The sequence below is a fragment of the Phaeocystidibacter luteus genome (assembly GCF_008933115.1).
Taxonomy (GTDB): Bacteria; Bacteroidota; Bacteroidia; order Flavobacteriales; family Schleiferiaceae; genus Phaeocystidibacter; species Phaeocystidibacter luteus.
In genome coordinates this window covers 1-57,671 of the sequence record NZ_WBVO01000007.1, presented here as the reverse complement: position 1 = coordinate 57,671, position 57,671 = coordinate 1, and the positions used below count along the sequence as shown (strand labels likewise).

General features: G+C 46.8%; 44 protein-coding genes and 5 tRNA genes (1 of these 49 running past the window's edge). 38 read left to right on the top strand and 11 right to left on the bottom strand.

From position 1 onward, the window contains the following. Positions 1-597 carry the 3' portion of a hypothetical protein gene (locus F8C67_RS09415; protein ID WP_170266420.1) on the top strand. 78 nt of this gene lie to the left of the window's left edge, so the window shows 597 of its 675 coding nt (coding positions 79-675); its start codon lies beyond the left edge, outside the window; the stop codon is at positions 595-597. 52 nt (positions 598-649) lie between these two features. On the opposite strand, the gene F8C67_RS09410 is transcribed toward F8C67_RS09415, so the two are convergent. The 4 genes from F8C67_RS09410 to F8C67_RS09395 form a co-directional block, all read right to left on the bottom strand. Continuing rightward, positions 650-1,006, bottom strand: coding sequence for a helix-turn-helix domain-containing protein (locus F8C67_RS09410; RefSeq protein WP_151667586.1), 357 nt, complete (start codon positions 1,004-1,006; stop codon positions 650-652). Between the two features lie 2 nt (positions 1,007-1,008). After that, positions 1,009-1,302 carry a type II toxin-antitoxin system HigB family toxin gene (locus tag F8C67_RS09405; protein WP_151667679.1) on the bottom strand — a complete coding sequence of 98 codons (294 nt, stop codon included), beginning with the start codon at positions 1,300-1,302 and terminating at the stop codon, positions 1,009-1,011. Between the two features lie 795 nt (positions 1,303-2,097). After that, positions 2,098-3,063, bottom strand: a complete 966-nt coding sequence (locus tag F8C67_RS09400; RefSeq protein WP_151667585.1) for a hypothetical protein — start codon at positions 3,061-3,063, stop codon at positions 2,098-2,100. A gap of 88 nt (positions 3,064-3,151) precedes the next feature. Further along, positions 3,152-4,117 (bottom strand): endonuclease/exonuclease/phosphatase family protein, encoded by a 966-nt coding sequence (locus tag F8C67_RS09395; RefSeq protein ID WP_151667584.1) that lies wholly within the window; start codon positions 4,115-4,117, stop codon positions 3,152-3,154. Between the two features lie 3 nt (positions 4,118-4,120). Between F8C67_RS09395 and F8C67_RS09390 the strand changes: the two genes are divergently transcribed. Beyond that, entirely contained in the window at positions 4,121-4,903 is a 783-nt protein-coding gene (locus F8C67_RS09390) for a phosphatase PAP2 family protein (RefSeq protein ID WP_151667583.1), read from the top strand. On the opposite strand, the gene F8C67_RS09385 is transcribed toward F8C67_RS09390, so the two are convergent. Next, on the bottom strand, positions 4,888-6,048 hold the full coding sequence (locus F8C67_RS09385) for a T9SS type A sorting domain-containing protein (RefSeq protein WP_151667582.1): 1,161 nt from the start codon (positions 6,046-6,048) through the stop codon (positions 4,888-4,890). The two genes, F8C67_RS09390 and F8C67_RS09385, sit on opposite strands and share 16 nt — an antisense overlap. Further along, positions 6,017-7,225, bottom strand: a complete 1,209-nt coding sequence (locus tag F8C67_RS09380; RefSeq protein WP_151667581.1) for an S-adenosylmethionine:tRNA ribosyltransferase-isomerase — start codon at positions 7,223-7,225, stop codon at positions 6,017-6,019. Before F8C67_RS09380 ends, F8C67_RS09385 begins: the two co-directional genes overlap by 32 nt. 252 nt (positions 7,226-7,477) lie before the next feature. On the opposite strand from F8C67_RS09380, the gene F8C67_RS09375 reads away from it, so the two are divergent. Then, positions 7,478-8,602 carry a glycosyltransferase gene (locus F8C67_RS09375; protein ID WP_151667580.1) on the top strand — a complete coding sequence of 375 codons (1,125 nt, stop codon included), beginning with the start codon at positions 7,478-7,480 and terminating at the stop codon, positions 8,600-8,602. Here the strand turns inward: F8C67_RS09375 and F8C67_RS09370 are convergent. Next, the gene (locus tag F8C67_RS09370; RefSeq protein WP_151667579.1) at positions 8,545-9,459 is read right to left on the bottom strand and encodes a glycosyltransferase family 2 protein; all 915 of its coding nucleotides are present in this window, start codon (positions 9,457-9,459) and stop codon (positions 8,545-8,547) included. The two genes, F8C67_RS09375 and F8C67_RS09370, sit on opposite strands and share 58 nt — an antisense overlap. A 2-nt stretch (positions 9,460-9,461) precedes the next feature. After that, on the bottom strand, positions 9,462-10,148 hold the full coding sequence (locus F8C67_RS09365) for a cell division ATP-binding protein FtsE (RefSeq protein WP_151667578.1): 687 nt from the start codon (positions 10,146-10,148) through the stop codon (positions 9,462-9,464). A 185-nt stretch (positions 10,149-10,333) separates the two neighbouring features. On the opposite strand from F8C67_RS09365, the gene F8C67_RS09360 reads away from it, so the two are divergent. The 3 genes from F8C67_RS09360 (at position 10,334) to gyrB (ending at position 17,289) form a co-directional block, all read left to right on the top strand. After that, on the top strand, positions 10,334-13,471 hold the full coding sequence (locus F8C67_RS09360; protein WP_170266419.1) for a tetratricopeptide repeat protein: 3,138 nt from the start codon (positions 10,334-10,336) through the stop codon (positions 13,469-13,471). Continuing rightward, complete coding sequence (locus tag F8C67_RS09355) at positions 13,468-15,192, top strand: TonB-dependent receptor (RefSeq protein WP_151667576.1); 1,725 nt, start codon at positions 13,468-13,470, stop codon at positions 15,190-15,192. Before F8C67_RS09360 ends, F8C67_RS09355 begins: the two co-directional genes overlap by 4 nt. Positions 15,193-15,348: 156 nt before the next feature. Continuing rightward, entirely contained in the window at positions 15,349-17,289 is a 1,941-nt protein-coding gene (gene gyrB, locus F8C67_RS09350) for a DNA topoisomerase (ATP-hydrolyzing) subunit B (protein ID WP_151667575.1), read from the top strand. Between the two features lie 72 nt (positions 17,290-17,361). Here gyrB and F8C67_RS09345 read toward each other — a convergent pair whose 3' ends face one another. Continuing rightward, positions 17,362-18,639 (bottom strand): hypothetical protein, encoded by a 1,278-nt coding sequence (locus F8C67_RS09345; protein ID WP_151667574.1) that lies wholly within the window; start codon positions 18,637-18,639, stop codon positions 17,362-17,364. 160 nt (positions 18,640-18,799) lie between these two features. Between F8C67_RS09345 and mdh the strand changes: the two genes are divergently transcribed. Then, a complete protein-coding gene (mdh, locus tag F8C67_RS09340; RefSeq protein ID WP_151667573.1) occupies positions 18,800-19,726 on the top strand; it encodes a malate dehydrogenase in 927 nt (308 codons plus the stop codon). Between the two features lie 75 nt (positions 19,727-19,801). Here mdh and F8C67_RS09335 read toward each other — a convergent pair whose 3' ends face one another. Then, positions 19,802-20,218 (bottom strand): thiol-disulfide oxidoreductase DCC family protein, encoded by a 417-nt coding sequence (locus tag F8C67_RS09335; protein WP_151667572.1) that lies wholly within the window; start codon positions 20,216-20,218, stop codon positions 19,802-19,804. Then, positions 20,196-22,901: a T9SS type A sorting domain-containing protein gene (locus F8C67_RS09330; protein ID WP_151667571.1), complete on the bottom strand. Its 2,706-nt coding sequence runs from the start codon at positions 22,899-22,901 to the stop codon at positions 20,196-20,198. Before F8C67_RS09330 ends, F8C67_RS09335 begins: the two co-directional genes overlap by 23 nt. Before the next feature lie 143 nt (positions 22,902-23,044). Here F8C67_RS09330 and secDF point away from each other — a divergent pair, with 143 nt between their 5' ends. The 31 genes from secDF to F8C67_RS09170 all read left to right on the top strand — a co-directional run bounded on the left by secDF (position 23,045) and on the right by F8C67_RS09170 (position 57,489). Next, entirely contained in the window at positions 23,045-26,158 is a 3,114-nt protein-coding gene (secDF, locus tag F8C67_RS09325) for a protein translocase subunit SecDF (protein WP_151667570.1), read from the top strand. A 118-nt stretch (positions 26,159-26,276) separates the two neighbouring features. Then, on the top strand, positions 26,277-26,549 hold the full coding sequence (locus tag F8C67_RS14460; protein WP_151667569.1) for a Sec-independent protein translocase subunit TatA/TatB: 273 nt from the start codon (positions 26,277-26,279) through the stop codon (positions 26,547-26,549). Then, complete coding sequence (locus F8C67_RS09315; RefSeq protein WP_151667568.1) at positions 26,549-27,487, top strand: calcium/sodium antiporter; 939 nt, start codon at positions 26,549-26,551, stop codon at positions 27,485-27,487. Before F8C67_RS14460 ends, F8C67_RS09315 begins: the two co-directional genes overlap by 1 nt. A gap of 159 nt (positions 27,488-27,646) precedes the next feature. Next, positions 27,647-29,836: a glutamine synthetase III family protein gene (locus tag F8C67_RS09310; protein WP_151667567.1), complete on the top strand. Its 2,190-nt coding sequence runs from the start codon at positions 27,647-27,649 to the stop codon at positions 29,834-29,836. A 122-nt stretch (positions 29,837-29,958) separates the two neighbouring features. After that, positions 29,959-32,478: an OmpA family protein gene (locus tag F8C67_RS09305; RefSeq protein ID WP_151667566.1), complete on the top strand. Its 2,520-nt coding sequence runs from the start codon at positions 29,959-29,961 to the stop codon at positions 32,476-32,478. A gap of 61 nt (positions 32,479-32,539) precedes the next feature. Further along, positions 32,540-33,715, top strand: coding sequence for an AIR synthase related protein (locus F8C67_RS09300; RefSeq protein WP_151667565.1), 1,176 nt, complete (start codon positions 32,540-32,542; stop codon positions 33,713-33,715). After that, on the top strand, positions 33,712-34,797 hold the full coding sequence (gene prfA / locus F8C67_RS09295; RefSeq protein WP_151667564.1) for a peptide chain release factor 1: 1,086 nt from the start codon (positions 33,712-33,714) through the stop codon (positions 34,795-34,797). Before F8C67_RS09300 ends, prfA begins: the two co-directional genes overlap by 4 nt. Further along, on the top strand, positions 34,797-35,612 hold the full coding sequence (pyrF, locus tag F8C67_RS09290) for an orotidine-5'-phosphate decarboxylase (RefSeq protein ID WP_151667563.1): 816 nt from the start codon (positions 34,797-34,799) through the stop codon (positions 35,610-35,612). Before prfA ends, pyrF begins: the two co-directional genes overlap by 1 nt. 319 nt (positions 35,613-35,931) lie before the next feature. Beyond that, positions 35,932-36,591 (top strand): hypothetical protein, encoded by a 660-nt coding sequence (locus F8C67_RS09285; RefSeq protein ID WP_151667562.1) that lies wholly within the window; start codon positions 35,932-35,934, stop codon positions 36,589-36,591. A gap of 152 nt (positions 36,592-36,743) precedes the next feature. Continuing rightward, positions 36,744-37,676, top strand: coding sequence for a T9SS type B sorting domain-containing protein (locus F8C67_RS09280; RefSeq protein ID WP_151667561.1), 933 nt, complete (start codon positions 36,744-36,746; stop codon positions 37,674-37,676). Between the two features lie 143 nt (positions 37,677-37,819). After that, positions 37,820-39,004 (top strand): DUF2851 family protein, encoded by a 1,185-nt coding sequence (locus F8C67_RS09275; RefSeq protein ID WP_151667560.1) that lies wholly within the window; start codon positions 37,820-37,822, stop codon positions 39,002-39,004. A 319-nt stretch (positions 39,005-39,323) separates the two neighbouring features. Further along, the gene (locus tag F8C67_RS09265) at positions 39,324-41,147 is read left to right on the top strand and encodes an amino acid carrier protein (RefSeq protein WP_151667558.1); all 1,824 of its coding nucleotides are present in this window, start codon (positions 39,324-39,326) and stop codon (positions 41,145-41,147) included. A 74-nt stretch (positions 41,148-41,221) separates the two neighbouring features. Continuing rightward, on the top strand, positions 41,222-42,295 hold the full coding sequence (locus F8C67_RS09260; protein WP_151667557.1) for a ComEA family DNA-binding protein: 1,074 nt from the start codon (positions 41,222-41,224) through the stop codon (positions 42,293-42,295). Positions 42,296-42,357: 62 nt separating this feature from the next. After that, on the top strand, positions 42,358-42,552 hold the full coding sequence (gene rpsU / locus F8C67_RS09255) for a 30S ribosomal protein S21 (protein WP_151667556.1): 195 nt from the start codon (positions 42,358-42,360) through the stop codon (positions 42,550-42,552). A 60-nt stretch (positions 42,553-42,612) separates the two neighbouring features. Continuing rightward, positions 42,613-43,509, top strand: coding sequence for a tyrosine-type recombinase/integrase (locus tag F8C67_RS09250; RefSeq protein ID WP_151667555.1), 897 nt, complete (start codon positions 42,613-42,615; stop codon positions 43,507-43,509). A 7-nt stretch (positions 43,510-43,516) separates the two neighbouring features. Continuing rightward, a complete protein-coding gene (gene hpf / locus F8C67_RS09245) occupies positions 43,517-43,816 on the top strand; it encodes a ribosome hibernation-promoting factor, HPF/YfiA family (protein ID WP_151667554.1) in 300 nt (99 codons plus the stop codon). A 239-nt stretch (positions 43,817-44,055) separates the two neighbouring features. Beyond that, positions 44,056-44,128 (top strand) — tRNA-Thr (locus F8C67_RS09240). A 54-nt stretch (positions 44,129-44,182) separates the two neighbouring features. After that, positions 44,183-44,265: transfer RNA gene (locus tag F8C67_RS09235), tRNA-Tyr, on the top strand. Between the two features lie 66 nt (positions 44,266-44,331). Further along, positions 44,332-44,404 (top strand) — tRNA-Gly (locus F8C67_RS09230). A gap of 28 nt (positions 44,405-44,432) precedes the next feature. Beyond that, positions 44,433-44,504, top strand: a tRNA-Thr gene (locus F8C67_RS09225). Positions 44,505-44,557: 53 nt separating this feature from the next. Then, on the top strand, positions 44,558-45,745 hold the full coding sequence (tuf, locus tag F8C67_RS09220) for an elongation factor Tu (RefSeq protein WP_151667553.1): 1,188 nt from the start codon (positions 44,558-44,560) through the stop codon (positions 45,743-45,745). 66 nt (positions 45,746-45,811) lie between these two features. Next, positions 45,812-45,884: transfer RNA gene (locus F8C67_RS09215), tRNA-Trp, on the top strand. 18 nt (positions 45,885-45,902) lie between these two features. Beyond that, complete coding sequence (gene secE, locus F8C67_RS09210) at positions 45,903-46,097, top strand: preprotein translocase subunit SecE (protein WP_151667552.1); 195 nt, start codon at positions 45,903-45,905, stop codon at positions 46,095-46,097. Between the two features lie 21 nt (positions 46,098-46,118). Then, positions 46,119-46,667: a transcription termination/antitermination protein NusG gene (gene nusG, locus F8C67_RS09205; RefSeq protein WP_151667551.1), complete on the top strand. Its 549-nt coding sequence runs from the start codon at positions 46,119-46,121 to the stop codon at positions 46,665-46,667. Positions 46,668-46,747: 80 nt separating this feature from the next. Beyond that, on the top strand, positions 46,748-47,185 hold the full coding sequence (gene rplK / locus F8C67_RS09200) for a 50S ribosomal protein L11 (protein ID WP_151667550.1): 438 nt from the start codon (positions 46,748-46,750) through the stop codon (positions 47,183-47,185). Positions 47,186-47,203: 18 nt separating this feature from the next. Further along, positions 47,204-47,893, top strand: coding sequence for a 50S ribosomal protein L1 (gene rplA, locus F8C67_RS09195; protein ID WP_151667549.1), 690 nt, complete (start codon positions 47,204-47,206; stop codon positions 47,891-47,893). A 24-nt stretch (positions 47,894-47,917) separates the two neighbouring features. Then, positions 47,918-48,442, top strand: a complete 525-nt coding sequence (gene rplJ / locus F8C67_RS09190) for a 50S ribosomal protein L10 (RefSeq protein ID WP_151667548.1) — start codon at positions 47,918-47,920, stop codon at positions 48,440-48,442. Positions 48,443-48,502: 60 nt separating this feature from the next. Next, positions 48,503-48,880 (top strand): 50S ribosomal protein L7/L12, encoded by a 378-nt coding sequence (gene rplL / locus F8C67_RS09185; protein ID WP_151667547.1) that lies wholly within the window; start codon positions 48,503-48,505, stop codon positions 48,878-48,880. Between the two features lie 98 nt (positions 48,881-48,978). Then, positions 48,979-52,797 carry a DNA-directed RNA polymerase subunit beta gene (gene rpoB / locus F8C67_RS09180; protein ID WP_151667546.1) on the top strand — a complete coding sequence of 1,273 codons (3,819 nt, stop codon included), beginning with the start codon at positions 48,979-48,981 and terminating at the stop codon, positions 52,795-52,797. 58 nt (positions 52,798-52,855) lie between these two features. Further along, a complete protein-coding gene (gene rpoC / locus F8C67_RS09175; protein ID WP_151667545.1) occupies positions 52,856-57,166 on the top strand; it encodes a DNA-directed RNA polymerase subunit beta' in 4,311 nt (1,436 codons plus the stop codon). After that, a complete protein-coding gene (locus tag F8C67_RS09170) occupies positions 57,166-57,489 on the top strand; it encodes a DUF3467 domain-containing protein (RefSeq protein WP_151667544.1) in 324 nt (107 codons plus the stop codon). Before rpoC ends, F8C67_RS09170 begins: the two co-directional genes overlap by 1 nt. Positions 57,490-57,671: the final 182 nt, after the last annotated feature.

Sequence of the window (57,671 nt, the reverse complement as noted above, 5' to 3'; positions counted from 1 at the left end):
CTCAAGGCAGAAGGTGCTGGCTCTCAATTGAAACTCAAAGGTTTCTTCAGTGCGGGTGAGACAGAATATAATAGTCTAACCAGGGAGGTTGGAGAGATAGAAGTTAGCCAAACTGAGTTTATCGTATTTTTCTTCTATCCCAACGGGGCATGTTATATGTCCCGCAGATCTTTCAGTAATAATCGAGAGGTGAACGAAGGAATGCGATTTCTTCAAGCGGAGTATCGTTCCCAAAACCATATGCCTCCGGTTAAGAACGGCTTCTATTTTATTGATGACAATAAGATAAGTGCTTGGCTTCCCATTCAGTACTTTGCCCGCAGAGGGGGAAACGTACAATACGTCTTGTCACATTTTGAAGGTGAAGTCGTAAATGATTCCACAATTGTGGATTGGAGAATAGTTGAACCTTTTCAGGAGCCCTCAAATTTTAACGAAGAGTGGAAATTGACAAATGACGGTGCATTTTACAATTACTTAAATTTTGAAGGATTTAAGATTCACAGAACTCTGCGCTTCAAAGCTTTCGAGCCGGTGTCAAGGCATGATCAATCGTTGAGATGGCTTTTGGATGAATTTGAACTTATTACAAATTAGTCAGTAGATAGCTGACAGTGTTCAATATTGACGAACGATAGCTCGTTGCAGCTCAATACTCCTGAATCAACACGTCAGTCGGAATTCGAAGTGCTGCACTCAGTCTGCGTATCATTTCGAGATTGAGCTTTCGTTTCTTGTTTAAGATTTCGCTTACGCGACTTTTGTATCCCACCACTTGGGCCAGATCTTTTTGTTTCATTCCCATCTGCTCCATTCTAAATTTGATGGCTTCAATAGGGTCTGGCATATCAATGAAGTGATGACGACTTTCATAGCGATCTATGAGGATAGAGAGGATTTCAAGTTCATCACCTTCTTCTGTACTACTTTTAGAATCGAAAATTACTTCCAGTCTTTCAAGGGCAGCGGAGTAATCACTTTCGCTTTTAATGGGCGTAATCTTCATGATCAAATTGTTTGAGCGTCAATTTTGTCGTACTCGGCATGTGTTCCAATAAATCTTATCCAACACAGTTGATAGTCGAAGTTGAATTTGACAATGAGTCGATATTTATTCCCTTTAATGTTATACACGATACGGTTCTCTCTGAGAATACTGGCGCTTGGGTAGTCCCTTTTCAGTTCATTGATGTTTCTCCACGAGGATTTCTCAGTTTCTCTATACCATGATTTTAGACTCTGCTCTGAATCTGCATGAGTCTTCCAGAATTCACGTAACGTCTTTCTCGCTATCACTCTCAACTTTTCGAGTTTCAAAGATATTAAAAGTTACCAAATTGGTAACGGTTGTTCATTTGATGTGACATAACCCACATTGATGTCAATTTACCATCACACAATTTCTATTCTTCGATTCTCAAAGCATTGTTTTTTAATTGGAGGAGCTGTGCATAACTAAGCGTTTGTATACGTTTACCATCCGACTTACCCGAATAGGAATAGCGAGCTTGAGACCGGGGAGGGGGCACAACCCCCTCAATGAAAATCGATTGAACGACTCACTTCCCAGAAGTGTGGCGAATGATGTTGCACTCCGTCTTCATCACCCATTACTTTCTTCTTTTCCACTGCCATCTCAAGCCTCCTCCGCGTTCTCTACCCATCACGCACATCCTCATTTACTCCACGAGAGATCCCCCTTTGTGCCCTCTGTTTCTCTGTGTGAGGCTCCCCGCGTTCTCTACTTACCTCGCACATCCACATTTTTCTCTGCCAGAGATCCCCTCCGTGTCCTCCGTTTCTCTGTGTGAGGCTCCCCGCGTTCTCTACCCACCCCGCAAATCCTCAAATTCTCTGCGAGAGAATCCCCTCTGTGCCCTCCGTTTCTCTGTGTGAGATTCCCCGCTCTCTCTACTCACCCCGCAAATCCTCATATTCTCTACGAGAGATCCCCTCTGTGCCCTCTGTTTCTCTGTGTGAGGCTCCCTGCGTTCTCTACCCACCCCGCACATCCTGATTTTCTCTGCGAGAGTTTCCCCCAAAAAAGAAAAGCCCCGGCTTTCACCGAGGCTTTCCAAATCTATTTTCAGCTTCTATCTAGAACGCCGAGTAATATCCATTCACATATGTGTATACATCTGGAGCTCCTGGAACACGCTCCCAAACAACCGTAACAACTTTTAAATCTGCTTCTACATGTGATGCAATATCAAAGTCTGGCTTTGGAACCGAGATTTCAATTGGCGTGTACTGGTTTCCGAAGATGTCGCCATTGAGGTAATTCTGACCCAATGGGTTGATAATGCTCAGCGGAAGACCGTATACGTTTGTATCGTTTACACCAGCGAACATCGTCACATCATGATGCATGTATGGATCACCTGGAGAATAGAGGTAGGTAGCAGAATCCACCTGACCACCATTGGAGGTCCATGTAGTTGGATTTCCACCCGTACCTGCTTGAATGCGTGGGTCGGCACTCGCTTGTGTTACGTCTACAGAACCATACGCCTTGGCAACAACGTTATCGAGCATCACATAACTCTGTACGTATAAGTCTCTTTGATTGTCAGCGTACACATGCACGGCAGGATAAATCAACCAAGCAGTGTCATTCTCACGAGTGGCATGTCCAACACCCACGATAGGAGGGATGTCGGCATCAATCATGATTTGAATTTGCTCGTATGGGTTTACACCCGGAGGAAGTTGAACTCCGTTGATGAAGAACTTGAAGGTGTTCGACATATCATCACCAAGGGTGAGATAAATGTCGTTCATAAATGGAGTGTAAAGCGTATCGCCAGCTTGAAGAGACATCGGAACGATGCGACCAGGATACAAGGTCTTGAGTACTTCTGTAATCTCTTGTGTTGGAGGACAAGTGCCACAATCCGCAGCAGTGATCTCCGTAATGGCAATCTGCTGCTGGCTTGCAACTGAGATATTGTCGGATGGATAAGAGCCGCCTGGTTCATCCGTCGGATCTGGTTCTTCGCATGCTACCATTCCTAGCGCAAGAACAGGAGCGACAAGCGCCCATTTCCATTGAAATCGTTTCATTCGATTCGTGTTTGTCATTGAACAATGCAAGATAGAAATTTTCAACCCACAAATAGAGAGGAACCTTTCTATCGACCAACATAAATGGCTAATCAGCCCTTCTGGTGAGTTTAAGAACGATCGGAAGGTGATCTGAGTATCCATTCACAAAGCGATGTCCCGCCCAACTTCGCCTCGGTTCTATTCCCGGATATTTCGAAGAAGGCCTTACCATCTGCTCTACATAATAGATATACGAGTCTACCGAATACACAGTGCCATCGCGTAATTGAGGACTAACAATCCATTGATCTAAATACTCCCATTCCCCCGCATGTCGGTGCGTCCCCATGCCTTTACTCCAGTCCTCCATCAGTAGTTCAAAGCCATGCTTTTTCAATAGTTGCACACTCTCGTTTTCCGGACCATCATTAAAATCTCCCGTGATGATAATATTCGGATGATCAAATTCAAGCTCTAGACTATCCACAGCCTTTATCAAGCGCTCAGAGGCAATCACTCGCTTTATATTGGAGGTGCTTTGTCCACCACGTCGACTCGGCCAATGATTCAAGAATAAATGAATCGTATCCTTCTCTTTCGTCTCAAACGAAACCAATAAGATGTCTCTCGTTTTCTTTTTGTCGGGAAGAAGGACCGAAATGGCCCTGCTTGCAAAAGCGTTTACGACTTCGGACTTGTATAGCAATCCGACATCAATCCCCCTCAAATCGGGACTTTCGTAATGTACAAGTCGGTAACCCTGTTTCTTTAGGGCAGGACGTCTTGACAAGTCATAGAGCACGCCATTATTCTCAATTTCACCTAAACAGATAATATCAGGCGCCTCTTCTCCAGTGCTGTTTCGAAGAACCTTCGCCACCCTATTCAGCTTCGACCAATACTTCCAACTTACCCATTCCTTGGAAGATTGAGGTGTATATTCTTCATCCCATTTCGCCGGGTCATCTATTGTGTCGAAGGCATTTTCAACATTGTACCAAACCATGGACAATTGTGAATAGATGGAAGAGCTGCCGAGCAAAACTGTGATGGAGATAATATACTTTAGCATGGCATGAATTTCTGCAGTTTGAAATTAGGGATGGCGATTCTCAGTCTACTTTCTGCATTTGTCTCCAGTGGACAAATCGTGGACACGTCCTACTGGCAAGGCTGGTACGAGACTCCAGCGGATGTCGTTAGGGTAGATAAGTGGAACGAAACCGGTTGGTGGACAGCCGCCGGAGTGATGTCTACCGGACTCGTTATCTACTCCCAGGACGCACAAATCCGGCAGTCATTTCAAAGTTGGAGGACGGATGGCAGCGATCAATTCTCCAGATATGTAGCCGAACCCATCGGCAGCGGGTTGTACTCACTCGGGGGAACCGCTATTGCATTTGGCGTAGGTTACTTTACGGATGATGCAAAACTCCAACGCACCTCCCTTCAGGCTTTCAAGGCATTTGTACTAACCGGAGGAGCCACAGTGCTGCTGAAACAACTTACGCACAGACCAAGACCCTACGAGAGCGATGACCCCTACACTTGGCTGGGTCCTTATGCTATTACGGGTGACAACGATGCTTTTCCATCTGGTCACACCTCGACAGCTTTCGCAGTAGCAAGTGTATTTGCTCACAGTTATCGCGAGCAACCCTGGGTAGGCGTTTCCGTATACTCCCTAGCTACACTAGCGGGACTCTCTCGAATTCACGACGATGTTCATTGGGGTTCTGATGTTTTCTTTGGAGCCGCCCTTGGGTGGTATGTTGGTCGCACCATTGTGCAAAACGACAGAAAGCTCTGGGTACTTCCTACTGGAAATGGAGTTTACCTTTCCTATTCGTTTGACTGATTTCCTGGATCATACACACCAGGCCTAATTGCGAAAAAGCCATGTGGCACTCGACCACACAAAACGTTGAGTATGTACATGCCAACTGGAAGTTCTTTCAGATTAACCGTGAATGTTGACACTGAATCTGCCGGAGCTTCTCCCAAGAGTATGTCTTTTACAAGAAGTCCGCCGTCATTGTAGATTTCTAAGACCACTTTAGTTGTGACAATCGGTTCTACCGTTATCGTAATCGTGCTATCGATTCTTTTGGTATCCAACGAAACTTCCTTGCGTCGTTCCTCTTCGTAATCTTCAAGTTCATCGGAATAATCAAAGACCTTGAGATTTCTACCGCCCAGAGGAGTCTGCTCATCCGCAATGAGCAGAAGCGTGTCATTCCAGGCAGTGATTGCCTCATGTTGCGATAGCGATCCAAGCGGCATAATCACTTTGTATCCTTCAAAGAATCTGTCTTCAGGAAAGTCGAAATAGGCAATGACCTTGTCAGAACTAAGCAGAAACAGGTGCCGTCTATCTTCACTCAAGGTGGCATCCGTTATCCAGTAGAGCTCTCGAACTATTGCTCCCAGTTTTGTGGAGTCTTGTATTTGAAAAGTGTCCGGCTGATTAAACCTCGCTGAGGCAGCAAAGTGAACGAGATTACCATCAAAAGGCTCCCGGCGGTTTTTGCTAAACACATGAAATTGACCAGCATACCAAATCAGACTCTCCCAATCATAATCCCTCTTGCCTTCGGCAAATGGTGGAGCTGTTGGCGTGTAATATTCTCTTAACTCTGGCCGAATAGTATCGAAGGAATGATCTAAATCGGCATAGCGAATTCGATAGATTCTCCTTTCCCTGCGGTCGTTCGCGTTGTTGCCGATGTCGCCAATGTAAATGTTGCCCACGGGGTCGACTGTCATCGCCTCCCAATCGCGATTCTGAGCTTCGATGTAGTACGCACCTTGATAATGAACGCCTTTGTATTCGTAAAGAAATGGCTCATTCCCACTGTCGTTGATCATCCAAATGTAGTCGCCCTTCGAAACCATGCCGCTAACTTCTTCCAACGAATCTGTTAGAGGAGTGGTCTGAATCACTTGGCCAAAGGCACAAGCAGAAATCAGATTAAGAAATATGAAGAAGCGAACTATCGCCATAGCTTAAGAATCTGTAGTCATTTCTTAATGCGTGCTCGTAAACACCCTTCCAATCCTCTCCAATTGCCGCCGCAACAAGGAGCATTAGCGTGCTTCCCGGCTGGTGGAAGTTGGTGATGAGTCGCTTAACCAGCTTGTATTCATACCCCGGAGCAATGATAATTTGAGTCCTCCCGTGTATCGATTCAACATTTTGAATACGCATTTCTTCGAGAACTGTGCTCAGTGATTTGTCAACAGGAAGATCACTACCGATCTCGTATGGGACCCATTGGTCTACGAATACATTGTTCATGTCCACGGTTTGTCCCCCATTTATCATCACACCAAGCCAGTACAGGGATTCTAATGTGCGGGTTGAGGTAGTTCCAACAGCGGTAACTCGTGGCCTTTCAATTATGCTTTGAATGATTTCTCGGCTGATCTCAAGCGCTTCAGAATGCATTTCATGCCCCTCCATGGTGTCGGAACTCACAGGCTTGAAGGTGCCAGCTCCAACATGAAGTATAACTCTACCAAGCTGACTTCCAGCGCTTTCAATTCTGGATAGGACCTCGTCGGTGAAATGCAGTCCTGCGGTAGGCGCAGCCACTGATCCATCGCGTGTGGCATATACCGTCTGGTACCTATCCGCATCCTCTGGTTCATCTGATCTCGTCATGTACGGAGGCAAAGGCATGTGTCCCAATTCCTCTAATATCGCAGCAAAGTGAATCTGCTTTGTCCAAGAAAATCTAATAATGAAGGTGCCTCCCTCACGACCCTGCTTTTCAGCAATCAGTAGATCGTTTCCGTCCTTGTCCTTCCAAATGAGAGGAGCATCTTTCCATTTCTTCGCATTACCCACCATGCACTTGAAGGTAACATGATGCGTAGCCGACATGGCCGATTCAATATCAATTTGATAAGGGTCGATGCAGAAAACCTCAATGGGTTTCATTCCTTCACCACGAGGAAAGATGAGCCTAGCTCGAATAACCCTCGTTTCATTAAAGATCAACAAGTCATCCGGCCCGAAAAGCTCAGGGATATTATGAAACTTTAGATCTGATATTTCTCCTGAAGCATCGCGATACAGCAATTTGGACTGATCTCGCTTCTCCAACGGATGCTGAGCAATTCGCTCGTTGGGCAAATCGTACGTGTAGTCCTCTATCCGTATGTCTTTCGGGTGCATGTGAAGAGTTTCACGCAAAGATACGTGTCACTTTTCGCTTTTCGACCGCTTTGTGAGAATGGGGTAAGTGATGACCGCGACACAAATGAGGGCTATCGCGATGCTCAGACCAATACTCAACGGGTCTCCACTTGATACAAGCATTTTGGGTATAGGTTGGTTTTACGGCTACAAGATGTTGTATTGGTGAGAATTATGCGGTAAGAATTGCCTGACTTGCCAGAAAGGCGCGGGTTTTACGTTCTTTGTCCTATGACTCCCCGAATCGCCGTTGCTGTTACAAACGACCTTTCCACCGATCAACGCGTGCAACGCACCATCTCTGTCTTAGTAGAAATGGGTGCCGAAGTCACATTTATCGGACGTCTACTTCCCAACAGTCAACCCTTCCATCCAGACTATAAAACGCGCCGTTTCAAGCTTCTCTTTAGAAAAGGGGCTCTCTTTTATGCCGCTTATAATCTTCGTTTGTTCTGGCATTTGTTGTGGACTCGCTACGATGGGATTATAGCAAATGACCTCGATACTTTGCTTGCCGTTGGGCTGGTCTCTTCCCTGAAACGAACCCCTTTTGTCTACGATAGTCACGAGTTTTTTACCGGCGTTCCAGAAATTCAGGATCGCCCAACCGTGGTGAAAACCTGGAAATGGATAGAGCGCATGTACTATCACAGGGCTGCAGTTCGAATTACGGTGAATGAATCAATCGCACGACTTCTTGCCAATGCCTATGGCGGTGAAGAGCCAGGGGTGGTTCGCAATATTGGTAAACGACCCGACAGTATTGAAGAGCTCAGTCGACAAGATCTTGGTCTTCCCGATGATGCCTTCATTTTCATAAATCAAGGAGCGGGAATCAATGTAGACCGAGGCATGGAGGAAGCTCTTGAGGCCATCGCGCCCTTAGAAGGAGCTGTTCTTTTAATAGTTGGGAATGGCGATGCAGTCCCAGGATTGAAGCGTCAAGTTGTCGATCTTGGAATAGAGAAGAAGGTCATTTTTGTAGATAAAGTGCCCTATGCTCGTCTACTTTCCTACACTCGAGTGGCAAATGTGGGGCTGAGTTTGGATAAACCGACTTCGATTAACTACATGTACAGTTTGCCGAACAAGCTTTTCGATTATTTGCATTCTGATATTCCGGTGCTGACCTCCCAAGTGGTTGAGGTGAAGCGAATTGTCGAAACTTATGAGGTTGGACTCACGGTGAATTCTTCTTCCGTAGAAGCCTTGCGCGAGGGCATGCAAAGGATGATGAATGCTCCTTCAGATCAATACAACAAGGGAATTGCTAGGGCAAAAGCTGAATTAAGTTGGCCTCAGGAGCGCAAGGTTTTGGCCGATCTGCTCACGCCTCTTCTCAAGGTGCAGAAATAGCCCAATTTATACATGTCAAGCAAAAAGATAGAAGGGTGCTTTCCCTTTAAGTTGTATTCTATCAATCCTCGAAGAACAGTAAACTTTATCGCTACCACATAGTCGAGGTAGCGCTTAGCTAACCATTGCTGAATCTTGTAAACACGGTAGTCGTCATCAACATGACCAAGCTCGGTGAGTAGGGCTAAACTTCGCACCGACTGCCTCACTTTCTCAAGGAATTCATCTGCTGAAATCAGTCCGTTGTGGAGAATGTCGGCATCAATATGCATTGGTCGTATCATGGCATATTTCAGATGCTTGCCGAAGAGCGTGTCTTCATGCCCATATTCAACGACGCTCTCGTTAAACTTGACTTTTTCGAAGCTGTCGCAGCCTATCAAAAATGCAAAAGAGATAAAGGATGCGTATGGATTCTTACTTCGGTCGATAGGGGAGCGCATTTCGCGATTCCGCCCGTATTTCCAACGTAGACGATACTTGGGGCCAGGGTCTTCGTCTCGATAATACATCGTACCACAGATTACGGACTCGGAATGCTTTGCTTTCCAAAATCGACTCAATGTCCATGGATGAATCAACTCTGCATCGCTATCGATGAAAAAGTACCATTCTCCTTTGGCCTTGCGTGCTAGATGGTTGCGGTTTGCGGCGCGCCCGGGTTGCTCTGACCATTTGAAGTATTCAACTTCAGGAAGCTCGTTCAAGGCGTTGTTCACCTCAAAATTCTCTTTAGATTGAGCTTGATCACAAATCAGAATTTCGAAGGGAGTGTCGAGATCGGTCGCCTGTACATGAAGGTCGCGCACGAGTTTATCGACGTTCTCATCAAAATTTGGGATGAGAATGGATAGCACGGTTACAGGGTGTTTTGAACGGTTTCAACCACTTTTCCATCCTCACACTTCCAAGTGTTGAAAGGGAATTTGAGGATGAGCGAATAGTCGTGCGTTGCCATGAGTATTGCGCGTCCACTTTGGCAAATCTCACTCAGGAGAATCATGATTTCTTCTGATGTTCTCGGATCGAGATTACCCGTAGGCTCATCTGCAAGAATCAATTCTGGATCATTCAAAAGTGCTCTAGCAATGGCAACGCGCTGTTGCTCACCTCCAGAAATTTGATGCGGCATTTTATGGCCTTTGGTGGCCATTCCAACCTTACTCAGCACCTCGTTGATTCGCTTTTCAATCTTCTTTTTATCCTTCCAGCCCGTTGCCTTCAAAACGAAAACAAGATTCTCGTGAACAGTGCGGTCGGTGAGCAACTGGAAATCTTGAAACACCACACCAATCTTTCGTCTCAGATAGGGGATGTCCTTTTCTTTGAGTTGATGAAGGTCATATCCAACAATACTCCCAGAGCCTTTCTTAAGCGGTAAATCGCCGTACAGCGTTTTGAGTAAGCTAGATTTCCCAGAACCAGTTTGACCAATAAGATAAACGAATTGGCCCTCCTCGATATGGATATTCACATCGTGAAGTACGAGGTGGTCTCCTTGAAGGATGTTGGCGTCTTGCAGGGAAAGAATGGGCTTATCGCTCATGAGTGTGAAATAGTGAGTAACGACAAAGGAACGAATTTATGTTCATCGGAATATATTACCAAGGATTCCGTTTGGGATTGAGAGAGAAAAGCTGCTAACAATTCATATTGAATAACTGCTCATCCCCTGGGTAGAACGAACGAGTAATGCGGCTAATTTTGATGAATAATCCCAAATCCGTCTCAATGAGAAAGTTGTGTTGGACCTTGTCATTTGTTGCGCTAGCAAATGTCCTGGCTTTTGGTCAGCTTACTGACTGGGAGCGCTCGCTGAACAAGGTATTCGATGATGGAAAGGTGCTGTATGATCAGCAAATGTTTGCCGCAGCAGCTGAGCGTTTTGATGAAGTAAAAGAGCGCGCTCCTCACGACAAAATTGATGTCGTAGAGAAATCCGATTATTACCGCGCTATGTGTGCTGTGCACTTGATGAACCGCGACGCACAGGATCGCGTACGCGATTTCCTCGCAGAGCATCCCACCAGCAGTTATCGCTACGATGCCCTTTGGCAAACAGCAGATTTCCTTTTCAATAGAAGAAGATACGACGACGCACTTGAGTGGCTCAATGAAATGGATGTGCGCGAGATGCGCGATAACGATAAGGCGACCTACTATTTCAAGAAGGGGTATTGCCACTTTATGGAGGAGGAGCCTGCCGAGGCTAAGGCGGCATTCCGTGAGATTAAAGATGGTAGCTCGTCACTTGCGCCTTCAGCGAAATACTACTACGCTCACCTCAACTACAACGATAGCAACTATGTAACCGCACTTCGTGAGTTCGAAGCTCTTCAAGAAGATCCAGCTTTTGGACCAATGGTGCCCTATTACTTAGCTCAGATTTATTATCAAACTGGAGATTACGACAAGCTCTACGAAGTAGCGAATAAGCTGCTAGACAATGCGACTCCCACACGAAGTGCGGAAATCGCGAAGCTTGTCGGGCAAGCCTACTTCCGCCAAAAGCGCTACGCGGAGTCTCTTCCGTATTTGCAGCTCTACCGAGAAAGAGGCGGTAGAATGACACAAAAAGAGCACTATCAATTAGGTGTTGCATATCACGCAGATGGACAGTTTTCGGCTGCGCTTGAACACTTGAATAAAGTGACGGCAAATAACAGAGCACTCGCTCAGCCCGCATTTTACTTGTTAGCTGACTGTTACCTCAAGGCCGGAGATAAGAATGCCGCATTGTCTGCCTTCAAGGCGACCATGGAGGCACCAGGAGAGGAAGCTATTAAAGAAGAAGCGCACTTCAACTATGTGAAGCTGTCCTACGAGTTGGCTAATCCATTTGACAATGCGATTGAAGCGCTGACGAATTTCAAGTCGAGCTATCCAGAGTCTGAACACATTACAGAAGTGAACGAACTCCTGGCCAACTTGTACATCACCACTAAAGATTACGCGAGAGCGCTTGAAGCAATTGAAGCGACAGGTTTGGGTTCAGCTGTGATGAGGGAGGCCTACCAAAAAGTTTCATACTACCGAGGTGTAGAGTTGTACAATGCACTCAATTGGGGAGGTGCAACTCAAGCTTTTACAAATAGTTTGAGGTATCCAATCAATGCAGCTACGAAAGCGCAGGCGCATTTCTGGTTAGGAGAGATTCACTACAGAAGAAAGGACTATTCATCGGCATTAGAAGAGTTCCAAACTTTTCAAAATCAGTCGGGAGCGTACAACATGTCGGAGTTCCCGATTTCCCAATACAACGTAGGCTACTGTCACTTCATGATGGAAAATTACAACCAAGCGGCTACCACTTTTCGCCTGTTTGTAGATAACCGCAGAGCGGATATGTCGAGAAAGCAAGACGCAACGCTTCGTCTTGCCGATTCTTACTTCATGCAAGGCAAGTACGCTCAAGCTGTTCCGTATTACGGGGGGTATATTGACGCGAACGGAAGAGAGTCGGATTACGCCTCATTCCAACGTGCACTTTCGTTTGGGTTGAGTGGAAAAGAAGATCAAAAGGTTGCAGAGCTTCGCGCGCTTACTACCCGCTACCCTTCGTCTACACTCGCAGCAGATGCAAAATATGAACTGGGGTCGGAGTTGTTGCGAATGAATAAGTACGACGAAGCTCTTTCCGTATTTACCCAATTCCGAAGTGATTATCCAAACAGCGTACAATCCAGAAGAGCGCTTCTTCAAATCGGAATCATTCAAAGAAACATGCGAAACTACGATGCTTCTATAGCGTCGTTAAATAAGCTTGTTGAAGAGTATCCGAGCACGGACGAGGCGCGTGAAGCCATCAGCTTTGCTCGTTTGGTTTACGACAAAGCAGGTAGAATCGACGATTATGTGGATTGGGTTGAAAGCATCGATTTCGCGGACGTACAACGCGCATCGCTTGACAGTACGGTCTACCTCTCGGCTTATGAAAAATACGGTTTAGGTGACTGTAATCAGGCTATACCCGCATTCCAAACGTATTTGCAGCGCTTCCCAGATGGAGTATTCCAAGTGAAGGCCAACTTCTTGCTCGCGGAGTGTTCACTCGGCAATGGCGACAAGCAAACGGCAAAAGCGGCCTATGAGCGCGTAGTGAGCGGTCCGGTGAACGACTATAGCGAAACAGCTTGGTTGCAACTCGGTCATATCGCCATGGCGCAAAGCGAATGGGCGAAGGCGCTAGAAGCGTACAACCAAGTGGTGCAATCTGCAGAGAGTACAGAGCGCTATCGATCCGCGAGCGTTGGTCGTATGAAAGCGGCCGCTGAACTCGAGAGATGGGAACAAGCTTCGAACTTTGCAGAGATTGCCCTAAAAGATCCCGGATTATCACCACAAGAGAAAAATTCGGCCTTGCTCATTCAGGCACGAGGACTTTGGAAGATCGGTAGCTACGAACCTTCTCAACGCGTTTATCGCACTGTAAGAGATTCTTCAGTAGGGGAAGCACGAGCAGAGGCGAGCTTCCATATAGCCAAGTTCTTCCTCGACCAAGAGATGCATGAAGAGTCCAACGAAGAGATCTTTTGGATGGTCGACAATCTTCCGAATTATCCACGATGGAGATATGCTTCTTTGTTGTTGATGGCCGAAAACTACTGGAAGCTGGAGGATATCTTCCAGGCACAGTATACACTAGACTTCATTATTGAACAGAACTACAGCGAAGAAGTGGTGAATCAGGCAAGAAGTCTAAAAGAGAGAATCAACACAGCCGTTGCAGCACAAGAGGCCGCGGGTGCAGATACCACTGAGATTTCCATACCGGTAGATGCGGGTGGACAAGGTGGAGACGAAGGTGGACAAAACGAGGACACCGGTGGACAAGAAGAGGGCAATCAACCTGAAATGAACGAACAATGAGAAGTACAAAGATTCTATTGACGCTTGGACTCGGAGTGTTGTTCGGGCTCCAGTCATTCGCTCAAGGAGGTGAAGGCGACGGAGATGGTGTTGGTAACGTGAAGATTAACGTGTTTGACCGTTACGAAGCAAAAGTACGGGAGGCGCGCAAGCTCAGTTTCCAACCAAACTTTGAGGATACTACCACACACAAGATTGACGTTGACTACGACTTTGCTCCACGCATTGTAGAAACAGACGTAGAGCTCGATCCTATTCCAGCAGCATTGATCAAAAGAGTAGAGTTGGAACGCTACCCAGAGAATATGGTCAAGGTTGGTATGGGTAACTTCTTTACCCCAGAAGTGGGAATTGTACTCGCCAACTCTAGGAGTAATTCGCTCACGTGGAGTTTGGCGTATGACCATTTCTCTACGCAAACGGGAGCACTTCGCGACCGTGTGGTGTTCAACGACAACTTCACGATGGAGAACTCCCTCAGAGCGGGCATCGGACACGTAGGTCAGAGATGGCGCTTTAAAGGGGATCTCGATATCAATTTGAGAGATGTGAGTTACTATGGTATTCCGCAAATCCCGAATGTGAATGAATCCCTCGCCGATTCAGACCCTACACGTCAGCGTTACTACAAATACGGTATTAACACTCGCTATGAGCGCATAACGAATCGAGGTAATGATGCCTTCCGCGGAGTTGATGTAGGGTATTACTTCCTGCACGACAGATATTCTGCTCAGGAGCACTTTGTGAATGCAATGGCGGATTGGACAATTCCTGCAGGTGATATAGATATCTTCATGGGAACAGGTTTCGACTACCTCAACTATGCCTCAGATAGTGCTACTACGAATGCGTATGCCGTTCGAGTTAAGCCGTACATCCGTCACGAAGTGAATGGAATCTACTTTACCGTAGGTCTGAACATTAACTACGTGGGCAAGAATGCCACTTCAACTGAGCTCACAAATGGTGATACAGCCACTTCTCGTTTGTACTTCTATCCTGAAATTCGAGCGGAGCTTCCATTGGTTAAGAATGTGTTGAACATCTTTGGTGGTTGGACAGGTGATGTTGACTTGAACGGTCTTGCTGGCATCAGTGAAATGAACCCGTATATCGCTCCAGGTGTGGAAATACGTGAAACAGGAGCGAATAAAGTTTATCTAGGCGTGAGCGGTAGAATCTCTCGCCGATTCGGGTATAACCTTCAGGCAGACTACTTCCGATATTCGGATAGAGCGTTGTTTACAAGAGACTCTGCCTACTTGGGCACGGGCTTCGATCCGTACTTGAGAATCGAGTATGCCGACCTCGATGTTTTGGCGCCAAGAGTTGAACTAACGTACCATCACCCAAGTGGAATTGAGGTGTCAGGAGATGCGACCTATTTCGTCTATAACCGACAGAATGACTTGCTAGCGTATCACATGCCAGACTTCAAAGGCGGCTTGCATGTGGCGTACACTTGGAAGAAGAAAATCACACTCAAAACAGACTTTGTTGTTACGGGCCCAAGAGATGCTTTTGAGCCAAATGGAAAGGTTGAGAATGCGAGCATGCCAACCTTTTACGATTGGAGGTTCTACACAGAGTACAAATACAACGATTATCTCAGTGCTTATCTGAGTGTCAACAACATACTCAACCAGGACTATGACCTGTGGTATGGATACCCGGCACAAGGAACGCGGTTTATTTTAGGCCTCGCGTTCCGTTTTTAATCAAAAGGGTATCGGATATACCAAAAAGCCTTAAAATGGCTTAATGTTGATAAAAATGTTGAAAAACCGGCATTTTGGAGAGGGGTTAGACCCCTCTTCTTCATTCTAATGGTTATTTTTGTGTTTTACGCCTTTAAGTAAAAAGCAACAGACGAGATGGAAGAAAAGAAAGAATACGGCGCCTCCAGTATTCAGGTCCTCGAAGGACTTGAGGCAGTACGTAAGCGTCCTGCCATGTACATCGGCGACGTTGGTGTTAAAGGTCTCCATCACCTCGTATATGAGGTTGTAGACAACTCTATTGATGAAGCGCTCGCCGGACACGCGAGTAAAATCTTCGTCACCATTCACGAGAACAACTCCATTACCGTAAAAGATGACGGTCGTGGTATCCCCGTTGACATGCACGAGAAGGAAGGTCGCTCTGCCCTTGAGGTAGTTATGACCGTTCTCCACGCAGGGGGTAAATTCGATAAAGATTCCTATAAGGTTTCAGGTGGTCTTCACGGTGTAGGTGTTTCCTGTGTGAACGCGTTGAGTACACACCTCAAAGCCGAAGTTCACCGTCAGGGTAAGAAGTACGAGCAAGAGTACAGCATGGGGGTTCCTCAATATCCTGTTAAGGAAATTGGCACAACGGATTACCGTGGTACTATTGTAAGCTTCACCCCAGATCCAAGCATCTTCTACGAGCTTGTATACCAATACGACATTCTCGCTGCACGTATGCGTGAGCTGGCTTTCCTCAACCGAGGTATCAGCATTACACTTACAGATGAGCGCGAGAAAGATGAAGAGGGCAACCTGAGATCTGAAACCTTCTTCTCCGAAGGTGGCTTGGCTGAGTTCGTTGAATTCATCGACCAGAACCGCGAGCGCCTCATGCCTAACGTGATTTTCATGGAAGGCGAGCGCAACGACATTCCGGTTGAAGTTGCCATGCACTACAATACGACCTACGCAGAGAATATTCACTCTTATGTGAATAACATCAACACCCACGAAGGTGGTACTCACCTCGCTGGTTTCAGACGTGCACTTACGCGTACGTTGAAGAAGTATGCCGACGAAAGTGGTATGCTCGCCAAGGAAAAGGTTGAGGTTGCTGGTGATGATTTCCGTGAAGGTCTTACCGCCGTTATCTCAGTGAAGGTAATGGAGCCTCAGTTTGAAGGCCAGACCAAAACCAAGCTGGGTAACAGCGAAGTTTCCGGTGCGGTAGATCAGCTCGTAGGCGAAATGCTCACCAACTTCTTAGAGGAGAACCCGAACGAAGCCAAGATGATCGTTCAAAAGGTCATCCTCGCAGCTCGTGCACGTGTTGCAGCTCGTAAGGCCCGCGAGATGGTACAGCGCAAAACGGTTATGTCGTCTACAGGCCTTCCAGGTAAGCTGTCCGATTGTTCCGAAACCGATCCGCACAAATGCGAGATCTTCCTTGTCGAGGGTGATTCCGCGGGTGGTACGGCAAAACAGGGACGTGACCGTAGGTTCCAAGCCATCCTTCCACTGCGAGGTAAGATCCTCAACGTAGAGAAGGCCATGACCCACAAGATCTTCGAGAACGAAGAAATTAGAAACATCTTTACAGCACTAGGCGTGAGCGTAGGTACAGAAGATGATTCGAAAGCCTTGAATACAGAGAAGCTTCGCTACCACAAGGTTGTGATTATGTGTGACGCCGACGTTGACGGTTCTCACATTGCGACGCTTATCCTCACGTTCTTCTTCCGCTACATGAAGGAGTTGATTGAGAACGGATACATCTACATCGCTTCACCACCGCTGTACTTGTTGAAGAAAGGTGCGAAGTCTGAATACGCTTGGGGCGAAGACCAGCGTGACCGAATTGCAGCCGAACTTGGTGGTGACGCCGAGAAGGGAGTGAGCGTTCAGCGCTATAAGGGTCTTGGTGAGATGAACGCGGAACAACTTTGGGATACAACCATGAATCCTGAATACCGCACACTCAAGCAAGTTACTATTGAGAACGCGGCTGAAGCCGATAGAATCTTCTCTATGTTGATGGGTGACGACGTACCACCTCGTCGCGAGTTCATTGAGAAGAACGCGAAATATGCAAAGATCGACGTGTAAGTCGACAAGGTAAGCTGAGTAAAACCCCAACATTCACCGAGAGGTCGATTGTTGGGGTTTTTTAGTTTGGTTCTACTCTTCAGGTATTTTCAAAGCCTGAAAAGTTCTTCTTCTTTGAGCGACAAGGGTACGATTGACCTCGTCGTATGTGATACCACCATGAAAGGTGCCAATTTCCTCTTGTTGCTCAAGCGTGAGCTCGAATTCGAAAGTATTGGCGTTGAAAATCTGAAGACGCATTGTGCCGGCATCCCAGTAGTACCATTTAGAATAGGAGCTGGGATAGTATATCTTTTCATCTACCACCGTATAGAAATCGTCCATGAGGTAGTCAGTTGTCGAGTTAGTGCTTCGTACGATAGCTCCATTTTGCTCGTCGATTTCCATCCAAACTCCCATAGCTCCATTGTAGGCTCCGCTGGTATATATGATAAGATTATCTCCAACTGGGATGAATTCAATTTGAAGAGACCTACTAATGTATCGACTCCATTCAAACTCCAAGGTTGAAAGACTGTAAGCTCTGATCTCCGACTCCAGTGGAAATAGTATCCTGCCATTTCTTACATGTGCTTCTTGATCCCTAGCCATTCGGCCTGAGAATACCTCATAATGCATTACTTCACCTGTTTTAACATCAATAAAACAGACGAATGACGTGTTCCACTCGACCGGTGCGCGTCCATATATAACGCACATTATACCTCCTGTCGGTTTGGCTGCGATAGCTAACCCTCTCACATATACGGATAGGTGTGAGATCTCAGGAATGGATGTCGGAGAAAAGACAAGTCGAGGTTCGTACCTATCGACTGGAGTCGAGTAAACTTCCCAGTCCTTGAGTTCATCTAAGGCACTTTCTTTGAAATAAAAGAAGGCACCGTTGTGAACCGCGGCCCTATTGGAGTTCTCACGGTCCATCCAAAAGTGCGAGTTTTCGATTGACCAAATGGCTTTTCCCGTTTCTAGGTCAATTCCGTTCCAGCCTTTATACGTGGATGCCATTAGATAGCGGCCTTGACGTTTGGTCACTGGTGGTTCACCTTCGATTTCAGAATTAATTGTCATTAGTTCATGTTGATGCAGGATTCGTCCATCGTCGCCCGATAAGGTTGTTATGGAATTAAGTGCGTCGAACAATATAGAGTTAGAAACTACGGTAATCCTACCATTATAAGCGTGAGGAGTATTGAAGAGATGAATTTCGTACTGTCTGTCCGTGTCGCCATATGTGGCCCAAACAGAATCGAATAATGGTTCAAATTGAGCGCTTGATGGCGCTGGAGAGTCAATGTCCGGAGAACAAGCGAGCAACCCTAGGGTTACAACTATGAGGAGAGTTCTTAGCATAAGAGAGAGATTGAGAATCAAATGTATTAATTGTGGAGCACAAATTGTTCCAGGTTAGCCTTTTAGCCACTTTTAATTTATCGGTTTATCGCTTGTCTAATCGCTACGCCTTACCTTTACGACCCCAAAATCAGTTTTCAATTTTAATATCATATCACCCATGAAAATCTCTGTAATCGGTGCCGGTAACGTAGGTGCAAGTGTTGCGGAATATGCAGCCATGAAAGAGTTGGCTGACGAAATCGTATTGCTCGACATCAAAGAAGGTTTCGCAGAAGGTAAGGCAATGGACCTCAACCAATGTGCTACCCTCAACGGTTTCAATTCACGTGTAATTGGCTCAACCAACGACTACAGCAAAACTGCAGGTTCTTCCGTAGTTGTGATTACTTCTGGTATTCCACGTAAACCAGGCATGACTCGCGAAGAGCTCATCGGTACAAACGCCGGAATCGTGAAGTCGGTAACAGAGAACGTTCTTAAGCATTCACCAGACGCTATCCTCGTGGTTATTTCTAACCCAATGGACACAATGACCTACCTCGCGGTGAAGACTTCGGGTCTTCCTAAGCACCGTGTAATCGGTATGGGTGGTATCCTCGACAGTGCACGTTTCAAGTACCGTCTTTCTGAAGCCTTGAACTGCAACCCGAACGACGTTCAAGGTGTGGTAATCGCTGGTCACGGTGACGCTACCATGTTGCCTTTGACTCGCCTCGCACAGAAGAACTCATCTCCTGTTTCAAACTACCTTTCTGAAGACGAAATGAAGAAGGTTGCTGAAGAGACTATGGTAGGTGGTAAGACGCTTACTGGACTTCTTGGAACTTCCGCATGGTACGCTCCAGGTGCTGCAGGTGCCGCACTTGTTGAAGCTATCGTTCGCGATCAGAAGAAAGTGATGCCTTGTTCTGTTTACCTCGAAGGAGAGTACGGACAGAATGACCTATGCCAAGGCGTACCAGTTGTAATCGGTCGTAATGGTTGGGAAGAAATCATCGACTACAAGTTGAATGACGAAGAGCAAGCGCTATTCGATAAGAGCGCTGAAGCCGTGCGTAACATGAACAACGCACTCGAGCTCTAAGCTCAGTCTTCCAATACACAAGAATCCCGACTTCACCTCTGGTGGATGTCGGGATTTTTCATTTTGGTTCTACCCTCAAGCCTTAAATCGATGTCGCCATTCTACGGGTGGCATTGGACAAGCATCATATCGCCCAAAAGTTCGATAGCGAATCCGAGCGATTCCATTATAAACCCAATCTCGCAATGGTTTTGGAATGATGTAGAATAAGCCAAGAACCTTCCAAAGCCCACCTACAATCATCGCTACTCTGAGAGCGGCGGATGAATGAGTCCGCATCGAATCACCTTCAACTAGAATAAGTGAATCGATTTCGGCAAGATGTGGATGACGTCGGATTATTTCTGCTGCCGTTGGGCCCTGAAGTGGAGCAAAGGTGAACCTTTGGCGTTTATCCCACTTCAAGATCCAACTAACGGCACCATTACAAAGTGCGCAGTGACCGTCGTACAACAATAGAGGCGAGTCGTTATCGCTTGATGATTTTGGCATAGCTGCTCCGCTGATCTTGGACTACATGAAGTATGTAGATTCCATTTGCGAGATGGCTGAGGTTTATTTCGGCTTGCCCCTCAAAGGTTCCTTCACTTTGGAGCCTTCCGTTTATATCGAAGACCTTATAGTCAGCCGGCTCCATGTCCTCAAGTTGAACGATAAACCTGCCCTCAGTTGGGTTTGGATAAATAGTCGCCTCAAGGTGCGGGTTCACCTCTTCTACAGAGATGTTGTCCTTAGCCTCGCCTTTCATCAATACGAGTCCGCCACCAAAGCTTCCAATAATTACTTCTGGATATCCATCGTTGTCCAAATCGGAGAAATCAGCATGCATTCTGCGGTAACCCTTCAAAATCTGGCCAGCAGGTGGCGTAATTGGGCGAATGGTTATTTTGGTATTTGGACGTAGAGTAGAAGTGGTTAGGTACGGCATGTTACAGCCGTTTTTCGTGTTGCTGTTCCAACCAGTGATGTCACCATACGCATTGGCGTTGAATCCTACATCTGTCACCTCTACAGGGTTGTCCACCAATGGGAGGTTGCGACTAAAGCAAATCTCAATAACCAAGCTAGACTCTCCATCCCAAATGAATGGATCTTGCAAATTGATTTCGTTCCAACCTGGAGTAATCGGCATTACATTGTCGTAGCCGTCTGTCAGACCCGTTTGAAATGAATTCAGTTCTGTCGAATCTGTATTACCGAATCGAATGGTTACGCCATTAGTAAGGCTGTTTGACGTATTGCTCGTAGTTACGTTGAAGGCGATTTTCTCAACCTGACCATACGTGAATCCCATAGCGCGCAATTCTGAAGCTCGGTAGAGGAATTGATTTCTCCCCGTCCTCTTCACCGCGCCAAATGGCGTTTCCTCTGTAGTTGTTGTGCTTGTGTTGCCATTGCCGAACTGCGCCTCCGTAGTGGAAGGCTGATTGATAATCGCAGAGGCAGAATCGAACTGCTGAATGCCCGTGTGTTCACTGCCCACCATCAACTGGTCTTTGCCGTTGAACTCGTACATTCTCGGCATAGCATAACCTTGGAACTGGCCGTAGAAATCGGTATTGATTCCACCGAACTTGTCGGTCACTAGCGTGTACGTTCCATTGTTGTTTTCGTAGTAGTTGACCGTACCGGATTTCTCGCCAATGAGCAAGTCGTAGTCACCGTCACCATCAAAATCGTAGAGTTCTGGAGAGGCATTGGCGCCGACATCAATCCCACCAAAGTTGTTTGTCACCAAAGTGAATGTGGGTGTTCCAATGTTTCCAGTATTCTCGTAGTAAGAGAGCTGACCATCTTCAAACCCCACGATCATATCGAAGTCATTATCTCCATCCAAATCTGCAAAGGTTGGAATCGGAGAAAGAGGTACAGAAGAGGATAGGGTTGCAATATTCTCAGAAACGACTTCAAAAGAGTAGTTTCCGTTCGCGCTGGTGTTCTTCAAATACCATAATGAAGCTGAATAATTTCCACCGCTTTCCCAAACGCCCCGGTTTCCTAGAATGATATCGTCTAGATTGTCGCCATTCAAATCCACAAAGGCAGGATAAGCGCCTTCGCCCATGTCTATCATAGTATTTTGGAGGAATGAGCTGTCTGAGAAAGTGAACGTCGGATTCGTTGCTGTACCGCTGTTTTCGTACATCCAAACCTGACGAAGGTTTTTCGACGGCATGATGTTCGGAGCTGCGATGAGGTCAGGCACTCCGTCGAAGGTCACATCCATATAATAGAATGCGGGGAAGACATATAGGTTGACGGGAACGTTTCCATCAGGAGCCCAGTTGCTCACTTGGGAACCCACATAGGCGCTATCGGCAACGCCTGTATTTGGCAACATGGATGATTCGGGGAAAGATATATCTCCCATTACTAACTCTTCTAGGCCATCATTATCGAGGTCGAGTGAAAGGATAGTTGAACCTGCGTGTGCTCCATTTTCGGGTTCGAAGGGAGGAGCGTTACCTGGTATGCAGGCATCAATCTCTACTCCATTGTTATTTGGGTCCTCGCGGAAACCTCCCCAGCATTCTTGTCTGAGGAAGAACTCTAGGCCGCAGCCGTTCGCAGAGACGTTTTGATAAAAGTAAACTTGTACGCCATTGGTCTCGAAACTAAGAATGTCGATATCACCATCGCCATCCACGTCATCGATTACAGGCATATCGAGCTCGAGAACATAAACTTGTGAGGTCTGTCCGTTTGCGAACTGTGTTTTGAGGAATTGATCAGTGCCAAGTGCCCATTCGAAGGACAATCCATTGCCTGTGCTTGTGTTTCGATATACGCCAATACCATTCGTAACCTTATAGAAGATGTCCATCTTCCCGTCACAGTTGTAATCCACCAACTTTACGATGAATCTGAGGTCATCTGGGAAGCTGTCTACATATTCAGGTGCGAACTCATAATGAGTATTCGGTGCTGAACCTACGGTGAGAAAGGGCAGCAGGCTGTTTCCGTCGCGGTCGAAAACTAAGAGATCCATCGTTCCATCTTGGTTGAGGTCGATAGGACTAAACTGAGGGTTGTTCATTCCAGCGGCAAAGCCATTCATTAAAATGTTGCCATTGCGCGTCACTTCGGGATGTATGTAATCTCGAAATTGGAATAATTGCTGACCAAACGTAGAAAGAGAGAGTACGGTAAGTACTACGAGGAGTCTTAGTTTCATGTTATCATTTTTAGGAAAAATAAAAGTACGAAATCCCTTGTTTTTTCAGGCCTTCAATGAGTTAACGGAAATTGGGATATATGAGTTTAAGTTGTATATATTTGCGCGTTATTGAAAAACCCATACGCTAAAAACACGCAATCATGCAGAACAAAGGCGTGATCCGCTTATTTGCGATCGTCTTAGCTCTAGTTTGCTTTTGGGAATTGTCTTTCACATTCGTTTCGAACTCGGTAGAAACTAACGCTACAGAGGTTGCTAACGGAGATGCAGACAAGCGCCAAGCAATTCTAGACTCTATGTTGAATCAGGAGGTAATGAACCTAGGGTTCGCGAAGTACACCTATGCTGAGGTGAAAGACCGCGAAATCAACCTTGGTCTTGACCTTCGCGGTGGTATGAATGTGATTTTGGAGGTTTCTGTTCGCGACATTCTTTTGAATCTCGCCGACAACTCCGACGATGTCATGCTCCGCAAAGCTCTTGCTCACACTGATTCAGCCGTTACCAACAGTCAGGAAGCATACGTAGAGATCTTCTTTACCGAACTCGACCGTCTCATTGCAGAGGCCGGTGGAATGCGCGCTTACACCGATCCAGCTTTGTTTGGAACTCCTTCCATCACAAAGCGTGCAGGTGTGAATGTTGGCACCGAAGAAGTAAAAGCACTTATTCGTCAAGATGTTACCGAAGCCGTTGACAATGTTTACACGGTTCTCAAGGCTCGTATCGACCAATTCGGTGTAGTTCAGCCAAACATTCAACAACTCGAAGGTTCCGGCAGAATCTTGGTAGAGATGCCAGGTGTTAAGGATCCAGACCGCGCGAAGCAGGTGATTTCATCAACCGCCAAACTAGAGTTCTGGAAGGCTTTCAAAGCTTACGAGGTTATTGATCACCTCGCGGCTGCAAACACACGTCTTCGCGACCTAGTGGAAAATCCAAACGCTTCAAATGAAGAGGATGCCGACTCAACTAGCGATGATACAGGATTTAATGCTGACGATTTCGTGGCTTTGGATGATGCAGATAGTTCTGCTACAGATGCGATTTCATCTCCTGATAGTTCAGGTACTGAAGCAGATACTTCTGCTGCATCTACATTCAACCCACTCTTTGAGTTAGTCTCTATCAACTTCAATCAGCAAACTCAGTCGATCAATTTCGGTCCAACTGTAGGCTTCGTTCGCGTTGCGGATACAGCTAAAGTGTTGTCTTACCTCAACCGTCGTGAAATCCGTTCCCTTCGTCCAGCAAACCTTCGCTACGTGAAGTGGTCTTTCGGAACAAAGACGGAAGGAAGCGCTTTCGTTCCACTTTATGCACTCGCTGGAAACCGCGAGAATGTGCCGGAATTGAGCGGTGACGTTATCACAGATGCACGTCAGGATTTCGAAGGTGGTCGTCCTTCTGTTTCATTGAACATGGACGGAGTTGGTGCGAACACTTGGGCTCGTCTCACTGAAAGACTTTCACAAGAAGAAGACCTGTTCGACCAGGCTGGTTCTGGATTCGAAACACCAGGTGAAGGTGGCGGCGACGGACGTCGTGGTTACGTAGCTATCGCACTCGACGGGGTTGTATACTCTGCACCAAGCGTGAACAAGTCAATTCCAGGTGGACGAACTTCTATCTCTGGTTCATTTGATATTCAGGAAGCGCAAGACCTTGCAACGGTTCTACGTGCAGGTAAGCTTCCAGTTCCAACTAAGATCGTTCAGAGCGACGTGATTGGACCAACTTTGGGTGCTGAAGCGATTTCTGCTTCATTCAGCTCATTCCTCATCGCCCTTCTTTTGGTGATGGTTTACATGATTCTTTACTACAACTTCGCAGGTATCGTTGCGGATATCAGCTTGGTGACTAACATGTTGTTCATCTTCGGTATCATCGCCGGTATGGGAATCGTTCTTACGCTTCCTGGTATGGCGGGTATCATCCTTACCATTGGTATGGCGGTAGATGCAAACGTGATCATCTACGAGCGTATCCGTGAGGAGTTGGCGAACGGTAAAGATGTGAAGCTTGCGATCCGCGACGGTTACAAGCACTCTTACAGCGCAATTATCGATGCCAACCTTACCACGTTGTTGACTGCAATCGCACTCTTCGTATTCGGTACAGGTCCAATTCGTGGTTTCGCAACTACCTTGGGTGTTGGTATCGTATTCTCCGTATTCAGCGCGATTTTCGTTACTCGCCTTGTTTACGAATGGAGACTTTCACGCAAAGCTTCTATCACATTCAGCACGAAGTTCTCTGAAGGAATGTTGAAGAAGGTGAACATCGACTTCATCTCTAAGCGAAAGGTTGCCTACATCATTTCTGGTATCCTCATCGTGATTTCAATTGCTTCTTTGGCTACTAAAGGTCTTAACCAAGGGGTTGACTTTGTAGGTGGACGCAGTTATACGGTTCGTTTCGATCAGCCGGTGGACGTGCAGGAAATCAGCAATAGCTTGAGCGAGCAGTTCGTTGGTGAAGATGGAACGGTTTACTCTCCAATTGTGAAAACATTGGGTGAAGCATCTCAGGTTGTTATTACTACGAAGTATCGTATTGATGAAACAGGTGCTGAAGTAGATAAGGCTATCGAGGCAGCTCTCTACGAAGGAGTGAGCGGCTTCTATGCATCACCAATTGAGTCTGAGGCATTCCTTGCACAAACCGATGAGTCCGCTGTAGGTCTCGTTGCAAGCCGCCAAGTTGGTCCTACTATCGCAGATGACATTGGTAGAGACGCAGTTTTGGCTGTAATCTTCTCACTCCTTGCCATCTTCGTTTACATCCTGGTTCGATTCAGCAAGATGCAGTACTCATTCGGTGCAATTGCCGCGATTATTCACGACGTTATCATCGTGTTCGGTATCTTCTCCATCTTCGACGGAATTCTTCCGTTCCAGTTGGAAGTTGATCAGGCATTCGTTGCAGCCATCTTGACGGTTATTGGTTACTCGTTGAACGATACCGTGGTTGTATTCGACCGCGTTCGTGAGTACTATTCACACTACCACAAGAAGCGCTCATTGTCTAGCATCTTGAACTCAGCGATGAATGGCACCTTGAGCCGTACAGTGAATACCTCGATGACTACGCTCATCGTATTGCTCATCATCCTCATCTTTGGTGGTGAATCAATCCGTGGGTTCATCTTCGCCATTACGGTTGGTGTGGTTGTAGGTACGTACTCATCACTCTTCGTTGCAACTCCAGTTGTATATGATTCAACAAAAGAGAAAAACGATTCTGCAGAGTAATTCTGTTCGTTTATTCATATTGATTGAAAGTCCCACAGCGATGTGGGACTTTCTTTTTTTCAGTCCTCGTGAAAGAGGTAGAATGATTGCTACATTTGTAGTCTGAATGCAGCTGAATATGAGTTTGTTTCTTTTCATTGGATGGCCGGAGATTTTCGTAGTTCTCCTTATTTCTGTCCTGTTCTTTGGCGCAAAGCGTATCCCTGAAATTGCACGTGGACTCGGGCAAGGGATCAAATACGTGAAGAACGCTACCAACGAATTAAAGCGTGAAATCAACGATAGTGCTGATTCTCACGAGGGCGTGAAAGAGACCAAGGATGCATTGAACGAGGGCAAGAAGGTCCTCGATGATCTTCAAGATTCCGTCCGCCGTTCAACCCGACTATAATGTTGGAGTACTTTTTCATCGTTTTAGGCTTAGCCATGCTCGTTCTCGGCGGGGAGTTTCTCGTTAGAGGAGCTGCAGGCTTGGCGTTGAAGATGAAAATTACGCCAGTTATCGTCGGCCTTACCATTGTATCCTTCGCCACTAGTGCACCTGAGCTCATCGTGAGCATCAATGCAAGCATGAATGGCCACCCCGATATTGCCATCGGAAACGTGATTGGCTCCAACATTGCGAATGTCGGGCTCATCCTGGGCTTAACGGCAGGGATATTCATCATGCCAGTGGTTTGGCGAGCCTACCGTTTTGATTGGTGGGTGATGATAGCCTCATCCGTTCTCTTGACCATCTTCATTCAAGATTATAAACTCACCTCTATGGAAGGGGTGATTCTCGTAGCCGGACTTCTATCCTACATTATATATAAGATACGCGACAACAAGAATCAGCAGGATGCAGAGTCTGAAGTGCCAGAAGGTGCTGAGAAGATGAATCCTTGGGTGTTGATTTTTTTGGTCGTTGGAGCTGTACTTCTTTTGAGATACGGAGCATTCTTCCTGGTTAAAGGAGCCGTGTTTGTAGCATTGGAAATGGGTATTGAAGAAAGAGTGGTGTCGCTCACCATTGTTGCCTTCGGTACCAGTCTCCCTGAACTTGCCGCATCCATCATTGCCGCTATGCGTGGTCAGCGCGATATCGCCATAGGTAATGTGATTGGCTCGAATATCTTCAACATCCTTTCTGTTCTTGGCTTTAGTGCCATGATCATTGACATTCCCGTTCAGAACCCGAGTACTGTAACCTTCGACATTTGGTGGATGCTTGGATTTGCATTCATTGTTTGGCCGGTAATGGGATTGGTTACCAAGGGTAAGATTGGCAGAGTAGAGGGCATATTTATGCTTAGTGCCTACATAGTTTACATTGCTTTATTGATTTGACCCCCTCGAATTGATAGGGTGTGTTGCTGAAACAGCTATTATTTCTGGGAACACCCCTTCAATTAACAGGGTGTTGACAAATATTTTATCTTTTTTTGGTCTCAACCCCCTTCAGAAATATATCTTTGCCGTGTTAAAACCAATTAAAAAGGATTCTTCATGGCTTCTATCCGCTTTTTCTGTCTCGAAGAGACGCTGAACCGCAAGCCGGTTAATTTCAACCCGAAGCACGAACGTGTGTCGGATTACTTCGCTTCACATGTCTTTAATGACAAAGCGATGCGTGCTTACATGACCAAGGAAGCGTACAAGAGTGTACGTAGTGCAATCGACTTGGGTACTAAGATTGACCGCGAGGTAGCAGATCAAGTGGCGGCAGGTATGAAAGCCTGGGCAGTTAGCAAAGGTGCTACTCACTACACGCACTGGTTCCAACCGCTTACAGGTGGAACGGCAGAGAAGCACGATTCATTCTTCGAGCCAACTGAGGATGGCGATGCAATTGAGAAGTTCTCTGGAGGTATGCTTGTTCAGCAAGAGCCAGATGCATCTAGCTTCCCGAACGGTGGTATCAGAAACACTTTTGAAGCCAGAGGTTACACCGCTTGGGATCCAACTTCACCGGCCTTTGTAATTGGTACTACACTTTGTATCCCTACAATCTTCGTAGCCTATACAGGTGAGGCACTCGACTTTAAGACTCCTCTATTGAGAGCGCTTCAAACAGTCGATCAAGCCGCTACGAAAGTTGCACAGTATTTTGACAAGAACGTAAAGAAGGTGAATGCAACCCTTGGATGGGAGCAGGAGTACTTCTTGGTAGATAGCGCATTGTACAATTCACGTCCTGACCTCGCTCTTGCAGGTCGTTCTTTGCTCGGACACGGTCCAGCGAAGGGACAGCAGCTCGACGATCACTACTTCGGAAGTATTCCTGAGCGCGTTATTCAATGCATGCAGGAAATCGAGTTTGAAGCACTTCGCCTCGGTATTCCTATCAAGACTCGTCACAATGAGGTGGCACCAAGCCAATACGAATTTGCTCCAATCTTTGAGGAGGCGAACGTAGCGGTGGATCACAACTCACTCTTCATGGACATCATGGAGAAGGTTGCTCGTCGTCACAATTTCCGCGTACTTCTTCACGAGAAGCCATTTGCAGGAATTAATGGTTCAGGTAAGCACAACAACTGGTCGCTTGCTACCGATACAGGCGTTAACTTGCTTCAGCCGGGTAAGACTCCAAAGAGCAACATGCAGTTCTTGACCTTCTTCATCAATACGATTAAGGCGGTTCACGACCATGCAGATCTGTTGCGCGCCTCAATTGCATCCGCGGGGAACGATCACCGCTTAGGTGCGAACGAAGCGCCACCAGCAATTATCTCTGTGTTCATCGGTGAGCAGTTGTCTGCCGTTCTCGACGAATTGGAGCGCCTAGAGTCTGGCAAGCTTTCACCACAAGCAAAGACGGATCTCAAATTGAACGTAGTAGGCAAGATTCCTGAAATCTTGTTGGACAACACAGACCGTAACCGCACGTCTCCGTTTGCATTTACCGGAAACAAATTCGAGTTCCGCGCAGTAGGTTCGCAAGCGAACTGTGCTCAGCCAATGACTGTGTTGAACACAATTATGTCGGCTCAGTTAACCGAGTTTAAGTCGGAAGTTGATGCCCTTATCGAGAAGGGAATGAAGAAGGATGACGCCATCTTCAACATCTTGAAAGAGTACATTAAAGCTTCTAAGAAGATTCGTTTCGAAGGAGATGGATATGGCGACGAATGGGTGAAAGAAGCTGAGAAACGCGGATTGAGCAACGTTCGTGATACTCCACGTGCACTTGATTTCTTCGTTACCGACAAGGCTATGAAGCTCTTCATCGACAACGGAGTATTGAACAAGGTTGAGATTGAAGCACGTCATGAAATCCTCCTTGAAGAATATCAGAAGCGTATCCAAATTGAATCTCGTATCCTGGGTGATATCGCTGGAAACCACGTGATTCCAACGGCAATTCGCTATCAGAGCACACTTATTGAAAACGTTCAGCGTTTGAAGGATGTATTTGATGAGAAGAGCTTCAACCAAATGGCGAAGGAGCAATTGGATATGATTTCACAGATTTCGAAGCACATTTCTGTAATCATTGCTGATAAAGAAGCCATGATTGAAGCGCGCAAGAAAGCTAACGCACTTGCAGACACTCGCGACATGGCAATTGCATACTGTGATACGGTTCGTCCTTACATGGATTCTATCCGCTATCATGCTGATAAATTGGAGCTTATGATTGATGATGAGCTCTGGCCACTAGCTAAATACAGAGAGATGCTCTTCACCAGATAAGAAGTAAGACCTTTCTGAATGTGTATAATTCCCTCATCATCTCATGGTGAGGGAATTTTTTTTAATCCGCCAAATGGCTATTTTAGCGACTTTCGCACAGTCTAGAACGCAGAATAAACCATATGAAATACACGCGACTCGCCTGCCTACTTGCACTATCTATGTGGTTCACATTGCCCGCCTACGCTCAGGATAACGGCAATGAGCAAGAGGAAAAGGAGGTTTCAGATGAGTATAAAGATGCTCAGGAACTCTATGAAGCTCGTCAGTTCGCTTTCGCTGCTGAAATGTTCCAAGAGGCATATTCGGAAACTCGCGATAGTGAGGAGAAGGCAGAAATTGCCTTCAAACTTGGTGAATGTTATCGCTGGATGCGCGATTACAGAAAAGCCGAATCTCAGTACCGCCGAGCAGAGCGTTTAGAGTACGGGCCAATTGCCATTCTTCGCCAAGCTGAAGTCCTCATGGGACAAGGCGAATACGAAGATGCCATTGAAATGTATCAGAACTATCAAGAGGCTGCTCCTGGAGACCCTCGTGGTGAAGCTGGTGTTCGCGCAGCAAGAAACGCACGCGAGTGGATGGATAACCCCCAAACCAGATATCAAGTTACCAACCTAGGTAAAGACTACAACTCACGCGAACCAGATTTTGGTCCGCGCTATGCCGGACGTAGAGGTCGTGAAACCGACGTGCTTTTCTTCTCATCTCAGAGAGAAGAGGCCACTGGACGTGACGAAGACGGTTGGACCAACTTCAACTTTGCGGATATCTTCAAAATTGAAAGAGAAAGAAGATCTACCGGAAGACGAAATGAGAGTGCCAGCGAATCTTGGTCTACCCCAGTTCAGATTGACGGTGAAGACGAAATTATCAATACACCAGACCACGAAGCAGGTGTAGCATTAGACTCAAGAGGTACAATGTACTTCACGCGTTGTATGAACGTGAAAAGAGCGTACTTGGGTTGTGCCATTTGGACTACGCGTGTAACTGGTAACAACTTTATGGCTCCAGAGCCAGCAGTTATCGCCCCAGATTCAACATACAGCGTTGGTCACCCTGCGTTGAGCCTCGACGAAGAGACGCTTTACTTTGCCGGTAACCTTCCTGGTGCAACGGATGGCAGCCGCGATCTTTGGATGACTACGTTCAACCGCCGCGAGCGCCGCTGGAACACACCTACAAACCTAGGTTCTTTGGTGAATACAAGCGGTGAAGAGCTTTGGCCGTACATCCACGACGACGGTTACCTATACTTCGCATCTGACGGTCACCCAGGTATGGGCGGCTTGGATATCTTCCGCGTAAAGCTCGGCGAAGACGGGATGCCAGAAGGTGAAGTAGAAAACCTCATGTGGCCTATTAACTCACCAGGTGACGACTACGCAATCGTTTTCGAACCAGGGGGTACTGCCGAAGTTGGTTTCATGACGTCAACCTATGAGGAGCGCGACGACCACAGAGGTGCAGCCGATATTTACAACGTATACCTAGTGCCGCTTCGCTATACCATTAGCGGTTTGGTGACCAGTACAAAAGATCGTTCACCTGTTTCTCAGGTTACCGTTACGCTTTCCGGTGGTCCAGCTCCGATTACTGTAAACACAGACAACGACGGGTATTATACCTTCACGATGGATCAATTGTCTCCAGACATGCAGTACACGATCTCTTACGAGAAGAAGAAATTCTTCGCGGGTGAGGCTAGTACTACTACCATTGGAGTGCCGCTTTCCGCACACGAGAAAGTTGAAGATCCAGATGGAGATTACTTCATTCATAACATCACCCTGAATGTAGGAATGGAGCCGATCGATGTGCCGATTATCCTTCCGAACGTACTCTTCGAAACTGCCAAGTGGGACTTGAACGAGTCGTCTCAGCGCGCACTCGATACGGTAGTGGCGATTCTTCAGAGAAACCCGAACATTACCATCGAGCTTCGTTCACATACGGATTACACCGATACAGAGGAGAGAAACAAAATCCTTTCCCAGCATCGTGCTGACACCTGTGTGAGCTACCTCATCTCCAAAGGTATTGCCGCAGAGCGCCTAACCGCGGTAGGTAGAGGTGAAGAAGAGCCAAATACAATTCCTGAGAACTATGACGGATTGTACTCTGACGATTTTGAAGATGGCCAAGAACTCACCGAGTCTTGGATTAAACGTCAACCTCAGGCCCTTCAGGAGAAAGCCAATCAGCTTAACCGTCGTACGGATATGAAAGTACTACGCGACGATTATGTGCCATCTAATGCAACTGCCGGCGGTGGAGATGCCGAAGGCGAAGGTGGCGGTGAAGCCGTTCCGGAAGGTCCGACTGTAGGTGTACTACACGAAGTACAGCGCCGTGAGAATATTGGACGTATCGCAAGTCAATACGACATCAACGTTCGTCAGCTTAAAGAACTCAACGGCGGCCTTAGAGGTGTTAGACTTCAAGAAGGTATGCTACTCAAGGTTACACCAGGTGGAGATTACACTGAGTTCGATAGAACGCACTACCAAGTAGAGCGCGGCGAGACGTTTGACGATATTGCCGACAAGTTGGATATGGATGAAGACACCTTGGAAGAATTGAATCCTGACTTAGATGGAGACAGACTTCCTGCAGGTATGTACATCAAAATCCAGTAGATAGAATAGAATACATTGAAAGCGCCCTGCATTTGCGGGGCGCTTTCGTATTTTTGCACCCATGGAAAAGAGCTCCCGTTACGCCGAGAGAGGCGTGTCATCCGGAAAAGAAGAAGTACACAAGGCTATTGCCAATGTAGATAAGGGATTGTTCCCTCGCGCTTTCTGCAAGATTATCCCAGATTATCTTACGGGTAGCGAAGATCACTGCATCGTGATGCACGCAGATGGTGCCGGCACAAAGTCGTCCCTCGCATACGTGTATTGGAAGGAAACCGGCGATGTTTCAGTTTGGAAAGGCATTGCTCAAGATGCCCTTGTGATGAACATCGATGACCTACTATGTGTAGGTGCTACCGAGAATATCCTACTCTCTTCTACCATCGGCCGCAACAAGAATCTCATCCCAGGTGAGGTGATTTCGGCCATCATTCAGGGAAACGAGGAACTTCTTGCCGACTTCAGAAAGCATGGGGTAGACATCGTCTCAACCGGTGGTGAAACCGCAGATGTGGGCGACTTGGTTCGCACCATCATTGTAGATAGCACCGTGGTTGCACGCATGCGTCGCGATGAAGTCATTGACAATGCCAACATTCGCCCTGGCAACGTAATCGTTGGTTTAGCCAGCTTCGGTCAGGCCGATTACGAAGACCATTACAACGGCGGAATGGGAAGCAACGGTCTCACCTCAGCACGCCATGATGTCTTCAATAAACTCGTTGCCGAAAAGTATCCGGAAAGCTTTGACCCTGCAGTTCCTGCTGACTTGGTTTATAGCGGTTCAGTTTCACTGACAGAGCCTGTTGGCGAAACGGGAAGAACGGCCGGACAACTCGTTCTTTCTCCAACCAGATCTTATGCGCCTATCATCAAGAAAATCCTCTCTGAGGCGAGAGAAGGAGTTCATGGGATGATCCATTGTTCTGGTGGTGCTCAAACAAAGATTCTGCACTTCCTTGAAAAAGGGCATGTCGTTAAAGACAACCTTTTCAATACACCGCCACTCTTTGAGTTGATTCAAAAAGAAAGCGGAACCTCGTGGGAAGAGATGTACCAGGTATTCAACATGGGGCATAGAATGGAGCTTTATGTTGATGAATCTTCAGCAGCGAAGATTATCGAGATTTCTAAATCATTCGGTGTTAATGCGCAGATTGTAGGTAGAGTAGAGGAATCTGAAAAAGCTGAACTTACAATTGAATCTCAACACGGTAAATTCACGTATTCTAAATGAGTACGCTAGATAGATTGAACGGCATTCGTCAGCGCTACGACGAAGTAAACGACCTGATTATTCAGCCGGAAATTGCTTCTGACCATGAGCGCTATGTTCGCCTGCACAAAGAATACAAAGAGCTTAAGCCCATTGCTGAAGCTAGAGATCAATACATCCAACTTCAAACTCAAATTGAAGAAGCCAAGGAAGTAATTTCTGAAGGTGGTGATCCAGAGTTTGTTGAGATGGCCGAAATGGAACTTTCGGAAGCCAAAGAGAAGCTTGAGGAACTCGAGGAGGAAATCAAGTGGATGTTGATTCCGAAAGATCCGGAAGACAGTAAAGACGCTGTCTTGGAAATCCGTGCTGGAGCAGGTGGCGATGAAGCTAGCTTGTTTGCCGGCGATCTCTTCCGGATGTACCAGCGCTATGTAGAAACACGCGGCTGGAAAATGGAACTGATCAATGCCAATGAAGGCACTGTGGGTGGATACAAGGAAATTGCGGTGAGCATTTCTGGTGAAGACGTATACGGCGTACTCAAGTATGAAAGTGGTGTACACCGCGTACAGCGAGTTCCCGCGACCGAAAGTCAGGGCCGTGTTCACACCTCCGCCGCATCCGTTGCTGTACTTCCAGAAGCTGAAGAAGTAGATGTTAAGATAGAGGATAAGGATATCCGTCGTGATACCTTCCGCGCCAGTGGGGCAGGTGGTCAGCACGTCAACAAGACGGAGAGTGCCATCCGACTCACTCACCTACCAACCGGAATCGTGGTTGAGTGCCAGGACGGTCGATCTCAGCACAAGAACCTCGAGCAAGCCATGAAAGTTTTGCGTGCGCGCATTTACGACATGGAGGTGCAGAAACACAACGATGAAGTTGCACAGCGTAGAAAAACGTTGGTATCTACCGGTGACCGTTCTGCGAAAATTAGAACGTACAACTTTCCACAAGGTCGGGTTACAGACCACCGCATTGGACTTACGGTTCACAATCTTACAGATGTCTTGAACGGTGACGTACAGCAGTTCCTAGACGAACTGAAGATGGCGGAGAATACAGAGCGATTGAAAGAAGGAACTGAAAGTTACGGGTAATGACGCGCGCAGAACTCATTGACCATATTGCAGAAAAGCAGTCGATGCTTTGTGTTGGATTGGATACGGATCTAGACAGAATCCCTAAGCATCTGTTGAGCGAGGAGGATCCTATCTTCGCCTTCAACAAAGCAATCATTGATGCAACGGCAGAATATTGTGTGGCTTATAAACCCAATACAGCATTCTACGAAGCCTATGGGTTGAGTGGCTGGCAATCTCTAGAAAAGACAGTTGCGTACATCAAAGCGAATTATCCAAAGCACTTCGTCATAGCGGACGCCAAACGTGGAGACATTGGAAATACGGCCAAGCGATACGCGAAGGCTTTCCTCGAAACCATGAATTGTGATTCCATTACGGTAGCGCCGTACATGGGCGCTGATTCTGTTGAGCCTTTTGGCGGTATTCCAGGTAAGTGGGTGATCGTGTTGGGGTTGACCTCTAACGCAGGGGCTGAAGATGTGCAAAAGCTGATGCTTCAATCTGGAGAGTACGTTCATACAGCCGTTATGGACAAGGTACACTCTTGGTTTTCAGATGATGAGCTGATGTTTGTGGTCGGAGCAACTCGTCCCGATGAACTGGCCAAGCTTCGCGAAAAGTATCCCACTACGTTCTTCCTCGTTCCGGGAGTAGGGGCTCAAGGAGGTTCGGCCAGCGACGTGATTAAAGGAGGGATGATTCCTGGAGATTATGGCTTGTTGATCAACGCCTCGCGCGGTGTGATTTATGCTTCCGATGGAGAAGACTTTGCATTACAAGCAGCAAATTCTGCAAAAAAATTGAGGGATGAAATGAAGGCCAATATGTAGGTCTAGCACCCCTCAAAATTCCAAGGCGAACCAACTCAGGTTCGCCTTTTTTATTGCCGAAATTTCACTTTTGAGATTGTAGGAATATGCTGATTGGGACTGAGTTTTGTAGGAATTCTCATCACCTACTCAGGATATTCCTACAAATAGGGGTTCTCTTGTAGGAAAGGTCTTGTTGTGCAGGGCGTGTAAGGGTGGCACTTTAGTACAGCGGAAGAAAAAAATCTAACCGTTTTGAAAACCGCAGAGTCAAATTGGCTCGTAAGTGAGACCTGGATTGCTAATTATTTTTTCATCCAAAACCCAAAAACCACCCGAAATGAGAACTTTAACTACACTCACTTCAAATTGGAAAGGCACAGCATTCTTCGTTGGATTGTTCTGGCTAATCTCAGTAGCCGCATCGGCACAATCTACAGCAACAGACACAGTTTGTGTTGAAACTCAAGACGTAACTTATGGCATCACTGGCGCAAGTGCAAGTTCAAACTTCACTTGGGGATTTGCTAGCGGTTTTTCAGCGCTAGGTACAATTGACAACTCAGTGAGTGCAAACAATGCAGAAATTGAAATCGATTGGGGAAGCACTTCAGGTACTACTCGTATTTATGCCGTTGAGCAAAGTGCTGATGGCTGTTACGGTGATACCGTGTTCTTGGACATCGTTCTCAATCCACTACCAACTATTTCCCTTACGGGTGATATTGTCTGCGAAAACGATTCATCAAGTGTGAACCTTACTTTGACAGGTACAGCACCTTGGGACGTAACGCTTTCAGACGGTACCAATACGTACAACTATACGGTTAACAATGCTACTGCAACTGTAGTAGTAGGGGTATTCACTCCAGGTACACACACAATTAGTGTAGTAAGCGTAAGCGACGCTAACAGTTGTGACGCTGATGTGTCTGGCGTAACTCCAGCAACAATTACAATCAACGCGAAACCGACAACGGGTGGCATCTTCCACTACTAAGATTAGTCCTGAACTAGGAATCTTAAGTACGAACTACGGTGCGTCGATACCTCCTACACATAACAATAGCTTTACTCAGTGCCTTTGCAGGGACAGCCCAAGCGCAGATCGTAGATACGGTCTGTGCTTCGGGTGGGCCCTCAAACCTAGCAGTGAGCAGCAACGTAGGCTCGACGTATCAGTGGATAGTTAACGGAGCGAATATCTTAACAGGACAAGGAACTTCAGATATCCTTGTCGATTGGCCGACCTCTACGGCAACCGTTTCTGCCTTCGTAGTAGAAACTTCATCAGACGGATGCATTGGTGATACCGTTTTTGCAGAAGTCTTTGTTGCCGAGCCGAGTACATCACACATCACTGGACCAACAGAAGTTTGCGAAGGTGAGTACGTTGAGCTCGAAGCATTTGATACTAAAAACGACGGAAAGTTCCTCTGGAGCAACGGAGATACAACTGACGTCATAGCGTTCTTTGCAAAACACGATACCACCATTTACCGAGTGGCGTTCAACGAGAACTGTGAGCATGATACCACGTTCCACAATATCAAGGTGAATCCAACACCATTGGTAATTGTAAGTACGGATGCGGTTTCAGATACCATCAGTTTTAATTCTTATGTAAACTTCTACTACGATGGAAATAGCGTGGGAACCGTTGAGTGGTATTTGAACGGATTGTGGATGAGTTCGGGAATTCAGGCGAACATCCTATTTACTCAGCCTGGATGGAATACCGTTCGAGTAATTGCGAGCACAGGCGATTGCGCCGACACTTTAGAACACCGCATGTATGTGGACGACGAAGTGAAAGTGCACATCCCAACAGCGTTCTCGCCAAACGGCGATGGATTGAACGACGTTTGGACGCTTGATGGTCTGGGCTTCGATAAGTACGAGGTAGCAATCTACGATAGATGGGGTAACGTGATGGCGAAGTGGGATGATCAGAATCCAGGTCAGTGGGATGGAACATTCAGAGGTAATCGTGTGACTACCGGCGCCTATCAGTATCGTGTAAGAGTTTGGACAATCAACAATCACATAAAGGACTACTCTGGTCCGATAACTTTGATCCGATAACAGAGACCTGATCGGATCACTTTAGGGGGAAGAAAGCGGCTTTTTGAGCCGCTTTCTGTTTTTATAGCCGTTGGCAAACGTTTACTTCCGTTTGTATACGTTTTAAAACGGCTACGCTGTTTTTTACTTCTCAACTTCAGCTCATGAAAGAGGAATTCGTTCAATTCTTATGGGCTGAAGAGCTAATCCTTCCATCGGAGTTCAAACTTGAGGATAACCGAGCCGGTAAAGTGCTCGCCCGCGGGAAGTGGAATCACAATAGTGGTCCGGATTTTAAAGATGCAATTGTTCAAATTGATAGAACGACATGGGTGGGTCATGTTGAGATGCATTTAAAGGCTTCAGATTGGTTCGCCCACGGTCACCATACAGATCCGGCCTATTCAAATGTGATCTTACACGTGGTAGTTAAGAGTGATGCCGAGGTCCACGATTTCCAAGGCAGAACAATCCCGGTGTTGGTTGTTCCCGAAGAGGAGGTGTTATCCTTTCAAGAAACATACGATAGATGGCTGGCGAATAAGGGTATTCTTCCGTGCTCTGGCTTTTTGGCCGCAACGCCTGGACCTTTGATTCAAACTTGGCTGATGAATATGGCTGAGGAGCGCTACAAGAGGAGAGTGGAGTTTGGATGGGAAGTGCTCGAGTCGACAAAGGGAAATGTGGAATTAACCCACTGGATTTTGTTGGCGCGCATTATGGGAGCACCAACTAATTCAGACAGTATGGAGATGCTGATGAGGCGATTGCCCATTATTTCTATCCGTCGTAAGACTTGGAGTTGGGACGACTTCGAAAAGTGGGTGATGGCAGTAAGTGGCCTATCAGGAGAAATGCAAACCACCTATCAACAGAAGGTTTTCGGCGTTGAGCCTATGAGTAAGGCACAATGGACTTGGGGCAGATTAAGGCCTCCCTCGTTTCCAGAACAGCGAGTTCGACAATTTGCTTGGGTGTTTTACTCTCGGATGATAGAAGGGAGTCAAAAGCTCTTTTGGAAGACTTCATTCTGGGAACCTTTCCTAACAGGCAGGCGACCAGGTAAATCGACGTTGGAAACTTGGCATTTAAATATGGTTCCCTATTTGGGACTTGGATCGTGGACGGAAGGTTGGACTTCGGCAGAAAAGTGGAGAGAACTTGTGCCGGAGAAGAATCACGTGACAAAGATTTTCGAAGACATCGGACTCTCGCTAGATTCTGCCTTGGAATCACAGGCATTGCTAGAAATTCATCAAGAGTATTGTCAGATGAAAAAATGCTTAAATTGTGCCGTAGGTAAATACCATCTGATTGCAAAGGACTATGATAGAAAGGATCAAGGCTGATTTTGAAAGACGAGGATTCGAGGTGTGTCATCGCTTTGGCGAGCGCTTGGGCATTCGACCAAGTCGCATTCGCCTTTTCTTTATCTACGCATCTTTTGTTGCGTTGGGATCTCCCATTTTCATCTACTTGGCTTTGGCCTTCCTGCTACGATTAAAAGACGAGGTTTCTCAAAAACGAGCCTCCATCTTTGACCTCTAATTTGGCTCTGCCCCTGATGTTCAGTAGATTTGGGCTTTTTGCGCAAATCTTCAAACATTACGCACGGTTGGAGGTTGCCAATTTGTATCTGAACTTCAATAGTAACGTTCAATAACCATTATGAAGAAACTACTACTTGCCTTATTAGGAGTAGTCCTTTTTGGGACCGCTTTCGCTCAGCAGCCCCTGAAGATTGACAACATTATTCTACGCAACCCGGAGAAGAACATCAACAACGGGTCAGCAACGGCCGAAGTAATTGGTGGCGTAGAACCTTATACGTACTATTGGTCAAATCAGTCAACCGACACCACCGCTGCTCAAGCTATTGGCCTAACCGAAGGGTATCCTTATACACTTAGGGTAGTTGATGCAGAAGGAAATGAAGTATCTAAGGAATTTCAACTTGAAGTTCTTACTGTTGCCGAAGGTTTCAACAGCACCTTCAAACCCATCGTAGATGGCGTTGCAAGCGTACTCCTCGGAGATCCATTTGCAGCACTGGGCTTATATGACAACACCATTTATAATGACGCTGGTCAGCCAGCCAAGCATCCCAATGGTGATATCAGAAAGAACAGCATCCCGTTCATCGTAATCTGGTTGATTATGGGGGCATTGTTCTTCACCATAAGAATGCGCTTTATCAATATCCGTGGATTCAAGCATGCCATTGATCTTGCTCGTGGTCGATTCGATGAGCCGAACGCTCCAGGTGAAGTGACACACTTCCAAGCATTGGCTACAGCGGTATCTGCAACTGTTGGACTTGGAAACATCGCGGGTGTGGCCGTGGCCATTTCAGTAGGTGGTGCGGGTGCAACATTTTGGATGATTGTAGCAGGTCTGCTAGGCATGTCTTCCAAGTTTGTTGAATGTACCCTCGGTGTGAAGTATAGAAACATCAATCCCGACGGAACGGTTTCGGGTGGTCCAATGCACTACCTGAAGAAAGGTCTCGCAGAAAAGAAAATGGGCGGACTTGGAAAGGTCCTCGCAGGTATGTTCGCGGTTTTGGCCATTGGTGCATCGTTTGGTGGTGGGAACATGTTCCAAGCCAACCAAGCATTCGCACAGTTAGAAGGCCAGTTCCCTTCACTTGAAGGTAAAGGACTGTGGTTCGGTATCATCTTGATGATCCTCGTTGGCGTTGTAATCATTGGAGGTATTAAGAGTATCGCAAAGGTTACGGAGAAGATTGTACCACTAATGGCCTTGACCTATATCATTGCTGCATTGGTGATTATTGGAATCAACTTCAATCAAGTTGGCGACGCATTTACAGCGATTTACGACGGTGCTTTCAACGCAGAAGCACTACGAGGTGGATTTATTGGAGTTTTGATTCAAGGATTCAGACGTGCAGCCTTCTCGAATGAGGCAGGTGTTGGTTCAGCAGCAATCGCCCACTCGGCAGTTAAAACGAAGCACCCTGTTGCAGAAGGCTTTGTTGCCTTGCTCGAGCCATTTATCGATACGGTAGTAGTTTGTACGTTAACGGCTCTCGTGCTCATCTTTACAGGAAAGCACCTTCCTGAAACGGGCACTGCCGTTTCTGGAGCTCAAATGACATCGGACGCCTTCGGAACTGTAATTGAATGGTTCCCTATGGTCCTCGTGATAGCCATCTTCCTATTTGCTTTCTCTACTATGATTTCTTGGTCATATTACGGTTTGAAGGCTTGGACGTATTTCTTCGGCGAAAACAAGGGAGCAGAGTATTCATACAAGCTAATCTTCCTATTCTTCATCGTTGTTGGTTCTACGATCAGCCTTGGAGCTGTGCTAGACTTCTCTGATATGATGATTCTCGCGATGTCATTCCCGAACATTGCTGGTCTACTTATCATGTCAGGTGACGTTAGAAGGGACCTGAAGAAGTATGTCACGGATCTTAAAGCGGGAAAGATCTTCACAAGCTACGTGAAGAAGGAAGCTAAATAGACTTCGTATTCGATTTAAACGTAAGTAAACGTTTAACTCACGACTAATAGAAGTACGCCACTGCACCTTTGTGTATGTGGCGTATTTTTTTGTGGTTTCACATCAGGAGGTCGGAAAGGAAAAGACTTCTCCTGCTTTTTGTCCTACTCGTTGGCATATCCATCTTCGCTAAATGGGGTAGAGAGAACTATTATGACAGGGCAGTGGAGGTTGAACGCTATTCCATCTTATTGGACTCGTTGGTGCACATGCACGATTCAATCAAAGCATATAGGCGAGATAGCTTCTTTGGGGCTGGGCCTTATAAGTTGACAGAATTATCAACTTCCGAGTGGGAAGCTTCGGGATTGACGGCATTGGAATCGAAGCGGTTGTGGAATTACCTCAAGGCTGGAGGGAGAGTATACAATGAAGAATCATTCAGTAGAATCAATATAGGTGATACGGCTTGGAGGGAAAGGGTGATGGATGCCTTAGTGATTGAAGATGTTAGGGCTAGCAGGAAGAGGGAGGGGAGAGGGCGATTGGTTCAGGGATGGCAGAGTGAGTTGTTGAGGAAAAGGATTGATGTGCATCAACCCGATTCGATAGAGCTTGTGAAGTCAGGCGTGCCAGGATATATGGTGTCTCGTTGGAGGCGATATGTTCGAAGTGGCTTCCGGTTTGATTCGGTAAAGGAGGTGAATTCGATTTGGGGGATGGATTCTAGCTGGCTCGCCATCAATTTAGATAGTTTGTGGATTGATGTGGAAGGGAAGGCTATTTTGACAATTTCAATGAATGCAGTTGGGGAGGAAGGCCTCTCTCAGATTTTGGCTCACGCTTGGCAACGAGACAAATGGTTGTCCTATCGAAGTCGGCTGGGAGGATTTGTGGATACAGCTCAATTTTGGGAGGTTGGACTTGATTCGTCGACGGTTCGGGAAATGATGATGCATGTGTGGGATAAGGGTGAGGTAGAGAAGGTTGATTTGAATACATCTTCGGTAGAGGTGCTCAGTAGGCATCCGTATATTGGGTGGAAACGTGCAGGGACGGTGGAGTACTACCGCACAAGAGTAAGGCCTATTGAAGATGTGGAAGTCTTGATAGGGCTGGAGGGGTGGACGAAAGAAGATGTGGAGCGTCTGAGAGAATATTTAGAATGAGCTTGTTGGGTTTGATAATTAGTTCTACTTTTGTCGCCCTAAAGAGAGGAGGTGTCACGCACATGTTACAAGTACAAGTAAAAGAAGGAGAAAGCATTGATCGCGCGTTGAAGCGTTACAAGCGTAAATTTGACCGCACAGGTACTATGCGTCAACTCCGTTCACGTCAGCAATTCACGAAACCGTCAGTTGCACGTCGTAAAGAGAAAATCAAAGCGTCTTACATTCAGTCTTTGCGTTCAAACGAAGAAGAATAAAGTTAGCTTGAATCATATAGAAGGTCGTTCCGATGCGTTAAATTGGAACGACCTTTTTTTATGTTTGAAACTGTAGCCTCATTTATACGCTATCTCGAGATAGAGAAGCGCTCTTCGGAGCACACGCTTATAGCCTATGAGCGTGATTTGCAACAATTTACTGATTGGTTGCTCGATGTTTACGAAGAAGAAGATTTGTCGGTTGTAAAGCCGGTCATGATTCGCGATTGGATAATGAACCTCAGCGAGGCGGGGTTGGACCCGAGGAGTATCAATCGCAAACTCTCCACTTTGAGATCTTATTACAAGTTCCTGGTTCGTACTCAGACTATAGACCAGTCGCCAATGCAGAGCATTCGTTCGATGAAGACATCGAAACGAGTGATACGTTCTGTGGATGTTGAGGATATGATGCAGGTGTTGGAGCCGAGTATGTATGTGGGTGAGGCTCATCCTCAGAGGGATAGGTTTATGATATTCACTTTTTATCTGACCGGAATGCGACGGTCTGAATTGATAAACCTAAAACGATCGGACATAGAGGTTGAAGGGAGTAGAGTTAAAGTTTTGGGAAAACGAAACAAGGAGCGCATCATACCCGTTGGCAAGGAGTGGTTATTGGCATTGAGAGAATATGAAGAAAGTGGTGAAGATGGTGTAGGAAAAGGGGAGTATGTCTTCTCGACGAAAGACGGTGAAAAGCTCGATTCTAAGCTTGTTTATGACCGCGTTGTGTACTATCTTAGTAAGGTAAGCTCGATAGAGAAGAAGAGCCCTCACATCCTCCGGCATACGTTTGCCACACATCTCTTAAGCATGGGCGCAGATCTGCAAACAATTAAAGAACTCTTAGGCCACAGCAGTTTGGCTGCGACGCAGGTTTATACCCATAGTTCAATAGACCAGTTAAAATCAGTGTATAACAATACTCACCCTCGAGGTGGGGATAAAAAATGATGACACTATGAAAGTGCAAGTGCAATCTGTCAACTTCAAGGTAGATCAGAAACTAGTAGACTTCATTCAGAAGCGAATGGACAAATTGGATCAGTACTATGATCGAATTGTAGATGGGGAAGTTTATTTGAAGGTAGACAACAACCATACTAGGGAGAACAAAATTGTGGAGGTACGTGTGAATGTACCGGGCAATGATTTGATGGTAAAGAAGGAGTGCACGTCATTTGAGGAGGCCACGGACCTGGCTGCTGATGCATTGCGTCGACAATTAGAGCGACATAAAGCGAAGGTCAGAGGTGTCTGAATCAGACAGATAGAAAAGAGAGTCCCGCGAGTGCGGGACTTTTTTTTGTTGAAGGTTTTGACGGAAAGGGAAAAGGTGTATTTTTGCCCCCGCTTCGACGAAATAATTGAAGTAAAAAACGTGGGGACAGCGTTTGCGGGAATTGAAATCTTTCATACATTTGCAGTCCCTTTAGAAAAAAGCCAGGATCAAAACTGGCGAGTTCTTAGGAATAGAGCGGCATAAGCCGTTTTTTTTAAGCCAGCATAGCTCAGTTGGTAGAGCAGCTGATTTGTAATCAGCTGGTCGGCGGTTCGAGTCCGTCTGCTGGCTCAAGTTTTTTCGACTTGAGGGTCGAAGGTTCTTTATGTATTGAGGAAAGAGATTGGGGAGATACTCAAGCGGCCAACGAGGACAGACTGTAAATCTGTTGGTTTTTACCTTCGCAGGTTCGAATCCTGCTCTCCCCACAAGACATTGACAGGTTTGATTGGTTCCCATTGGGGGTGTCCGGTCGAGCCTTAATGTGTTGATACGCGGAAGTAGCTCAGTTGGTAGAGCATCAGCCTTCCAAGCTGAGGGTCGCGGGTTCGAATCCCGTCTTCCGCTCTGGGTTTCCTTCGGGAAGACCATGCAGGCCGACGTAGCTCAGGGGTAGAGCGTTTCCTTGGTAAGGAAAAGGTCACGGGTTCAATTCCCGTCGTTGGCTCTAAGATTGTTATTTAAGTCTTTCGGGTTCATTTAATAAAAAGACGACTCATCATGGCAAAGGAGAATTTCGTACGTTCCAAGCCGCATTTGAACATTGGAACAATTGGTCACGTTGACCACGGTAAAACCACATTGACTGCAGCTATTACTACAGTATTGGCGAGCAAAGGTTTTGGCCAAAAGCGCGATTTCGATTCAATCGATAACGCACCAGAAGAAAAAGAACGTGGTATCACGATCAACACGTCACACGTAGAGTATGAGACAGCAAACCGTCACTACGCTCACGTTGACTGCCCTGGTCACGCCGACTACGTAAAGAACATGGTAACGGGTGCCGCTCAGATGGACGGTGCTATCCTCGTAGTAGCAGCTACAGACGGTCCGATGCCACAAACTCGTGAGCACATCCTTCTTGGACGTCAGGTAGGTATTCCTCGTATCGTTGTTTTCTTGAACAAAGTTGACATGGTAGACGACGAGGAGCTTCTTGAGCTCGTTGAAATGGAGGTTCGTGACCTTCTTTCTTTCTACGAGTATGACGGTGACAACGCTCCAGTAATCATGGGTTCTGCACTTGGTGCATTGAACGGTGAAGACAAGTGGGTTGACACAGTTATGGAGTTGATGGACGCTGTTGACAGCTACATCGAAGAGCCAGAGCGTGACAAGGATAAGCCATTCTTGATGCCAATTGAGGACGTATTCTCAATCACTGGTCGTGGTACTGTAGCAACTGGTCGTATCGAGACTGGTATCGCTAACACTGGTGACCCAGTTGAAATCATCGGTTTCGGTGACGAGAAGCTTAACTCTACTATCACAGGTGTTGAGATGTTCCGTAAGATCCTTGATACTGGTGAAGCGGGTGATAACGTAGGTATCCTCCTCCGTGGTATTGAGAAGAAGGACATCCGTCGTGGTATGGTAATCTGCAAGCCAGGTTCAATCACTCCACACGTGAAGTTCAAGGCTGAGGTTTACGTATTGAAGAAAGAAGAAGGTGGTCGCCACACTCCTTTCCACAACAAGTACCGTCCTCAGTTCTACTTGCGTACTACTGACGTTACTGGTGAGATCAACCTTCCAGACGGAGTAGAAATGGTTATGCCTGGTGACAACCTCACCATCGAAGTTAACCTTATCGCTCCTGTAGCTATCAACAAAGGTCTTCGTTTCGCTATCCGCGAAGGTGGACGTACAGTTGGTGCAGGTCAGGTAACTGAGATCCTCGAGTAATCGACGAACATAGATTTTTTCGGTAAAAGGTGTCCGCCTCACGGCGGGCGCCTTTATGCCGTAAATACGGGTGTAGTTCAATTGGTAGAGCAGCGGTCTCCAAAACCGCAAGTTGGGAGTTCGAGTCTCTCCACCCGTGCAAGCAAGTGAAGAAATAATGAGTAAGATCAAAGGATATCTCCAAAGCTCCTACGAGGAGTTCGCACAAAAGGCCACTTGGCCTACGTTGTCCGATTTGCAAAAAAGTACGGTTCTCGTAATCGTAGCATCGGTCATCTTCGCACTAGCCATTTTTGTAATGGACCAAGCGATTGTGAACGTATTGGAGTTCCTACGAACTTTCTTTAATTAATCCCTATAGGACTCAACAACCATGAGCGACGGTAAAAAGTGGTATGTAGTCCGCGCTATCAGCGGTCAGGAAAACAAAGTGAAAACCTACATCGAAAGCGATGTTGAGCACGCTGGGTTGACTGACATGATGGGGCAGGTTTTGGTTCCAACCGAAAAGGTTTACCAAATCCGTAACGGGAAGAAAGTATACAAGGAACGCAATTACTACCCTGGTTACATCATGGTAGAAACAGTTCTTACAGGTGAGATGATTCACACCATTAAGAATGTTCCTGGAGTTATCGGTTTTCTTGGTGAGACCAAAGGCGGAGATCCTGTGCCTTTGAGAACTAGCGAAGTGAACCGCATGCTAGGTAAGTTCGACGAACTCGCCGAAACAGCAGAACAAATCAACATTCCATTCGTAGTGGGTGAGAGTGTGAAGGTAATCGACGGTCCGTTCAGAGACTTCTCTGGTACGATCGAGAAGATTAACGAAGAGAAACGCAAGCTCGAAGTAATGGTGAAGATTTTCGGAAGAAAAACTCCATTGGAATTGAGCTTTATGCAAGTAGAGAAAGAAAGTTAAACGAGATGTGAGCTCGGCGACCTGAGGAAGCTTCCACCCAAAGGTCTTAATGCTAACTCATTTTATAAAGAACTGCAATAATGGCTAAAGAGGTAAGTGGGCTGATTAAGCTGCAAGTTCGTGGTGGTGCTGCCAATCCTTCGCCTCCTGTGGGTCCTGCCCTAGGTGCGAAAGGCGTTAACATCATGGAATTCTGCAAGCAATTTAATGCACGAACCCAAGATAAGCAAGGCAAACTTCTGCCGGTTGTTATTACGGTCTATTCCGACAAGTCTTTCGACTTCGTTGTTAAGACCCCACCAGCAGCCGTTCAATTGATGGAAGCAGCCAAAATCAAGAAAGGATCTTCCGAGTCAAACCGTGTTAAGGTAGGTAAGGTATCCTGGGATCAAGTTCGCACTATCGCGGAAGACAAGATGCCAGACCTCAACTGCTTTACTGTTGAAAGTGCTATGAGCATGGTAGCTGGTACAGCTCGCTCTATGGGACTTACAATCACTGGCCCGAAGCCGTTCTAACGCAAATAAGCATTGGAGATGGGAAAATTGACTAAAAAGCAGAAGGCTGCTGCTGAGAAGATTGAAAAAGGGAGAGTTTACTCTGTTGAGGAAGCTTCAACCCTAGTGAAAGAAACAAGCAATACGAAGTTCGATGCTTCTGTTGACCTAGCGGTGCGCTTGGGTGTAGACCCACGTAAAGCAAACCAAATGGTTCGTGGTGTTGTAACTCTTCCTCACGGTACTGGTAAAGACGTACGCGTTCTCGCACTCGTTACTCCAGACAAAGAGCAAGAGGCTAAAGACGCCGGAGCAGATTTCGTAGGACTTGATGAGTACATCGATAAAATCAAGAATGGTTGGACCGATGTTGATGTAATCGTGACCATGCCTGCCGTAATGGGCAAGATTGGTCCTTTGGGACGTGTTCTTGGTCCACGTGGTTTGATGCCTAACCCTAAGACGGGCACCGTAACTATGGACGTGGCTAAGGCAATCTCTGATGTGAAAGCTGGTAAGATTGACTTCAAAGTAGATCGTTACGGTATCGTACACGCTTCTGTTGGTAAGACTTCTTTCACCGCTGATAAAATCAAGGAGAACGCAGAAGAATTGCTCAAGACTTTGGTTCGTATGAAGCCTGTAGCGGCTAAAGGAACCTACGTGAAGAGCGTATTTATGTCAAGCACTATGGGCCCTGGTATTCCAGTGGACTCTAAGAGCGTTTAATTCATCTGCCCAAAAGACAGTGTAATGACACGAGAAGAAAAAAATCAAGAAATCGAAGCACTAGTTGGTATCCTCGAAGGGGCTAACACCCTTTATATCGCTGATATCGCTGGTCTCGACGCCGAATCTACTTCAAACTTGCGCCGTCAGGCTTTCAAGAACGAAATCAAGATTAGCGTTGTTAAGAACACTTTGCTGAAGAAAGCCATGGAGCGCACCGAAAAGCCTTTTGAAGGTCTTTTCGAAGTACTCAAAGGCAACACCAGCATCATGGTGAGCGAAGCCGGAAACGCTCCTGCGAAACTTATTAAGGAGTTCCGCAAAAAGAGCGAGAAGCCTATCCTTAAAGGTGCTTACATCGAGGAGGCTATCTACATCGGCGACGATCAACTCGATGCGCTCAGCAACATCAAGAGCAAGGACGAACTCATCGGAGACGTTATCGCGCTCTTGCAATCGCCTGCTAAGAACGTTATCTCTGCCCTTCAAGGGTCAGCCGGTAACAAAGTGGCAGGTTTGGTTAAAGCTCTTGAAGAAAGAGCACAGTAATTTTTGTACGCACTCAGCTTCCATATACGCGTAAGTTTTAAACACTAAAAAGAAGTCAAAATGGCTGATATCAAAGAATTGGGCGAAGCCCTCGTAAACCTAACCGTTAAGGAGGTAAACGAACTCGCTACATACCTCAAAGAAGAGCATGGCATCGAGCCTGCTGCTGCTGCGGTTGCTGTTGCCGGTCCTGCCGGTGGTGGTGAAGCCGGAGGTGGCGAGGAGAAATCAGAATTTGACGTCATCCTTAAGTCTGCTGGAGCTTCTAAGCTTGCAGTCGTGAAATTGGTTAAAGAAATGACCGGTCTCGGACTCAAAGAAGCTAAAGAAAAGGTAGACAGCGCTCCTAGCGCTATCAAGGAAGGCGTTGCCAAGGACGAGGCAGAAGCCCTCAAGGGCCAGCTTGAAGAAGCTGGTGCTGAGGTAGAGCTTAAGTAAGCTCGCCTCCCGAAACTTTAAGGTTTAGGTCTTTCCCGGCTTTTTTAAGCACGGGATTGGCCTAAACCCTTTTGTGTATAAATTAACATTGCTTTCCAATGGCGAATCCTCTGGCGCACAAATCGGATAGGATTAACTTTGCATCAACACTTGCCCAAGCCGGTTACCCGGACTTCTTGGACATTCAGTTGAAATCCTTCCAAGATTTCTTTCAAATTGAAACCAAACCCGAAGAGCGAAACAGCGAAGGTCTCTACAGAACTTTTGCTGAGAACTTTCCAATCACGGACGCACGCAACCAGTTCGTACTAGAGTTCATCGACTACTTCATCGACCCTCCACGTTATTCCGAACTGGAGTGTATTGAGCGAGGATTGACTTTCAGCGTTCCGCTGAAGGCCAGACTAAAACTCTACTGTACGGATCCTGAACACGAGGACTTCGAAACCATCGTTCAAGATGTTTTCCTCGGATCTATCCCGTACATGACCCCAAGGGGTACATTTATTATCAACGGTGCTGAACGTATTGTCGTATCTCATCTTCACCGTTCACCAGGTGTATTCTTCGGTCAAAGCTTCCACGCAAACGGTACCAAGCTGTATTCAGCTCGTATTATTCCGTTCAAAGGTTCTTGGATCGAATTTGCAACCGACATCAACAGCGTAATGTACGCGTACATCGATCGTAAGAAGAAGCTTCCGGTTACTACCTTGCTTCGTTCTATCGGTTATGAACGCGATAAAGATATCCTCGAGATCTTCGACTTGGCAGAGGAAGTGAAGGTTTCGAAAACCGCACTCAAGCGCGTAGTTGGCCGTCGCCTCGCTGCTCGTGTCCTCAAAACATGGATTGAGGATTTCGTAGATGAGGATACTGGCGAAGTTGTTTCTATCGAGCGTAACGAAGTAGTTCTCGATCGTGATACCCTCCTAGAGAAGGATCACCTCGATGTAATTCTCGACGCCGAAGTGGCAACCATCCTTCTTCACAAAGAAGATGTTGAAAGTAGCGAGTACGCTATCATCTACAACACGCTTCAGAAGGATCCAACTAACTCAGAAAAAGAGGCCGTTGAGCACATCTATCGTCAGCTTCGTAACGCCGAACCGCCTGATGAGGAAACCGCTCGCGGTATCATCGATAAGCTCTTCTTCAGCGAACAACGCTACAACCTCGGTGAGGTTGGTCGTTACCGCTTGAACAAGAAGCTCGGACTTGAAATCGAAAGCGATGTTCAAGTTCTTACGAAAGACGATATCATTCACATCATCCGCTACTTGATCCAATTGATCAACAGCAAGGCTGAAGTTGATGACATCGACCACCTTTCAAACCGTCGTGTTCGTACCGTAGGTGAGCAGCTTGCCAACCAGTTTGGCGTAGGTCTCGCTCGTATGGCGCGTACCATCCGTGAGCGTATGAACGTTCGCGATAACGAAGTCTTCACTCCAATTGACTTGATCAATGCGAAGACACTTAGCTCGGTTATCAACTCGTTCTTCGGAACCAACCAGCTAAGCCAGTTTATGGATCAAACCAACCCTCTTTCAGAGATCACGCACAAGCGTCGTCTTTCTGCACTAGGTCCAGGTGGTTTGAGCCGTGAGCGCGCAGGCTTCGAGGTACGTGACGTTCACTACACACACTACGGTCGCCTTTGTCCAATCGAAACACCAGAAGGACCAAACATTGGTTTGATCTCTTCACTTTGTGTTTATGCGAAGGTGAATAACATGGGCTTCATCGAAACCCCATACCGCCAAGTTGAAGGTGGTAAGGTGCGTTTGGATATCGACCCAACTTACCTCAGTGCTGAGGAAGAAGAAGAAAAAGTAATCGCACAGGCGAACGCACCGCTTAACGAAGATGGTTCTTTCGAGAACAACCGTGTTAAGGTGCGTGACGAGGGTGACTTCCCAGTTCTAGAGCCTGAGCAGATTAACTATATGGACGTTGCTCCGAACCAGATTGCATCAATTTCCGCATCACTCATTCCATTCTTGGAGCACGATGATGCGAACCGTGCACTCATGGGATCTAACATGATGCGTCAGGCCGTACCACTATTGCGTCCTGATCGTCCAATCGTAGGTACCGGCCTCGAAGGCCAAGTTGCACGTGACTCACGTGTACTTGTGGCTGCAGAAGGCGACGGTGTAGTTGAAGCAGTTGATGCGCGCGAAATTCACATCCGCTACGACCGTACGGATGAAGATCGCCTCGTTAGCTTCGATGACGACGTGAAGTCTTACCACCTCACTAAGTTCTTGAAGACTAACCAGAGCACAACGATCAACCTCAAGCCTATCGTTAGCAAAGGTCAGCGCGTTACTAAAGGTCAAATTCTTTGCGAAGGATATGGTACAGAGAAAGGCGACCTCGCTTTGGGGCGTAACCTACTCGTTGCCTTCATGCCTTGGAAAGGATATAACTTCGAGGATGCGATTGTGATCAACGAAAAGGTTGTTCGCGACGATATCTTCACATCGATTCACATCGACGAGTACACACTCGAAGTGCGCGACACCAAGTTGGGTATGGAAGAATTGACTTCTGACATTCCTAACGTTTCTGAAGAAGCAACTAAGGACCTCGACGAGAACGGTATCATCCGTATCGGTGCAGAGGTTACTCCTGGAGACATCTTGATTGGTAAGATCACTCCAAAAGGGGAGAGCGATCCTTCACCAGAAGAGAAGCTCCTTCGTGCAATCTTCGGAGATAAGGCAGGTGATGTTAAGGATGCATCTTTGAAAGCATCTCCTTCACTTTCTGGTGTTGTTGTTGACAAGAAGTTGTTCTCACGTGCCGTGAAGGACAAGCGTCAGCGTGCACAAGATAAAGAAGAGCTCGAAGTAATCGAACTTGAGTTTAATAGTCAACTAGAAGGTGTTCGCGGAATCTTCATCGAGAAATTGTCGCAATTGGTAGCTGGCAAAACTTGCCAAGGTATCTTGAACGATCTCAACGAAGAAGTTATTCCGAAAGGAACTAAGTTCACTCAGAAAGTCTTGAACGGTATCGAGGACTTCACCCGTATTACTGGTGGAACTTGGACTACAGACGCTGATAAGAACACCTTGATTCAGAACTTGCTTCACAACTACAAGATTAAGGTGAACGACCTTACTGGTGTATACCGCCGTAAGAAGTTCCAAATCTCTGTGGGTGACGAGTTGCCATCTGGAATTATCAAGCTTGCTAAGGTTTACATCGCTAAGAAACGTAAGCTTAAAGTAGGTGATAAGATGGCGGGTCGCCACGGTAACAAAGGTATCGTAGCGAAAATCGTACGTGAAGAAGATATGCCGTTCCTCGAAGACGGAACTCCAGTGGATATCGTATTGAACCCACTAGGTGTACCATCTCGTATGAACATTGGTCAGATTTACGAAACAGTATTGGGCTGGGCTGGTTTGAAGACTGGCAAGCACTATGCTACGCCAATCTTCGATGGTGCGTCACTAGACGACATCAAGAAGGAGACAGACGCAGCAGGTGTTCCTGAGTTCGGTCACACATTCTTGTTTGACGGAGGTACTGGACAGCGTTTCGACCAAAAGGCAACTGTAGGTGTGATCTACATGCTGAAACTAGGTCACATGGTAGACGACAAGATGCACGCCCGTTCAATCGGACCATACTCACTCATTACACAGCAGCCACTTGGTGGTAAGGCCCAGTTTGGTGGCCAGCGTTTTGGTGAGATGGAGGTTTGGGCACTCGAGGCATTCGGTGCTTCCAACATCTTGCGAGAAATCCTTACTGTGAAATCCGATGACGTTGTAGGTCGTGCGAAAACGTACGAGTCTATCGTAAAAGGAGAGCGCATGCCGGAACCGGGAATTCCAGAATCGTTCAACGTATTGTTGCACGAATTGCAAGGACTCGGACTTAAGATCACTCTAGACTAAAGATTCTTCCCCGCCCAAGCGGCGGGGAGGATTCAAATAATTTTAATCCTCGCGTACAATGGCTCTTAGAAAAGGAGATCAAAACACGAACAGCGGATTCAATAACATCACAATCAGCTTGGCATCGCCTGAGTACCTACTCGAGCGTTCTAGCGGTGAAGTATTGAAGCCCGAGACCATTAACTACCGTACGCACAAGCCCGAAAGAGACGGACTCTTCTGTGAGCGTATCTTCGGACCTGTGAAGGACTACGAGTGTGCCTGTGGTAAGTACAAGCGCATCCGTTATAAAGGTATCGTCTGCGACCGTTGTGGTGTAGAAGTTACCGAAAAGAAAGTACGTCGTGAGCGCATCGGTCACATCAGCTTGGTAGTACCAGTAGCTCACATTTGGTATTTCCGCTCATTGCCTAACAAAATCGGTTACTTGCTCGGACTTCCAAGCAAGAAGCTCGACATGATTATCTATTACGAGCGCTACGTAGTTATCCAAGCTGCAGACGCCGTAGATAATGAAGGCAATCCTTTGGAATTCATGCAATTCCTCACTGAAGAGGAGTACCTCGACGCTTTGGAGCGTTTGCCGGTAGAGAACCAGTATCTCGACGACAACGATCCAAACAAGTTCATCGCAAAGATGGGTGCAGAAGCGTTGATTCTTTTGCTTCAGCGCATCGAGCTCGACGAGTTGTCTTACACTCTTCGTCACAAAGCCAACACAGAAACTTCACAGCAGCGTAAGCAAGAAGCGCTTAAGCGTCTTCAAGTTGTTGAAGCTTTCCGCGATGCAAACTCTCGTATCGAGAACAACCCAGAGTGGATGATCATGAAGGTTGTGCCAATCATTCCGCCTGAATTGCGCCCATTGGTGCCATTGGATGGTGGTCGATTTGCAACATCCGACCTTAACGACCTTTACCGTCGTGTGATTATCCGTAACAACCGTTTGAAGCGTCTACTCGAAATCAAGGCTCCAGAAGTGATCTTGAGAAACGAGAAGCGTATGCTTCAGGAAGCGGTTGATAGCCTATTCGACAACACACGTAAGGCAAGTGCGGTTAAGACCGACGCCAACCGTGCGTTGAAGTCACTTTCTGATAGCTTGAAGGGTAAGCAAGGACGTTTCCGTCAGAACTTGCTCGGTAAGCGTGTTGACTATTCTGCTCGTTCGGTAATCGTTATCGGTCCAGAATTGAAACTCCACGAATGTGGTCTTCCTAAGAATATGGCCGCTGAGCTTTACAAGCCGTTTATCGTACGTAAGCTCATCGAAAGAGGTATCGTTAAAACTGTGAAGAGCGCGAAGAAGATTATCGACAAGCGCGATCCAGTTGTTTGGGACATCCTTGAAAACGTAATGAAAGGTCACCCGGTTCTTCTCAACCGTGCTCCGACACTTCACCGTTTGGGTATCCAAGCATTCCAGCCTAAGCTTATCGAAGGTAAGGCAATCCAGCTTCACCCATTGACATGTACGGCATTTAACGCCGACTTCGATGGTGACCAGATGGCTGTTCACCTTCCACTTGGCCCGGCTGCGATTCTCGAAGCACAGCTATTGATGCTCGCATCACACAATATCTTGAACCCTGCTAACGGTAGCCCGATTACGGTACCTTCTCAGGACATGGTATTGGGTCTGTATTACATGACCAAGATGCGTAAGACAGATAAGGACCTTACCATCCGTGGTGAAGGCATGACATTCTACTCTCCAGAGGAAGTAGAGATTGCCTACAACGAAGGAATGGTTGACCTACACGCTACTATCAAGGTTCGTACTGAGGACCTCAATGAGAATGGCGAAATTGAAACTATGTTGATTGAAACGACTGTTGGTCGAGTTCTCTTCAACAAAGTGGTTCCTTCTGGTGTAGGTTACGTTAACGAGGTATTGACCAAGAAAGCACTTCGTGAGATTATCGCGAACATCTTGCGTCTTACTGACGTGCCAACAACATCCGACTTCTTGGATAACATGAAGAACTTGGGTTACTCGAACGCCTTCCGCGGAGGTTTGAGCTTCTCCCTCGGTGATATCGTTATCCCTGCTCAGAAAGAGAAGTTGATTCAAGAGGCCGAGCAGGAGGTTGAAGGTATCTTCAGCAACTACAGCATGGGTCTCATTACAAATAACGAACGCTACAACCAGGTAATTGACGTTTGGACAAACACAAACGCGCGTCTTACCCAGGCTGCGATGCACGATTTGACGACAGACCGTCAAGGATTCAACCCAATCTACATGATGTTGGATTCTGGAGCCCGTGGTTCCAAAGAGCAGATTCGTCAGCTTTCAGGTATGCGTGGTTTGATGGCCAAGCCGCAGAAATCTGGATCTAGTGGTGGTGAGATTATCGAAAACCCGATTATTTCCAACTTTAAGGAAGGTCTTTCGATTCTCGAGTACTTTATCTCAACTCACGGTGCACGTAAAGGTCTTGCCGATACGGCCCTGAAGACTGCCGATGCGGGTTACTTGACTCGTCGTTTGGTAGACGTTGCTCAGGATGTGATTGTGATGGAAGACGATTGTGGTACACTTCGTGGCCTCGAGGTTTCTGCCTTGAAGAAGAACGAAGAAGTAGTAGAGCCACTCTACGAACGTATCGTTGGTCGTGTTGCTCTTGAAGATGTGGTTGATCCGCTTTCGGGTGAGCTTTACATCCAAGGTGGTGAAATCATCCAGGAGAGCCACGCTCGCAGAATTGAGGAAAGTCCAATTGAAAGCCTCGAAGTGCGCTCACCATTGACTTGTGAAAGCAAGCGTGGTATTTGTGCGAAGTGCTACGGTCGTAACCTAGCTACGCACAAAGACGTACAAATGGGTGAAGCTGTTGGTGTTATCGCCGCACAGTCGATTGGTGAACCAGGTACACAGCTTACACTACGTACGTTCCACGTGGGTGGTACTGCAGGTAACATTGCAGAAGAAAGCACACTTCGCGCGAAGTTCGACGGAACCATCGAGTTTGATGACGTTCGTACCGTAAGCGGTGAAGACGGTGATGGTAACAAGGTTGAAATTGTTATCGGTCGTACCGGTGAGGTTAAGGTTGTTGATCAGAAGACTGGCATTGCCATCATGACGAGCAACGTTCCTTACGGTTCACACTTGGTAGTTAAGGATGGTCAGAAAGTGAAGAAAGGTGACGAGATCTGTTCTTGGGATCCTTACAACGCTGTGATCATTGCTGAGTACCCAGGTAAGATTGGTTACCAAGACATCGTTCAAGGTGTTACATATAAGGTTGAGATTGATGAGCAGACTGGCTTCCAGGATAAGGTGATTGCCGATTCTCGTAACAAGAAACTCATCCCAACTATTCAGGTACTCGATAAGAAGGGTGCTGAGATTAAGCACTACACATTGCCAGTTGGTGCACACTTGATGGTGAACGAAGGAGAAGAAATCAAGGCGGGTAAGATTCTCGTTAAGATTCCACGTAAGTCTGCGAAGGCGGGTGATATTACGGGTGGTCTTCCACGTGTGACTGAGCTCTTCGAGGCACGTAACCCTTCTAACCCAGCGGTTGTATCTGAAATTGATGGTACTGTAAGCTACGGTAAGATCAAGAGAGGTAACCGTGAAATCATCATCGAGTCACGTACAGGCGAACAGCGCAAGTACTTGATCAACTTGTCGAAGCAGATTCTTGTACAGGAGAACGATTACGTTCGTGCGGGAATGCCGTTGAGTGATGGAGCGATTACGCCGAGTGACATCCTTGCGATTCAGGGACCAACTCGCGTTCAGGAATACTTGGTGAACGAGGTTCAGGAAGTATACCGTCTACAAGGTGTGAAGATTAATGACAAGCACTTTGAGGTTATCGTTCGTCAGATGATGCGTAAGGTTGACATCAAGGATCCGGGAGACACTAGCTTCTTGGAAGGAAACTTGGTTCACGTGAGCGACTTCATCGAAGAAAACGACAGAATCTTTGATAAGAAGGTAGTAGAAGAAGCTGGAGATAGCGATACGCTTCGTCCGGGTCAGATTATCAACGCGCGTCAGCTTCGTGACGAGAATTCTCGTTTGAAGCGTGCAGACAAAGAGTTGGTAGTTGCACGTGATGCGAAGCCTGCTACTGCGGTTCCGATCTTGCAGGGTATTACGAGAGCGTCGTTGCAGACCAAGTCATTTATGTCTGCGGCATCCTTCCAGGAAACGACTAAGGTATTGAACGAAGCTGCGGTTGCGGGTAAGGTTGATACTTTGGAAGGCTTGAAGGAGAACGTTATCGTTGGACATAGAATTCCGGCGGGTACGGGTATCAAGCACTATTACAAGTCTGTTGTAGGGTCGCAAGACGACTATGACAAGATGATGGCGAATAAAGACGTAGAAGTAGAAACTGCAGAATAATGGCGGACAATCCGAAAGATCAGAATCAGGGCAATCAGCTCAACATAGAGCTCACGCCGGAGTCGGCTGATGGTACGTACAGTAACTTGGCGATCATCAACCACAGTCATTCGGAGTTCGTGGTGGATTTTGTTCAGGTGATGCCTGGGCTTCCAAAGGCTCGAGTTAAGTCGAGGATTATTCTCACTCCACAGCATGCTAAGCGCTTGGCTAAGGCGTTGGCGGAAAATGTAGCTCGTTATGAGCAGATGCATGGAGAAATTGCTGAGGGAGAACAGCCAGGAGTGCCGCTTAATTTTGGTGGTCCGACTGGGCAAGCATAAGCTTCACGAGAGATAAGTGAGCCGCTCATCCGCAAGGGTGGGCGGCTTTTTTTTGCTACAAGTGTAACTGTTATGCACAGGCAATTTGTGGATTATCAGCTAGTTGAGGAGTGGGGGTGAAAAAATCTTCGCAAACCCGCAAAAAACCTTTGGAGAAAGCTTGTTTTATGAATCAAAAGCTC

Excerpts from the sequence above, each read along its gene's own strand:
- F8C67_RS09410 (WP_151667586.1), bottom strand. The coding sequence starts at position 1,006 with ATGAAGATTACGCCCATTAAAAGCGAAAGTGATTACTCCGCTGCCCTT.
- F8C67_RS09400 (WP_151667585.1), bottom strand. The coding sequence starts at position 3,063 with ATGAAACGATTTCAATGGAAATGGGCGCTTGTCGCTCCTGTTCTTGCG.
- F8C67_RS09395 (WP_151667584.1), bottom strand. The coding sequence starts at position 4,117 with ATGCTAAAGTATATTATCTCCATCACAGTTTTGCTCGGCAGCTCTTCC.
- F8C67_RS09390 (WP_151667583.1), top strand. The coding sequence starts at position 4,121 with ATGAATTTCTGCAGTTTGAAATTAGGGATGGCGATTCTCAGTCTACTT.
- F8C67_RS09385 (WP_151667582.1), bottom strand. The coding sequence starts at position 6,048 with ATGGCGATAGTTCGCTTCTTCATATTTCTTAATCTGATTTCTGCTTGT.
- F8C67_RS09380 (WP_151667581.1), bottom strand. The coding sequence starts at position 7,225 with ATGCACCCGAAAGACATACGGATAGAGGACTACACGTACGATTTGCCC.
- F8C67_RS09375 (WP_151667580.1), top strand. The coding sequence starts at position 7,478 with ATGACTCCCCGAATCGCCGTTGCTGTTACAAACGACCTTTCCACCGAT.
- F8C67_RS09365 (WP_151667578.1), bottom strand. The coding sequence starts at position 10,148 with ATGAGCGATAAGCCCATTCTTTCCCTGCAAGACGCCAACATCCTTCAA.
- F8C67_RS09360 (WP_170266419.1), top strand. The coding sequence starts at position 10,334 with ATGAGAAAGTTGTGTTGGACCTTGTCATTTGTTGCGCTAGCAAATGTC.
- F8C67_RS09355 (WP_151667576.1), top strand. The coding sequence starts at position 13,468 with ATGAGAAGTACAAAGATTCTATTGACGCTTGGACTCGGAGTGTTGTTC.
- gyrB (WP_151667575.1), top strand. The coding sequence starts at position 15,349 with ATGGAAGAAAAGAAAGAATACGGCGCCTCCAGTATTCAGGTCCTCGAA.
- F8C67_RS09345 (WP_151667574.1), bottom strand. The coding sequence starts at position 18,639 with ATGCTAAGAACTCTCCTCATAGTTGTAACCCTAGGGTTGCTCGCTTGT.
- mdh (WP_151667573.1), top strand. The coding sequence starts at position 18,800 with ATGAAAATCTCTGTAATCGGTGCCGGTAACGTAGGTGCAAGTGTTGCG.
- F8C67_RS09335 (WP_151667572.1), bottom strand. The coding sequence starts at position 20,218 with ATGCCAAAATCATCAAGCGATAACGACTCGCCTCTATTGTTGTACGAC.
- F8C67_RS09330 (WP_151667571.1), bottom strand. The coding sequence starts at position 22,901 with ATGAAACTAAGACTCCTCGTAGTACTTACCGTACTCTCTCTTTCTACG.
- secDF (WP_151667570.1), top strand. The coding sequence starts at position 23,045 with ATGCAGAACAAAGGCGTGATCCGCTTATTTGCGATCGTCTTAGCTCTA.
- F8C67_RS14460 (WP_151667569.1), top strand. The coding sequence starts at position 26,277 with ATGAGTTTGTTTCTTTTCATTGGATGGCCGGAGATTTTCGTAGTTCTC.
- F8C67_RS09315 (WP_151667568.1), top strand. The coding sequence starts at position 26,549 with ATGTTGGAGTACTTTTTCATCGTTTTAGGCTTAGCCATGCTCGTTCTC.
- F8C67_RS09310 (WP_151667567.1), top strand. The coding sequence starts at position 27,647 with ATGGCTTCTATCCGCTTTTTCTGTCTCGAAGAGACGCTGAACCGCAAG.
- F8C67_RS09305 (WP_151667566.1), top strand. The coding sequence starts at position 29,959 with ATGAAATACACGCGACTCGCCTGCCTACTTGCACTATCTATGTGGTTC.
- F8C67_RS09300 (WP_151667565.1), top strand. The coding sequence starts at position 32,540 with ATGGAAAAGAGCTCCCGTTACGCCGAGAGAGGCGTGTCATCCGGAAAA.
- prfA (WP_151667564.1), top strand. The coding sequence starts at position 33,712 with ATGAGTACGCTAGATAGATTGAACGGCATTCGTCAGCGCTACGACGAA.
- pyrF (WP_151667563.1), top strand. The coding sequence starts at position 34,797 with ATGACGCGCGCAGAACTCATTGACCATATTGCAGAAAAGCAGTCGATG.
- F8C67_RS09285 (WP_151667562.1), top strand. The coding sequence starts at position 35,932 with ATGAGAACTTTAACTACACTCACTTCAAATTGGAAAGGCACAGCATTC.
- F8C67_RS09275 (WP_151667560.1), top strand. The coding sequence starts at position 37,820 with ATGAAAGAGGAATTCGTTCAATTCTTATGGGCTGAAGAGCTAATCCTT.
- F8C67_RS09265 (WP_151667558.1), top strand. The coding sequence starts at position 39,324 with ATGAAGAAACTACTACTTGCCTTATTAGGAGTAGTCCTTTTTGGGACC.
- F8C67_RS09260 (WP_151667557.1), top strand. The coding sequence starts at position 41,222 with ATGTGGCGTATTTTTTTGTGGTTTCACATCAGGAGGTCGGAAAGGAAA.
- rpsU (WP_151667556.1), top strand. The coding sequence starts at position 42,358 with ATGTTACAAGTACAAGTAAAAGAAGGAGAAAGCATTGATCGCGCGTTG.
- F8C67_RS09250 (WP_151667555.1), top strand. The coding sequence starts at position 42,613 with ATGTTTGAAACTGTAGCCTCATTTATACGCTATCTCGAGATAGAGAAG.
- hpf (WP_151667554.1), top strand. The coding sequence starts at position 43,517 with ATGAAAGTGCAAGTGCAATCTGTCAACTTCAAGGTAGATCAGAAACTA.
- tuf (WP_151667553.1), top strand. The coding sequence starts at position 44,558 with ATGGCAAAGGAGAATTTCGTACGTTCCAAGCCGCATTTGAACATTGGA.
- secE (WP_151667552.1), top strand. The coding sequence starts at position 45,903 with ATGAGTAAGATCAAAGGATATCTCCAAAGCTCCTACGAGGAGTTCGCA.
- nusG (WP_151667551.1), top strand. The coding sequence starts at position 46,119 with ATGAGCGACGGTAAAAAGTGGTATGTAGTCCGCGCTATCAGCGGTCAG.
- rplK (WP_151667550.1), top strand. The coding sequence starts at position 46,748 with ATGGCTAAAGAGGTAAGTGGGCTGATTAAGCTGCAAGTTCGTGGTGGT.
- rplA (WP_151667549.1), top strand. The coding sequence starts at position 47,204 with ATGGGAAAATTGACTAAAAAGCAGAAGGCTGCTGCTGAGAAGATTGAA.
- rplJ (WP_151667548.1), top strand. The coding sequence starts at position 47,918 with ATGACACGAGAAGAAAAAAATCAAGAAATCGAAGCACTAGTTGGTATC.
- rplL (WP_151667547.1), top strand. The coding sequence starts at position 48,503 with ATGGCTGATATCAAAGAATTGGGCGAAGCCCTCGTAAACCTAACCGTT.
- rpoB (WP_151667546.1), top strand. The coding sequence starts at position 48,979 with ATGGCGAATCCTCTGGCGCACAAATCGGATAGGATTAACTTTGCATCA.
- rpoC (WP_151667545.1), top strand. The coding sequence starts at position 52,856 with ATGGCTCTTAGAAAAGGAGATCAAAACACGAACAGCGGATTCAATAAC.
- F8C67_RS09170 (WP_151667544.1), top strand. The coding sequence starts at position 57,166 with ATGGCGGACAATCCGAAAGATCAGAATCAGGGCAATCAGCTCAACATA.